Origin of the sequence: Sphingomonas elodea ATCC 31461 (genome assembly GCF_000226955.1) — a bacterium.
GTDB classification, from domain to species: domain Bacteria; phylum Pseudomonadota; class Alphaproteobacteria; order Sphingomonadales; family Sphingomonadaceae; genus Sphingomonas; species Sphingomonas elodea.
This window is the reverse complement of sequence record NZ_AGFU01000061.1, coordinates 1-56,087: the sequence shown is the minus strand read 5'-3', so window position 1 is coordinate 56,087 and position 56,087 is coordinate 1. Positions and strand designations below refer to the sequence as shown.

General features: G+C 66.9%; 53 protein-coding genes and 1 tRNA gene (1 of these 54 running past the window's edge). 31 read left to right on the top strand and 23 right to left on the bottom strand.

The genetic code is table 11. The features are described 5' to 3' along the window. The 3 genes from KK7_RS0115600 to KK7_RS0115590 form a co-directional block, all read right to left on the bottom strand. Positions 1–2,238, bottom strand: the 5' portion of a protein-coding gene (locus KK7_RS0115600; protein ID WP_010545584.1) for a valine--tRNA ligase. The gene continues 447 nt to the left of window position 1, outside the view; only the first 2,238 of its 2,685 coding nucleotides appear in the window; it begins with the start codon at positions 2,236–2,238; the stop codon falls past the left edge of the window. 64 nt (positions 2,239–2,302) lie between these two features. Then, positions 2,303–2,656, bottom strand: a complete 354-nt coding sequence (locus KK7_RS0115595) for a response regulator (protein WP_010545583.1) — start codon at positions 2,654–2,656, stop codon at positions 2,303–2,305. 41 nt (positions 2,657–2,697) lie between these two features. After that, entirely contained in the window at positions 2,698–5,088 is a 2,391-nt protein-coding gene (locus tag KK7_RS0115590) for a hybrid sensor histidine kinase/response regulator (RefSeq protein WP_010545582.1), read from the bottom strand. A 339-nt stretch (positions 5,089–5,427) separates the two neighbouring features. On the opposite strand from KK7_RS0115590, the gene KK7_RS0115585 reads away from it, so the two are divergent. After that, the gene (locus tag KK7_RS0115585) at positions 5,428–6,708 is read left to right on the top strand and encodes a hypothetical protein (protein ID WP_010545581.1); all 1,281 of its coding nucleotides are present in this window, start codon (positions 5,428–5,430) and stop codon (positions 6,706–6,708) included. Between the two features lie 19 nt (positions 6,709–6,727). On the opposite strand, the gene KK7_RS0115580 is transcribed toward KK7_RS0115585, so the two are convergent. The 3 genes from KK7_RS0115580 to dapA all read right to left on the bottom strand — a co-directional run bounded on the left by KK7_RS0115580 (position 6,728) and on the right by dapA (position 8,709). Further along, the gene (locus KK7_RS0115580) at positions 6,728–7,276 is read right to left on the bottom strand and encodes a DUF2062 domain-containing protein (protein ID WP_010545580.1); all 549 of its coding nucleotides are present in this window, start codon (positions 7,274–7,276) and stop codon (positions 6,728–6,730) included. Position 7,277: 1 nt separating this feature from the next. Further along, the gene (smpB, locus tag KK7_RS0115575; protein ID WP_010545579.1) at positions 7,278–7,760 is read right to left on the bottom strand and encodes an SsrA-binding protein SmpB; all 483 of its coding nucleotides are present in this window, start codon (positions 7,758–7,760) and stop codon (positions 7,278–7,280) included. Positions 7,761–7,827: 67 nt separating this feature from the next. Next, a complete protein-coding gene (gene dapA, locus KK7_RS0115570; RefSeq protein WP_010545578.1) occupies positions 7,828–8,709 on the bottom strand; it encodes a 4-hydroxy-tetrahydrodipicolinate synthase in 882 nt (293 codons plus the stop codon). Between the two features lie 71 nt (positions 8,710–8,780). Between dapA and KK7_RS0115565 the strand changes: the two genes are divergently transcribed. From KK7_RS0115565 to KK7_RS0115555, 3 genes are all read left to right on the top strand, one after another. Further along, on the top strand, positions 8,781–10,772 hold the full coding sequence (locus tag KK7_RS0115565; RefSeq protein ID WP_029623337.1) for a lytic transglycosylase domain-containing protein: 1,992 nt from the start codon (positions 8,781–8,783) through the stop codon (positions 10,770–10,772). 14 nt (positions 10,773–10,786) lie between these two features. After that, positions 10,787–11,266, top strand: coding sequence for a transcription elongation factor GreB (gene greB / locus KK7_RS0115560; RefSeq protein ID WP_010545576.1), 480 nt, complete (start codon positions 10,787–10,789; stop codon positions 11,264–11,266). A gap of 115 nt (positions 11,267–11,381) precedes the next feature. Further along, on the top strand, positions 11,382–11,660 hold the full coding sequence (locus KK7_RS0115555) for an acylphosphatase (protein ID WP_029623336.1): 279 nt from the start codon (positions 11,382–11,384) through the stop codon (positions 11,658–11,660). 15 nt (positions 11,661–11,675) lie between these two features. Here KK7_RS0115555 and KK7_RS0115550 read toward each other — a convergent pair whose 3' ends face one another. Further along, complete coding sequence (locus tag KK7_RS0115550) at positions 11,676–12,341, bottom strand: DUF3108 domain-containing protein (RefSeq protein ID WP_010545574.1); 666 nt, start codon at positions 12,339–12,341, stop codon at positions 11,676–11,678. 101 nt (positions 12,342–12,442) lie between these two features. Next, positions 12,443–14,122 carry an energy-dependent translational throttle protein EttA gene (ettA, locus tag KK7_RS0115545; protein ID WP_010545573.1) on the bottom strand — a complete coding sequence of 560 codons (1,680 nt, stop codon included), beginning with the start codon at positions 14,120–14,122 and terminating at the stop codon, positions 12,443–12,445. A gap of 137 nt (positions 14,123–14,259) precedes the next feature. Between ettA and KK7_RS0115540 the strand changes: the two genes are divergently transcribed. The 3 genes from KK7_RS0115540 to KK7_RS0115530 all read left to right on the top strand — a co-directional run bounded on the left by KK7_RS0115540 (position 14,260) and on the right by KK7_RS0115530 (position 16,336). Beyond that, positions 14,260–14,514 carry a hypothetical protein gene (locus KK7_RS0115540; RefSeq protein ID WP_010545572.1) on the top strand — a complete coding sequence of 85 codons (255 nt, stop codon included), beginning with the start codon at positions 14,260–14,262 and terminating at the stop codon, positions 14,512–14,514. Positions 14,515–14,579: 65 nt separating this feature from the next. Continuing rightward, entirely contained in the window at positions 14,580–15,959 is a 1,380-nt protein-coding gene (locus tag KK7_RS0115535) for a M20/M25/M40 family metallo-hydrolase (protein ID WP_010545571.1), read from the top strand. Between the two features lie 152 nt (positions 15,960–16,111). Further along, positions 16,112–16,336 (top strand): hypothetical protein, encoded by a 225-nt coding sequence (locus tag KK7_RS0115530; protein WP_010545570.1) that lies wholly within the window; start codon positions 16,112–16,114, stop codon positions 16,334–16,336. Between the two features lie 168 nt (positions 16,337–16,504). Here the strand turns inward: KK7_RS0115530 and KK7_RS0115525 are convergent, their stop codons facing one another. After that, positions 16,505–17,092, bottom strand: coding sequence for a PAS domain-containing protein (locus KK7_RS0115525; RefSeq protein ID WP_029623335.1), 588 nt, complete (start codon positions 17,090–17,092; stop codon positions 16,505–16,507). Positions 17,093–17,237: 145 nt separating this feature from the next. Between KK7_RS0115525 and folE the strand changes: the two genes are divergently transcribed. Both folE and KK7_RS0115515 read left to right on the top strand, forming a co-directional pair. Beyond that, on the top strand, positions 17,238–17,852 hold the full coding sequence (gene folE / locus KK7_RS0115520; RefSeq protein WP_010545568.1) for a GTP cyclohydrolase I FolE: 615 nt from the start codon (positions 17,238–17,240) through the stop codon (positions 17,850–17,852). A gap of 14 nt (positions 17,853–17,866) precedes the next feature. Further along, a complete protein-coding gene (locus KK7_RS0115515) occupies positions 17,867–18,814 on the top strand; it encodes an NAD(P)/FAD-dependent oxidoreductase (RefSeq protein WP_010545567.1) in 948 nt (315 codons plus the stop codon). Here KK7_RS0115515 and KK7_RS0115510 read toward each other — a convergent pair. Beyond that, entirely contained in the window at positions 18,811–19,260 is a 450-nt protein-coding gene (locus KK7_RS0115510) for a DUF3429 domain-containing protein (RefSeq protein ID WP_010545566.1), read from the bottom strand. The two genes, KK7_RS0115515 and KK7_RS0115510, sit on opposite strands and share 4 nt — an antisense overlap. Before the next feature lie 79 nt (positions 19,261–19,339). Here KK7_RS0115510 and KK7_RS0115505 point away from each other — a divergent pair, with 79 nt between their 5' ends. Genes KK7_RS0115505 through KK7_RS0115495 form a run of 3 tightly spaced genes read left to right on the top strand, consistent with a single transcriptional unit; the run spans position 19,340 to position 22,566 of the window. After that, positions 19,340–20,881 (top strand): cryptochrome/photolyase family protein, encoded by a 1,542-nt coding sequence (locus tag KK7_RS0115505; RefSeq protein ID WP_010545565.1) that lies wholly within the window; start codon positions 19,340–19,342, stop codon positions 20,879–20,881. Next, complete coding sequence (locus KK7_RS0115500) at positions 20,874–21,245, top strand: thiol-disulfide oxidoreductase DCC family protein (protein ID WP_051121366.1); 372 nt, start codon at positions 20,874–20,876, stop codon at positions 21,243–21,245. The genes KK7_RS0115505 and KK7_RS0115500 overlap by 8 nt, the downstream gene beginning before the upstream one ends. Further along, positions 21,235–22,566 carry an ABC1 kinase family protein gene (locus KK7_RS0115495; protein ID WP_010545563.1) on the top strand — a complete coding sequence of 444 codons (1,332 nt, stop codon included), beginning with the start codon at positions 21,235–21,237 and terminating at the stop codon, positions 22,564–22,566. The genes KK7_RS0115500 and KK7_RS0115495 overlap by 11 nt, the downstream gene beginning before the upstream one ends. On the opposite strand, the gene KK7_RS0115490 is transcribed toward KK7_RS0115495, so the two are convergent. Beyond that, the gene (locus KK7_RS0115490) at positions 22,560–23,276 is read right to left on the bottom strand and encodes an SDR family NAD(P)-dependent oxidoreductase (protein WP_010545562.1); all 717 of its coding nucleotides are present in this window, start codon (positions 23,274–23,276) and stop codon (positions 22,560–22,562) included. The genes KK7_RS0115495 and KK7_RS0115490 overlap by 7 nt on opposite strands. 147 nt (positions 23,277–23,423) lie before the next feature. Between KK7_RS0115490 and KK7_RS0115485 the strand changes: the two genes are divergently transcribed. Genes KK7_RS0115485 through KK7_RS0115465 form a run of 5 tightly spaced genes read left to right on the top strand, consistent with a single transcriptional unit; the run spans position 23,424 to position 28,115 of the window. Further along, on the top strand, positions 23,424–24,311 hold the full coding sequence (locus KK7_RS0115485; RefSeq protein ID WP_010545561.1) for a DUF481 domain-containing protein: 888 nt from the start codon (positions 23,424–23,426) through the stop codon (positions 24,309–24,311). A gap of 51 nt (positions 24,312–24,362) precedes the next feature. Next, positions 24,363–25,571: a hydrolase gene (locus tag KK7_RS0115480; RefSeq protein WP_010545560.1), complete on the top strand. Its 1,209-nt coding sequence runs from the start codon at positions 24,363–24,365 to the stop codon at positions 25,569–25,571. After that, positions 25,568–26,584: an arginine N-succinyltransferase gene (locus KK7_RS0115475; RefSeq protein ID WP_010545559.1), complete on the top strand. Its 1,017-nt coding sequence runs from the start codon at positions 25,568–25,570 to the stop codon at positions 26,582–26,584. The genes KK7_RS0115480 and KK7_RS0115475 overlap by 4 nt, the downstream gene beginning before the upstream one ends. Next, entirely contained in the window at positions 26,581–27,843 is a 1,263-nt protein-coding gene (locus tag KK7_RS0115470; protein ID WP_010545558.1) for an N-succinylarginine dihydrolase, read from the top strand. The genes KK7_RS0115475 and KK7_RS0115470 overlap by 4 nt, the downstream gene beginning before the upstream one ends. A 59-nt stretch (positions 27,844–27,902) precedes the next feature. Then, a complete protein-coding gene (locus KK7_RS0115465; RefSeq protein WP_010545557.1) occupies positions 27,903–28,115 on the top strand; it encodes a hypothetical protein in 213 nt (70 codons plus the stop codon). 48 nt (positions 28,116–28,163) lie between these two features. On the opposite strand, the gene KK7_RS0115460 is transcribed toward KK7_RS0115465, so the two are convergent. Continuing rightward, positions 28,164–28,240: transfer RNA gene (locus KK7_RS0115460), tRNA-Arg, on the bottom strand. A gap of 83 nt (positions 28,241–28,323) precedes the next feature. Between KK7_RS0115460 and KK7_RS0115455 the strand changes: the two genes are divergently transcribed. Beyond that, positions 28,324–28,821: a hypothetical protein gene (locus tag KK7_RS0115455; RefSeq protein WP_010545556.1), complete on the top strand. Its 498-nt coding sequence runs from the start codon at positions 28,324–28,326 to the stop codon at positions 28,819–28,821. 7 nt (positions 28,822–28,828) lie between these two features. On the opposite strand, the gene KK7_RS20920 is transcribed toward KK7_RS0115455, so the two are convergent. Next, complete coding sequence (locus KK7_RS20920) at positions 28,829–29,350, bottom strand: tetratricopeptide repeat protein (RefSeq protein WP_040598855.1); 522 nt, start codon at positions 29,348–29,350, stop codon at positions 28,829–28,831. Between the two features lie 29 nt (positions 29,351–29,379). Further along, entirely contained in the window at positions 29,380–30,567 is a 1,188-nt protein-coding gene (locus KK7_RS0115445) for an RsmB/NOP family class I SAM-dependent RNA methyltransferase (RefSeq protein WP_029623334.1), read from the bottom strand. Between the two features lie 148 nt (positions 30,568–30,715). On the opposite strand from KK7_RS0115445, the gene KK7_RS0115440 reads away from it, so the two are divergent. Further along, positions 30,716–32,470: a GGDEF domain-containing protein gene (locus KK7_RS0115440; RefSeq protein WP_237709232.1), complete on the top strand. Its 1,755-nt coding sequence runs from the start codon at positions 30,716–30,718 to the stop codon at positions 32,468–32,470. On the opposite strand, the gene guaB is transcribed toward KK7_RS0115440, so the two are convergent. From guaB to KK7_RS0115425, 3 genes are all read right to left on the bottom strand, one after another. Beyond that, entirely contained in the window at positions 32,455–33,912 is a 1,458-nt protein-coding gene (gene guaB / locus KK7_RS0115435; protein ID WP_010545552.1) for an IMP dehydrogenase, read from the bottom strand. The two genes, KK7_RS0115440 and guaB, sit on opposite strands and share 16 nt — an antisense overlap. Positions 33,913–33,989: 77 nt before the next feature. Further along, on the bottom strand, positions 33,990–34,379 hold the full coding sequence (locus tag KK7_RS0115430) for a hypothetical protein (RefSeq protein ID WP_010545551.1): 390 nt from the start codon (positions 34,377–34,379) through the stop codon (positions 33,990–33,992). A gap of 57 nt (positions 34,380–34,436) precedes the next feature. After that, positions 34,437–35,255 carry an HpcH/HpaI aldolase/citrate lyase family protein gene (locus tag KK7_RS0115425; RefSeq protein WP_010545550.1) on the bottom strand — a complete coding sequence of 273 codons (819 nt, stop codon included), beginning with the start codon at positions 35,253–35,255 and terminating at the stop codon, positions 34,437–34,439. A gap of 50 nt (positions 35,256–35,305) precedes the next feature. On the opposite strand from KK7_RS0115425, the gene KK7_RS0115420 reads away from it, so the two are divergent. From KK7_RS0115420 to KK7_RS0115410, 3 genes are read left to right on the top strand one after another with little or no spacing between them, the layout of a single operon-like run. After that, a complete protein-coding gene (locus KK7_RS0115420; protein ID WP_010545549.1) occupies positions 35,306–36,289 on the top strand; it encodes an SPFH domain-containing protein in 984 nt (327 codons plus the stop codon). A gap of 8 nt (positions 36,290–36,297) precedes the next feature. Then, the gene (locus KK7_RS0115415; RefSeq protein ID WP_010545548.1) at positions 36,298–36,756 is read left to right on the top strand and encodes an NfeD family protein; all 459 of its coding nucleotides are present in this window, start codon (positions 36,298–36,300) and stop codon (positions 36,754–36,756) included. Between the two features lie 20 nt (positions 36,757–36,776). Then, positions 36,777–38,597 (top strand): DUF885 domain-containing protein, encoded by a 1,821-nt coding sequence (locus KK7_RS0115410; protein WP_010545547.1) that lies wholly within the window; start codon positions 36,777–36,779, stop codon positions 38,595–38,597. 74 nt (positions 38,598–38,671) lie between these two features. Here KK7_RS0115410 and KK7_RS0115405 read toward each other — a convergent pair whose 3' ends face one another. From KK7_RS0115405 to carA, 5 genes are all read right to left on the bottom strand, one after another. Beyond that, positions 38,672–39,298 carry a rhomboid family intramembrane serine protease gene (locus KK7_RS0115405; RefSeq protein ID WP_010545546.1) on the bottom strand — a complete coding sequence of 209 codons (627 nt, stop codon included), beginning with the start codon at positions 39,296–39,298 and terminating at the stop codon, positions 38,672–38,674. Positions 39,299–39,306: 8 nt separating this feature from the next. Beyond that, positions 39,307–39,783, bottom strand: a complete 477-nt coding sequence (greA, locus tag KK7_RS0115400; RefSeq protein WP_010545545.1) for a transcription elongation factor GreA — start codon at positions 39,781–39,783, stop codon at positions 39,307–39,309. A gap of 354 nt (positions 39,784–40,137) precedes the next feature. Beyond that, the gene (carB, locus tag KK7_RS0115395; protein ID WP_010545544.1) at positions 40,138–43,467 is read right to left on the bottom strand and encodes a carbamoyl-phosphate synthase large subunit; all 3,330 of its coding nucleotides are present in this window, start codon (positions 43,465–43,467) and stop codon (positions 40,138–40,140) included. A gap of 294 nt (positions 43,468–43,761) precedes the next feature. Beyond that, a complete protein-coding gene (locus tag KK7_RS22695; RefSeq protein ID WP_138983981.1) occupies positions 43,762–44,136 on the bottom strand; it encodes a hypothetical protein in 375 nt (124 codons plus the stop codon). Further along, positions 44,133–45,296 (bottom strand): glutamine-hydrolyzing carbamoyl-phosphate synthase small subunit, encoded by a 1,164-nt coding sequence (gene carA, locus KK7_RS0115390; RefSeq protein WP_010545543.1) that lies wholly within the window; start codon positions 45,294–45,296, stop codon positions 44,133–44,135. Before carA ends, KK7_RS22695 begins: the two co-directional genes overlap by 4 nt. Positions 45,297–45,439: 143 nt before the next feature. On the opposite strand from carA, the gene KK7_RS0115385 reads away from it, so the two are divergent. The 8 genes from KK7_RS0115385 to KK7_RS0115350 all read left to right on the top strand — a co-directional run bounded on the left by KK7_RS0115385 (position 45,440) and on the right by KK7_RS0115350 (position 54,044). Continuing rightward, a complete protein-coding gene (locus KK7_RS0115385; protein WP_010545542.1) occupies positions 45,440–45,892 on the top strand; it encodes a GatB/YqeY domain-containing protein in 453 nt (150 codons plus the stop codon). Positions 45,893–45,952: 60 nt separating this feature from the next. Continuing rightward, positions 45,953–46,363, top strand: a complete 411-nt coding sequence (locus KK7_RS0115380; RefSeq protein WP_051121368.1) for an endonuclease domain-containing protein — start codon at positions 45,953–45,955, stop codon at positions 46,361–46,363. 4 nt (positions 46,364–46,367) lie between these two features. Further along, positions 46,368–48,263 (top strand): DNA primase, encoded by a 1,896-nt coding sequence (dnaG, locus tag KK7_RS0115375; protein ID WP_010545540.1) that lies wholly within the window; start codon positions 46,368–46,370, stop codon positions 48,261–48,263. A 42-nt stretch (positions 48,264–48,305) separates the two neighbouring features. Continuing rightward, positions 48,306–50,333 (top strand): RNA polymerase sigma factor RpoD, encoded by a 2,028-nt coding sequence (gene rpoD, locus KK7_RS0115370; protein WP_010545539.1) that lies wholly within the window; start codon positions 48,306–48,308, stop codon positions 50,331–50,333. 204 nt (positions 50,334–50,537) lie between these two features. Further along, complete coding sequence (locus tag KK7_RS0115365; protein ID WP_010545538.1) at positions 50,538–51,203, top strand: DUF6975 family protein; 666 nt, start codon at positions 50,538–50,540, stop codon at positions 51,201–51,203. 53 nt (positions 51,204–51,256) lie between these two features. Further along, complete coding sequence (locus tag KK7_RS0115360; protein WP_010545537.1) at positions 51,257–52,099, top strand: AAA family ATPase; 843 nt, start codon at positions 51,257–51,259, stop codon at positions 52,097–52,099. Between the two features lie 71 nt (positions 52,100–52,170). Beyond that, positions 52,171–53,349, top strand: coding sequence for a vWA domain-containing protein (locus KK7_RS0115355; RefSeq protein WP_010545536.1), 1,179 nt, complete (start codon positions 52,171–52,173; stop codon positions 53,347–53,349). Then, on the top strand, positions 53,346–54,044 hold the full coding sequence (locus KK7_RS0115350) for an immunity protein Imm33 domain-containing protein (protein ID WP_010545535.1): 699 nt from the start codon (positions 53,346–53,348) through the stop codon (positions 54,042–54,044). The genes KK7_RS0115355 and KK7_RS0115350 overlap by 4 nt, the downstream gene beginning before the upstream one ends. Here KK7_RS0115350 and KK7_RS20915 read toward each other — a convergent pair whose 3' ends face one another. Further along, positions 54,045–54,314, bottom strand: coding sequence for a hypothetical protein (locus KK7_RS20915; RefSeq protein WP_010545534.1), 270 nt, complete (start codon positions 54,312–54,314; stop codon positions 54,045–54,047). An 80-nt stretch (positions 54,315–54,394) separates the two neighbouring features. Between KK7_RS20915 and KK7_RS20910 the strand changes: the two genes are divergently transcribed. After that, a partial coding sequence (locus KK7_RS20910) for a coiled-coil domain-containing protein (protein WP_010545533.1) occupies positions 54,395–56,087 on the top strand: 1,693 nt, incomplete at its 3' end.

The following is a 56,087-nucleotide window of genomic DNA, read 5'->3' as shown; positions in this document are numbered from 1 at the left end:
GTCGATCTCCTGCGCCGCCGACGGATCGAGCGCGCGGGCATCGGCCATCGGCCATTTGGCGACGATCAGGTCATGCTCGCGCGGGCCCATCTTCGACCACAGCTCTTCGGTGATGAAGGGCATGAACGGGTGGAGCATCACGAGGATCTGGTCGAGCGCCCAGCCTGCGACGGCGCGGGTTTCCTCCGCCTGGGCGGCGGCAACGCCCTCGCCCTGCAGCACCGGCTTGATCAGTTCCAGATACCAGTCGCAGAAGCGGCTCCAGACGAACTGGTAGATGCAGTTCGCCGCCTCGTCGAAGCGCAGGTCCGCCAGCGCGAGGTCCAGCGCCTGCACCGTCGCGATGGTTTCGGCGATGATCCAGCGGTTTACCGCGAGTTCCGCAGTCGGTGCCTCAAGAGACTTGGAGGCAGCGATGCCGTTGGCCTGGCAGAAGCGTGCGGCGTTCCACAGCTTGGTCGCGAAGTTGCGATAGCCCTCCAGCCGCTTCTCATCCATCTTGATGTCACGGCCCTGGCTCTCCATCGCCGCCATGAAGAAGCGCAGCGCATCGGCGCCGTATTTGTCGATCATCCCCAGCGGATCGACCGTGTTGCCCTTGGACTTGGACATCTTCTGGCCGTCGGCTGCGCGGACAAGACCATGGAGATACAGGGTCTTGAACGGCACCTCTTTCATGAAGTGCAAGCCCTGCATCATCATCCGCGCATCCCAGAAGAACAGGATGTCGAAGCCCGAAATGAGCACGTCGTTCGAATAGCGCCCGCCGAGCGTCGGGTCGCTGTTCTCCGGCCAGCCGAGCGTCGCGAACGGCCACAGCGCCGAGGAGAACCAGGTGTCGAGCACGTCGGGATCGCGGGTGAGCGCAACGCCCTCTCCAGCCTCAGCCTGCGCCTCTTCCTCGGTCTCGGCGACGTAGGGCTTGCCCTCGGCATCGAACCACGCCGGGATCCGGTGCCCCCACCAGAGCTGGCGACTGACGCACCAGGGCTGGATGTTCTCCATCCAGTTGAAATAGGTCTTTTCCCAGCTCTTCGGCACGATCTTGGTCGCGCCCGAACGCACGGCCTCGATCGCCGGCTTGGCGAGGGTGGCGGCGTCGACATACCATTGATCGGTCAGCCACGGCTCGATCACCTGGCCCGAGCGGTCGCCATAGGGCGTCTGGATGGTGCGCGGCTCGGCGTCGTGCTCGGCGCCTTCCTTGTCGGTCCACGGTACGAGGAAGCCCTCGTCCTTCAGCCGCGCGACGATCACCTTGCGCGCCTCGAACCGGTCGAGCCCGATCAGTTCGGCGGGCACCAGCCCGTCCTGCGTCTGGCAGATCGCGGCCTTGGCATCGAGCATGTTGAGCATCTCGCCGGCTTTAATACCAGCGCGAACACCCACCTCGAAGTCGTTGAAATCATGACCCGGCGTAATCTTCACCGCGCCCGAGCCGAGTTCCGGATCGGCATGCTCGTCGCCGACGATCGGGATCAGGCGGTCGGTGATCGGCAGGCGCACCTGCTTGCCGATCAGCGCCTTGTAGCGTTCGTCCTCGGGATGCACGGCGACCGCCATGTCGGCCAGCATCGTCTCCGGCCGCGTCGTCGCGACCTGGATGTAGCCCGAGCCGTCCGCCAGCGGATAGCGCAGGTGCCAGAAATTGCCGCGGACCTCCTTGGTCTCGACCTCGAGGTCCGAGATCGCGGTACCGAGGCCCGGATCCCAGTTCACCAGCCTTTTGTCGCGGTAGACCAGGCCCTGGCGGTAGAGCTCGACGAACACCTTGAGGACGGCCTTGGAAAAGCCCTCGTCCATGGTGAAGCGCTCGTTCGCCCAGTCCATCGAGCAGCCGAGCCGGCGCAGCTGGCGCGTGATCTGCCCCCCGCTCTCCGCCTTCCATTCCCACACCTTGTCGACGAACGCCTCGCGGGTGAAGTCGGTGCGCTTGCTACCGGCCGCGTTGAGCTGGCGCTCGACCACCATCTGCGTGGCGATGCCGGCATGATCGGTGCCGACCACCCAGCGCGCGTCCTTGCCCTTCAGCCGCGCATGGCGGACCAGGATGTCCTGCAGCGTGTTGTCGAGCGCGTGGCCGATGTGCAGGCTGCCCGTCACATTGGGCGGCGGGTTGACGATCGTCCAGGGCTCGGCGCCGGTGCGCTCGGGGCGGAACAGGCCTTCGTCTTCCCAATGGGCGTACCAGCGGGATTCGATTTCGGCGGGGTCGAAGGTCTTGGGGAGTTCGGTCATGGTGCAGGGGCTTTAGCGTCGCCCCTGCCCTGCGCACAACCCTTGGCCGTCCACTCAAATCAGCTCAGCTGAGCGTGCTGAGTACCTTGTCGACGCGGTCGAGGGTGAACGGCTTGGAAAGCACCGGACGATCGCGGTGGAGCGGCGCGATGCTGTCGTCCGCGCCGCCGGTCGCCAGCACGAACGGAATGCCGAGTTCGGCCAGCTTGTCCGCCACCGGCCAGCTCTGCTCGCCGCCGCGCAGGTTCACGTCCAGGATCGCGGCGTCGATGCCGCCCGCGCCGATGCGATCGAGCGCCTCGGCCACGGTATCGGCGGTGCCGGCCGCCACCCGGTTCAGCGCGTCGAGGAAATCCTCGAGCATCATGGCGATCAATGGTTCGTCTTCGACGATGAGAATGTTCCGCGGACCCTGCATATAGCCCCCTTTTGCAGGAAAAATGGTTTCGTGCCAAGCACTTATTTGGCCACCAGGATCTCCTGAACCGCTTCTGCAAGTTGTTGCACAGAAAAGGGTTTCGGCAGAAAGGCGACATTGTCGAGATCGATCGAGCGCCGTAATTGTTCCTCGGCATAGCCAGACATGAACAGGATCGGCAGGTCGGGCCAGCGTTCGCGAACCTTGCGGGCCATGCTGGGGCCGTCCATCACCGGCATGACCACATCGGAGACGAGCAAGTCGGGCTTGTCCATCGTCTCGATCGTTTCAAGCGCGACTTCGCCATTCTCGGCGGTGACGACCGAATAGCCTTGGCGACTGAGCGCGCGTTCGGCGATGGCGCGGACCATATCTTCGTCCTCCACCACCAGGATGGTGCCGGTGCCCCACAGGTCGGCCGGCTTTTCCTTGGTGACCGGCAGCTTGGCGACCGCCGCCTCGGGCGCGGCATGGACCGGCAGATAGATGGTGAAGGCCGCGCCCGCACCGGGGACGTTCTCGGCGAAGATATAGCCGCCCGACTGCTTGATGATGCCGTAGACGGTCGACAGGCCAAGGCCGGTGCCCTTGCCGACTTCCTTGGTGGTGAAGAACGGCTCCCAGATTTTGGGCAGGATCTCGGGCGGGATGCCCGTGCCGGTGTCGGAGATGCGCAGCGCCGTATAGTCGCCCACCGGCAGCACGTCGTCCTCCATCCGCCGGACCTCGGCGGCGGAGACCGCCAACGTCTCGATGGTAAGCGAGCCGCCGCCGCTTGGGTTCTTGCTGAGCATCGCGTCGCGCGCATTGACCGCGAGGTTGACCACCACCTGCTCGAGCTGGCCCGGGTCTGCCCGCACCGGTCCCAGGTTGCGGCCATGCTTGACGTCGAGCGACACCGTCTCGCCGAGCAGCCGCTTCAGCAGGTTGGAGACTTCGGAAATGATGTCCGGCAGCTGCAGCACCTGCGGACGGAGCGTCTGCTGGCGCGAGAAGGCGAGCAGCTGGCGGGTCAGGCTGGCTGCGCGGTTCGAGTTGGCGCGGATCTGCTGGATGTCGTCATAATCGCTGTCGCCGGGCGAATGGCGCATCAGCATCAGGTCGCAGTGCCCGATGATCGCAGTGAGGATGTTGTTGAAATCGTGCGCAACGCCGCCGGCGAGCTGGCCCACCGCCTGCATCTTGGTCGCCTGGGCGATCTGGCGCTTGAGCTTGCCCTCCTCGCCGGAATCGCGAAGGCTGAGGAGCACGGCGGCGTCGCCGAGGCCCCGCGCGCCGGCGATGGTGATCGCCACCGGCTCTTCGGACACGTCCTTCAGGCGCACGGTGATTTCGAGCGACTGCGGCGCGCCGCCGGCGAACCGGCGCACGGCATCGGCCAGCGTCGCCTTGTCCTCGCGCACGACGAGGTCGCCCGGATACAGCGGCGGCGCGGCGGAATTGACGCGCGCGGTGCGGACGAACGCGTCGTTCATCATCAGGAAGCGGCCGTCGCGATCGATGAGCGCAAGGCCCGTCGGCAGGATCGAGATCAACGAGCGGACATGGTGGGAAGCGCTGCCGCCCAGCGCGGGGCTCGCGATCACCGCCGGCTCCTCGTCGAGCAGCGCCACCAGCAGCGGGGCCTCGTCGCCTTCCAGGAACGGGATTTGCAGCACGCGCAGCGGCGTACCCTCGATGCCCTCACGCTCGAAGCGGACCTGGCCGACCGAATCGGTGATCAGCAACCGGGCGAAATCACGCCCGTCGGCAATCATATCAGCGCTGCCCAGCGCACGGTGGCGGAAGACGCGGTTGGCCGAACGGATGCGGCCATCCGGCGCCACCAGCACCACCATCACCCCGGCCCCGCCAAGCCGGTCGCCGGTCTGGCCCGCGAGCAGCCCCTGCACCTGCACCGCCAGATCGAGTGCGTGAATGCCGATGAACCGCCAGACGAGCGATTCATCCCCCACCCGCGCGACGCGGACGGCCACCTGCGCGCCGAACACCTGCACGTCGCCGCAGCGGCTTTCGCCGTCCCGCCAGGCGGCACGTGCACAGGCGCCGAGCGCGCGATTGCCTTCTTCGCCGATCGGAAGGTTGGGCGGAGTCGGCCAGCCGCCGAACAGCGCCTCATAGCGGGAATTGGCGCAAACCAACCGGCCGCTGCGATCGGTCACGGCGAGGGCGTCATCGCTGGCGGAGGCAAGCGCATGGGCGATCGCCCAGTCCGTATACCGCTCCACCGTCATGGGCGTGCGAAACAACCGGGCGCTGGCGAGCATCAATCCGGCGGCGAGCACCGCAGCGCCGAGAAAGCCGGCGGCGACGGTGCGGTCGCCGATACTCAGCAGGATCACGCCCGCCGCGAGGACGCCGGTGACCACCACCGCCGCGAGCGGCAGCAGCAGGGACGGTTTTGGCAGCTCGGCATCGGGCAGACTGGCCATGAGCCACCGTTGTTCGGTCGCTGCCTCAGCGTCAAGCGGCGATCGCTCCGGCAAGCGTGCGGGAACGATACTCGCCGCCCGCCGCTGCGATTGTGCAAGGCCCTTGCGCTCTTCGTCACCGTGCGGGAGCGTTGCTGGCGCCGCATCGCGAGGCAACTTCGCCCCACGATGGCCGCAAGACGATGCAAAGTATACCGGCGGGCCGCTTGTGCGTCGCGCCAAATATCCGTTGTGAAACGATTATGAACCAATCTCCGCCACACCCGCGCCTCCCGATCGCGTAAATGTCGCAATCGAGATCTTGCATCTCTGAAAGGACAATAGCGGAGGGGATACATCATGTATGATCTTACCCAGACGAGCTTCTTGTTTTCCGTCTACGCCAATGCTGCCTCGTCGATCGAGGGAACTGCGCCCCAGCTGGCCGGGCTTCTCGGGCTCGCGCTGGACCAGGGCGGAAGCTGGAGTAACGGTACGCAGACCTATGCGGTTCGCGGCCTGCTGAACGAGATCGGCGGGCAGCTGTACGGCGGAGACTGGGAAGTGGCGTGGGGACCCGCCGTCTACCAGCCCGCCAATACGCGGTACGCCGCCAACGCGATGGCCGTGCTCTACAGCAAGGCGCTGGACCTGCATGTTGTCGCTACCGCCGGCACCAACATGGACGACATCTATGACTGGTTCCGCGAGGATTTGCCGCTCGGACCCAACGCAATGGTCGACTTCCCTGTTTCGCTCGCGACCCCCCCGAAGGGCGGCGCCGCCAACGGCACGGTGCCCCAGGTGTCGCTGGGCACGGCGCAGGGCATCTACGACCTGCTCGTCAACATGGTCGACCAGAACGGCGTCACCGTCTCCCTGCTGGACTATCTGTCCGGGCTGACGCCCGGCATCGCGGGAACGTCGACGATCCTGTTCGTCGGCCACAGCCTGGGCGGTGCGCTTTCCGCCACCCTGCCGCTGCAGGTGCTGGCGACGATCAAGGACTGGGCGTGGACGGCACAGGGCGGAAAGGTCGACGCGATGCCCACCGCCGCGCCGACGCCGGGCAACCAGTTGTTCTCGAACCTGTGGGCCAGCCAGCTACAGCCGGTACCGGTGGCCGGCACCGCGGCCGCCAACCAGGTGACGGCACTCAACGTCCCCATCGAGGATGCCGTGGATCTTGTGCCCCACGCCTGGACCAACATCTTCGCCGAGACGCAGGATCCGTCCGATCCCTATTATTTCTTCGACAGCACGCTCATCCCGCCGACGCTGGGCTCGCTGACGGTGAAGCTTGGCGGGCTGCTCGCGCCGCCCGTCGCGCTGGCGGCGCGCGCCGCGCAGCAAAATGGTGAGGGCGCGCTGATTGCGAAGCTGCCGAACGTGCAGCAACTGCAGCCCTCTTTCCCGATTTCCTACTGGAACGCGGCCACGCAGGCCTTTGCGAGCTACAGTCTGCCGCCCGCACCCGTAACGGACATTCCGACCTTCAAGACCATGCTCTTCATGGTCCATGTCTGGCAGTATTTTCAGTTCTTCGGGATCACGACGAGCGCCCTGCCCTATCCGATCACGGCGCAGCAGTCCGGCAAGGCGGCAGCAGGCACCCGCCTCGCCGCGACCGAGCAGGCGTGACCGGTGCGCGGGGCGGAACTCAGACGTTCGCGGCGGTTCCGCTCCGCGCCTGGCGCCGCCGGCGCCATTTGCCGGCAATCCACCAGCGCCACAGCAGCGCGCTGCCGAAATAGCCGAGCACCGCCAGTACCACCGCGATGGTCACCAGCCCGGTGAGCGTCGCGGGACCGGCATCGTGCAGCAGCCAGTCCATCCACGAAGGCACCGCCGCCGACGCTTCCCGCGCAGTCGCCGGGCCGAGGATCCGGCTGCCGATCCAATAGGCCGCCACCCAAAGCGGCGGCGTCGTGAACGGGTTGGTGAAGAAAGTCGTCGCAGCCGCCGCCGGAATGTTCGCCCGCAGCGGAAGTGCCAGCACCGCCGAGGCAGGAATCTGACCCATCGGCACCAGGATGCCGGTCAGCATGCCCAGGGCCACGCCCCGCGGCACCGATCGCCGGGTGAAGCGCCAAAGCGAGGAGTGCATCACACGGCCCGCGACCGGCTTGAGCCAGCGATTGGTCTCGATCGATTCGCGGCTGGGCACCGCCTTGTCCGCCAGGCGCCGCAGGCGGCCCGTCTTCGCCATCTCAGCCGCGGTCCCGGAGGATGCGCGACTGCTCGCGCTTCCAGTCGCGTTCCTTGATGGTTTCGCGCTTGTCATGCGTCTTCTTGCCCTTCGCCAGCGCCAGCTCCACCTTCGCGCGCCCCTTGCCGTTGAAGTACACCGACAGGGGCACCAGCGTCATGCCTTCGCGGGCGACGGCGCCGTGCAGCTTGTTTATCTCGCGCTCGTGAAGGAGCAATTTACGCGGCCGCTTGGCTTCGTGGTTGAAGCGGTTGCCGTGGCTGAATTCGGGAATGTTGGCGTTGACCAGCCACACCGCCTCGTCCTTCACCTCGGCATAGGCCTCGGCGATGGAGCCCTCGCCGAAGCGCAGCGACTTCACCTCGGTTCCGGTCAGCACCAGGCCGGCCTCGTAGGTCTGCTCGATGAAATAATCGAAGCGCGCGCGCCGGTTCTCGGCGACGGTCTTCACTTTGTCGAAGGTTGCGGGACGCGGACGGGCCATAAGAGCGCGGGATGTAGGGAGGGACAGGCCGGAGCGCCAGCCGTTTGTTGGCGCCCCGGTCCGTTCGTCAGAGCAGGCCGGCGAATTCCAGCGCCGCATCGACGGCCTTGCGGCTCGCCTCGCCCGCCTCGGTCATCGGCAGGCGGAGTTCCTGCGGGAAGCCGGGACGCACCCGGCCCATGGCGTACTTCACCGGCCCGGGCGAGGCATCGGTGAACATCGCGATGTGGAGCGGATACAGCCTGTCGTGGAGCGCCAGCGCCTTGGCGGTGTCGCCGGCTGCCCAGGCCGCCTGGAAATCGGCGCACAGCTTCGGCGCGACGTTCGCCGTCACCGACACGCAGCCGACGCCGCCCATCGCGTTGAAGGCGAGCGCCGTCTCGTCATTGCCCGAGAGCTGGACGAAGCCGGTGCCGCAACCGGCGCGCTGCTCGGACACCCGACTGAGGTTGCCGGTCGCGTCCTTCACGCCGACGAAGGTTTCCGGGAAGGCCTGCACGATCCGCGCCATCGTCGCCGGCTGGATGTCGGTCACGGTGCGGCCGGGCACGTTGTAGAGCACGATCGGCAGGTCGGTCGCCTCGGCCACGGCGGCGAAGTGCCGGAAGATGCCCTCCTGGCTGGGGCGGTTATAATAGGGCGGCACCATCAGCGCGGCGTCGGCGCCAGCATCCTTGGCGGCGTGAACATTGTCGATCGCCACCTTGGTGTCGTTCGAGCCCGCCCCGGCAAGGATCTTCACCCGGCCTTTCGCCTGGTCGGCGCAGACCCGCACGATGTGGAAATGCTCGTCCTTGGGCATGGTAGCGGCCTCGCCGGTGGTGCCGCAGGGCACCAGCGCGGCGGAGCCTTCGCCGATCTGCCATTCGACGAGCGCGCGGAAATCCTCCTCCGCGAACGCGCCGCTACGGAACGGCGTCACCAGCGCAGGAATCGATCCAGAAAACATCGCGCGGAATCATCCTCTTTTTCGGTAGAAACGGGGTGGCAGATACGGTGTGATCTCCTATCATGTCCAGCATGGTCGGTACGGTAGTCAAAGGCGCGTTGTTGTTCGCCGGCGTTTCGGGACTGGCTGCTTCCTCGCAGGTGACCCCTGCGATGCTGGCGGCGCTGGCAAACGGCGTCGTGCCGCAAGCGCAGGCACAATATGATCCGGTGAGCAGCGCGATCGTCGAATGGAATCGCCTGCGACAATCGGACAACTACGCCTTTTCCGATTATGCCAATTTCCTGCTCGCCCATCCCGGCTGGCCGGGCGAGAAGAGCCGGCGCGCCGCCGCCGAGACGATCCTCGACAGTGGCGCGACGATGCCGGACCTGGCCGTCCGCTTCTTCACCCGCTTCCCGCCGATCACACCGGCCGGGCGCCTCCGCTATGCCGAGGCGCTGGCCGCGACCGGACGCCGCGCCGAGGCGGAGGACCAGGCCCGCCGGGCGTGGCGTGCGGGCATGCTGCGTGGCAGCGACGAGAGCCGGCTGCTCGCCAGCTTCGGCGCCGCGCTGCGCCCGATGGATCACGACGCGCGCGAGGACATGCTGCTCTGGCAGGGTGCCACCAGCATCGCGACCCGCCAGCTCGCCTATACCTCGCCCGAGCGCCGGCCGGTGTTCGAGGCGCGGATCGCCTATCGCACCAACGCCGCCGACGCCGCGACAAGGGCCGGCATCGCCGAGCTGCGCGGCCAGTCCGACCCCGGATACGTCGCCGACCGCGCACGCTGGCTGCGCGAGAACGGCCAGACCCCGGCGATGCGCGCCTATCTGGCCCAGCCGCGCCGGCTGACCGGCTATCCGGGCGACCTGGAGAAATGGTACGAAGTGCTGCTCACCGCCGCGCGCGGTGCCGCGGCCGACGGCCAGTACGACCTTGCCTACCGCATCGCCTCGCAAGTGGACGACGGTATCCCGCCGGGTACCGACATCAGCGACATGCCGCTGGGCGAGCGGGACGATTATACCAGCCTCACCTGGCTGGCCGGCACGGTGGCGCTCTACAATCTCGGCCGGCCCGCCGATGCGGTCGGCATGTTCGATCGCTACGGCCGCGGCTCCAAGACGCCGCAGACCCAGTCCAAGGGCCTGTACTGGGCGGGCCGCGCCGCCGAGGCGGCGGGCAACCGCGCGCTCGCGCAGACCTATTACACCCGCGCCGGCGGCTATCCGGATCTGTTCTACGGCCAGCTCGCGGTGGAACGGATCGGCCGGCCGCTCAAGGGTCCGCCGGACCTGAGCGGCAAGAGCGCCGCTCCCGCCGTCCGCACGGCCTTCTATGCGCGCGAGGTGGTGCGCGCTGCCCAGCTGCTCGGCCAGATGGGCAACCGGATGGACCAGAGCCTGTTCCTCCGCCAGATCGCGCAGGACGCGACGACCGATGACGATCATCTGCTCGCCGCCGAGCTGAGCCGCACGCTCGGCCGGCCGGACCTTGGCGTGATGGTGGGCCGCAGCGCGCTGCAGAACGGCCTCTCTTCCTACACCGCCGCCGGCTATCCCTCGGTGAAGATCCCGGAGGGCCAGCGCGATTACTGGACGATCATCCACGCCATCGCGCGGCAGGAAAGCCAGTTCAACCGCGACGCGGTGAGCCATGCCGGTGCGCGCGGCCTGATGCAGCTGATGCCGGGCACGGCGCGCGAAGTCGCCTCCAAGCTGGGCATGAGCTACGACGCGAGCGCGCTCAATGCCGATACCGATTACAATATCGAGCTTGGCTCCAGCTATTTCCAGAAGCTGCTCGTCCGCTACGGCAATTGCTATCCGTTGGCGGTGGCGGCGTACAATGCCGGGCCGGGCAATGTGAACAAGTGGCTGGCGGCCTACGGCGATCCGCGCATGCCCGGCGGCGACATGGTCCGCTGGATCGAGCAGATCCCGATCTTCGAGACGAAGAACTACGTCCAGCGCGTGCTGGAAAATGCGGTGGTGTATGACCTGCTGAACCCGCCCCATGCGCGCAGCCCCGGTCCGGCCAATCTCAGCTGGTATCTGGGCAAGACCCAGCCGGGCTGATAGCGCGCGGACCCATGTCCGATCGTCCAAACTACATCACCCCCGCCGGCTATGCCGCGCTCAAGGCCGAATATGATCAGCTGTTCGGGCAGGAACGGCCCAAGCTGGTCGACACCATTTCCTGGGCGGCGGGCAATGGCGATCGCTCCGAGAACGGCGACTATATCTACGGCCGCAAGCGGCTGCGCGAGATCGATCGGCGGCTGGGCTTCCTGGCCCGCCGCATGAAGGCCGCGAAGGTCGTCGATCCGACCCGGCAGGAGGATCGCAGCGGCGTGTTCTTCGGCGCCACCGTGACGATCGCCGACGAGGACGACAACCACCGCACCCTCACCCTGGTCGGCGACGACGAGGCCGATGCCGGCAAGGGGCTGGTCGGCTGGAACGCGCCGCTCGCCCGCGCGCTGCGCGGCGCCCGGGTGGGCGATCTGCGCCGGGTGAACCTGCCCGCGGGCGAACGGGAATATGAGGTGATGACAATCACCTATCCCTGACGCGGCGGGGGCTGCCCGGGCTGCGGCGAACCGTGCGCGCGCCCCGATGCCGATCTGTGCCAGACTGCTACAGATACAGGTGGCCCGGATGGTCGGGCGGGTACAAAGGGAGCGTATGGCGCAGCAACGAATCCTGGTTTCGGGTCGGGTACAGGGGGTGGGTTATCGCGACTGGGTGGTGCGCACCGCGCAGCGCGGCGGCCTGACCGGATGGGTGCGCAACCTGCGCGACGGCCGCGTCGAGGTTCTCGCCGCGGGCGAAGACACCGCGCTGGCATTGTTCGTGGAGGCGTGCCGCGAAGGGCCGCCGCTCTCGCGCGTCGAGCATGTCGAGAGCGAGGCGGTGCCCGAGGACAAGGCGCACAAGGGCTTCACCAAACGCTTTACCGCCTGAGCGGCGGCTCGGCGCTCAGGGCTCCACCAGCGCGCTGCAGTCGCCGCCCAGGCGCTGGCCGAACATCGGGCTTTCCGTGCCCAGTTCCTCGGCCGGCTTCTTCCCGATCTGGTAGCGCACCGTGCGGCCGTCGCCGGCGTCCGCCTCGACGATCCAGGCCGCGCGCCCGGCCACCTCGGCAGTGCCGACGACCTTCAGCAGGAAGCGGCCGAGCCCCTTGTCATACTGGTAATAGGGAAGTTCGTAGGAACCGCCCTCGGCCAGCGGCAGAGCGGCGAAAGTGAGCCCCCAGAGATTTCCATCCCACACCGCGCCGGGCGCAGTGATGCGGGTCGGCGTCTGACCTGCCTTGGTCGTCTCAATAGCGCTTCCGTCATAGCGGACCCGGACATGTTCCGCGCCATTGCGACGACTGTCCATCGAAAGAGGTCGCAGGTCGGCGCGGCGCAACACGAAATGGTCGCGCATGTCGAAGCGGCCGTCGCCGACGCGCTGGTGGACGATCACGTCCCACACCGGCACCCCGCCCTCATTCGCAGCGCGAACCCGCTGCCAGGTCTGGCCGATCGGCTTGTCGCCGCGCGTGAGGGTGTAGCAGCTGCTTCCCTCCTGCAGCTTCGTGCCATCGGGCACGACCGCATCCGGCAGCGGCAGGGCCAGCAGCAGCATCCATCCCGGCATTCTACGCCTCCCCTCGAATGGGAGTCCGTACTATATCAATAATACACCAATGGCAAAAGAAACGCCGGGGGCGCCCTGCGGCACCACCCGGCGTACTGCAATCAGCGCGTCAGCTTCTTGTAGGCCAGCGCGGTGGGACGATCGGCGGCGTCGCCCAGGCGGCGGCGCTTGTCTTCCTCATAGGCTTCGAAATTGCCCTCGAACCATTCGACATGGCTGTTGCCCTCGAAGGCGAGGATGTGGGTGGCGAGACGATCGAGGAAGAAGCGATCGTGGCTGATCACCACGGCGCAGCCCGCGAAATTCTCGATCGCCTCTTCCAGCGCGCCCAGCGTTTCGACGTCGAGGTCGTTGGTCGGCTCGTCGAGCAGCAGCACGTTGCCGCCGCGCTTCAGCATCTTGGCGATGTTGACGCGGTTGCGCTCACCGCCCGAAAGCTTGCCGACGATCTTCTGCTGGTCCGCACCCTTGAAGTTGAACGCGCCGACATAGGCGCGCGTCGACATGTCGTGGCCGTTGACCTTCATGTAATCGAGGCCGTCCGAGATTTCCTGCCAGACGTTCTTGCTGTCGTCGAGATGATCGCGGCTCTGGTCGACATAGCCGAGACGCACCGTCGAGCCGATGTCGATCTCGCCCGAATCCGGCGTTTCCTGGCCGGTGAGCAGCTTGAACAGCGTCGACTTGCCTGCGCCGTTCGGCCCGATCACGCCGACGATGCCGCCCGGCGGCAGCATGAACGAGAGGTTCTCGAACAGCAGCTTGTCGCCATAGGCCTTGGAGATGTTCTTGGCCTCGATCACCTTGCCGCCCAGGCGCTCGGGCACCTGGATGACGATCTGGGCCTTGCCCGGCGTGCGGTTTTCCTGGCTGGCGACCAGCTGCTCGAACTTGGCGATACGCGCCTTCGACTTGGTCTGGCGGGCTTTGGCGCCCTGCCGGATCCACTCCAGCTCGTCCCGAATCGCCTTCTGGCGGCCGGTGGCCTCGCGGTCTTCCTGCTCGAGGCGCTTGGCCTTCTTCTCGAGATAGGTCGAGTAGTTGCCCTCGTACGGGAAATACTTGCCGCGGTCGATCTCGAGGATCCAGCCGACCACATTGTCGAGGAAGTAGCGGTCGTGGGTGATCATCAGCACCGCGCCGGCATATTCCTTGAGGTGGTTTTCCAGCCAGTTGACGCTTTCGGCATCGAGATGGTTGGTCGGCTCGTCGAGCAGCAGGATCGACGGCTTCTGGATCAGCAGGCGGGTGAGCGCGATGCGGCGCTTTTCACCGCCCGAGAGGTTCTCGACCGGCCAGTCGGACGGCGGACAGCGCAGCGCTTCCATCGCGACTTCGAGCTGGTTGTCGAGCGTCCAGCCGTCGACCGCGTCGATCTTGGCCTGAAGGTCGCCCATCTCCTCCATCAGCGCGTCGAAATCGGTATCGTCCTTGGGATCGCCCATCTCGGCCGAGATGGCGTTGAAGCGATCGACCATGTCCGCCACTTCGCGCGCGCCGTCCTTGACGTTTTCGAGCACGGTCTTGGTGGGATCGAGCTGCGGCTCCTGCGGCAGATAGCCGACGGTGATGTTCTCGCCCGGCCATGCCTCGCCGGCGAAATCCTTGTCGATGCCCGCCATGATCTTCATCAGCGTCGACTTACCCGCGCCGTTCGGGCCCACGATGCCGATCTTGGCGCCCTGGTAGAATTGCAGGTTGATGTTGTTGAGCACCGGCTTGGGGGCCCCGGGGAAGGTCTTGGTCATGTCCTTCATGACGAAGGCGTACTGCGCAGCCACGGTGGCGGATCTCCGTTGCGAGAATTCTGGATGCTGGAAAGGTCGTGCGGCATGTAGCGATGCGGGCCCGGCTTGGCAACGCGGGGGCTGCGGTTCGCCCAGCTTGCGCGGCACGGCAATCCGTGGAAGCTGTCGCCATGGCATATCGCAATAAGCGCCCGATAAACTCGGGCGTGGCACTCGGGCTCATGCTGGCCATTCCTGCAGTACTGGCCTGGTGCGCCTTCGTGTACCTCGGCACCGTGCTCGTCTGCGGAGACCCCGAGGCAAATTGTACGAGCCCGCTGCTGGCGCTGATCGAGGGGTTCGGGGCGATCGCCGCGTCCGCCACGGCACTGGGCTGGCTGCTGAACCGCTTTCTGCGACTGGCCGAACGACTGCGCAGGCGTTGAACGACCATTTCTCGTCGCATTCGAATCGCGTTGCAATCGGTCCGTCTCTGGTTAGCATCCGCAGCATGACCAAGCGCCTCCTGCTTGCGGCCGCTGCCGCGCTCGCCCTGCCCCTCCCCGCCTTCGCCCAGACCGCAGCCCAGGTGGCGAGCGTGCGCGACGCCGCGCTCAAGGACGATGTCGCTTGGGACGTGGTGGAGGGGCTCACCACCGAGGTCGGCCAGCGCCTCGCCGCCACGGAGGCGGAGGCCCGTGCGCGTGCCTGGGGCGTGCAGAAGCTCACCGCTCTCGGCTTCAAGAACGTCCATGTCGAAACCTACCGCATGCCGGTCTGGGTGCGCGGCGCCGAAACCGCGGAAGTGCTTGGGCCGTCGGCGCAGAAGCTGACCATCGCCGCGCTCGGCTATTCGGGCTCGACCGGCGCGCAGCCGCTGGAAGCGGACGTCGTCTATTTCGCCTCGCTCGCCGAGCTCCAGGCAGCTCCCGTCGGCAGCCTGAAGGGCAAGATCGCCTTTATCGACCATGCGATGGTGCCGACGCAGGACGGTTCGCAATATGGCTATTACGGCGCCGTTCGCCGTGCCGGGCCGAGCATCGCCGCGACCAAGGGAGCGGCGGCCGTGCTGATCCGCTCGATCGGCACCGATCATCATCGCAACCCGCATACCGGCGTCACCACCTGGGCCAAGGGCGTCTCGCCGATCGCCGCCGCCGCGCTGTCGGTGCCCGATGCCGAGCAGCTGCTCCGGCTCGTCAAGCGCGGCCCGGTGAAGCTGCGCCTGACCGTCACGCCGCAATTCAAGGGCGAGGCGGAATCCGGCAACGTCATCGCCGATATCCCCGGCAGCGACCCCAAGGCGGGCATCATCGTCGTCGGCGGCCATCTCGACAGCTGGGACCTCGGCACCGGCGCGATCGACGACGGCGCGGGCGTGGCGATCACCACCGCAGCGGCGCTCCAGGCGGCCAAGCTCGGCCAGCCCCGCCGCACCATCCGCGTCGTGTGGTTCGGCGCGGAGGAAGTCGGCGGCTTTGGCGGCAAGGCCTATGCCGCAGCACATGGCGGCGAACGCCATGTGCTGGCGATGGAATCCGATTTCGGCGCCGATCGCGTCTGGAAGTTCGACACCAACCTGCCGGAAAGCGCCAAGGCGATCGGCGATCGCCTGGAGACAGCGCTCTACCCGCTGGGGATCGAGCGCGGCCGCGCCAAGGCGCATGGCGGCACCGACGTAGAGCCGATCCTGGCGCTAGGCGTCGGCACGATCGGCCTCGAGCAGGACGGGCTCCGCTATTTCGATCTGCACCACACGCCGGACGACACGCTGGACAAGATCGATCCCGCCCAGCTTCGCCAGAACGTCGCCGCCTGGGCGGCCATGCTGGCGATCGCCGCCAACGCCGCCGAGGATATCGCGCCGGTGCCCTCCGAAAAGGGCGAGTGACCGTCCGTCCCGAATTCGGGCGGAAACATGGCAAAGCTGGGGCGGGTCGGCCTATTTGCGTTTGACGGCATGCCTGTCCTGCCCCATGCAACGGGTTCGGACAGGCGGCTCGGTTCGCCTGCGCAACAATGGAATGGATTGGGAGCACCCGGATGACCAAGCTTCGCCTGATGGCCGCGGCAGCCCTGCTGACGCCGCTCGCGGCGTGTGGCGGCGGCGAAGCCAACATGGCGGACGGCGCGAACTTCGCGCCGGAGGCCAATGCGATGATCTACCAGAACGACGCCGAGGATCGCGCCAATGCGGAGGCAGAAGCGATGATCGGCAACGCCACGCCGGAAGAGGGCGTGGACGCGCCTGCTGCCAACGGCAACTGACCGGCCGCCGCACGGGGCCGGGCCGGATCGGGGCGTCTTCCCAGCGGAGGGCGCCCCTTCTTCTTGTGCGGCAAGGCAAGGGCGCCGTTACGCCCCGCCATCAGGCCAAGCGGATCGGCACGGCCGGGCACGCCTGATCGGCGACCCGCCAGCGCCGTTGCAGATGGCTCAGTAGCCCGCTTCGATCGCCATTCGCACCGCGTCGGCCGCGGTGCGCACGCCGAGCGCCTTGAACATCGCCGCCCGGTGCATCTTGATCGTGCGCTCGGTCAGGCCGAGGTCGTAGGCGATCTGCTTGTTGAGCTTGCCGGCCGCCATCGCGATCAGCACCGCGCGCTGCCGAGGCGACAGCGCGTCGATCTTGTCCCGGGCGATGGTCGCGCGGTGGGCGGTGCCCTCCTTCGGCCCCTCCACTTCCATCTGCGAGCCGAGAAAATATTCGAGCTCGCCATCCTCGCCGAAAATCGGCGCAACCAGCACCGCATTGCGGAACGGCGTGCCGTCCTTCTTGTAATTGAGGATCTCCACCATCACCGGCCGCTTCTCGCGGACGCCGGCGCTCAGTGCCTCGCTGAGCCACGGCTCCGTCTTGTCGCCCGACAGGAACCGGCAGTTGCGGCCGACGATTTCGTCGCGCTGATAGCCGGTGAGGGCGATGAACGCCTCGTTGCAGTCGATGATGGGGTTGTCCGGCAGGCGGGGGTTGCTGAGTACCGCGGCGACGGCACTTCCGGCGATCATGTCGGTCAATGGCATTGGTCGGCTTTCTGCATCCTTATGGGGTCGCGCAAGCGGATACCCTTTTGTCCATGTTCCCGGTTTCAGCCGGGCTCCTCATGTGGAGGACACTCGATGCCGGCGTGCCAAGCAAACGCTGCCGGTGAAACGAAAGGTAGGCCCGATGAACTTCTTCTGCAACGACATAGAACGGGCCGACAACGAATCTGGGCACGAAATGGTGCCCGAGGAAGTACAGGAGGCCGTTCGCACCCTGCTCCGCTGGGTAGGGGAAGATCCGGAACGCGAGGGGCTGGTCGATACGCCGAAGCGCCACGCCAAGGCGTGGCGGGAATATTGCGCCGGCTACGAGGAAGATCCCGGCATGCATCTCGCCCGCACCTTCGAGGAGGTTGCCGGCTATGACGAGATCGTCCTGCTGAAAGATATTCCGTTCCAGTCGCACTGCGAACACCACCTCGCGCCGATCACTGGAAAGGCTTCCATCGCCTATCTTCCCAAGGACCGTGTGGTCGGCATTTCGAAGCTTGCCCGCGTCCTCCATGGCTATGCGCGTCGCCTGCAGATTCAGGAGCGCCTGACCGCCGAGATCGCCCAGTCGATCTGGGAACATCTGAAGCCGGCCGGGGTCGCCGTGGTGATCGAGGCGCAGCATGGCTGCATGACCGGGCGTGGGGTGAAGACGCACGGTGTCAACATGGTAACCAGCCGGATGCTGGGCTGCTTCCTCGAGGATCGCAGCAGCCGTGCCGAACTCATGTCGCTGATGGGCTATTGAACGGGATCGTTGCGATGGACGTGGTGATCCTCGGCGCCGGTATTGCAGGGCTGGCTTGTGCCGATCAGTTGCGGGCCGCCGGCCACCAGGTGACGCTGTTCGACAAGGGCCGCGGGCCCGGCGGGCGGATGTCCACCCGGCGGGTCGAGCTGGACGGCGAACAGCTCCAGTTCGATCATGGTGCGCAGTATTTCACCGTCCGCGACGATCGCTTTCGCCGCCAGGTGCAGGACTGGCAGACCCAGGGCGTTGCCAGCCCGTGGCAGGAAGCCGGGCCCGATGCCTGGGTCGGCACGCCTGCGATGAACGCGCCCGTGCGCCGCATGGCGGAGACGCACCGCGTGCATTTCCGCCACCATGTCGTGGCGCTGACCCGCGACATCGCCGGCTGGCACGTGCGGCTTCAGGAAGGGCAGCACGGCCCCTATGACGCCGCAATCGTGGCACTGCCGGCGGAGCAGGCCGCCGCGTTCCTCGGCTCGCACGACCTAATGATGGCCGCCGACGCCATGGCCGCGCGGTCCCAGCCGTGCTGGACGGCGATGATGGCCTTCGAGAACCGCGTGCCGATCGCCGCCGACAGCATCCGCCAGCATGGCATCATCGGCTGGGCCGCGCGCGACGGCGCAAAGCCGGGTCGCCACGACGGCGAAACCTGGGTGGTGCAGGCGCATGGCTCCTGGTCCGCCCTCCACCTCGAGGATACGCCGGAAGCGGTCGCGCAGGCGCTGCTCGATGCGCTGCTGGTGCATGCGGACGGGCCGGTGCCGCCGGTCCGCTATCTCGCGGCACATCGCTGGCGCTTCGCGATGACGCCCGGCGTCGATAAGGGAGCCCTGTGGAACGGCGCGCTGCGGCTCGGTGCCTGTGGCGACTGGCTGCAGGGTCCGCGCGTCGAGCTGGCCTGGCTTTCCGGCCATCGGCTCGGCGCGATGATCGGCAGCGCGGCGGAAGCGGCCTAAAGCATCGCCAGCGCGAGCGTGAGAAGGCCGAGCCCGGTGGACAGCTGCACACGCAGCGCAATCCAGCCGGGCACGGCGCCCATGCTCCGCTGCAGCACCAGATCGACCAGCGGGGACGCCAGGATTGCGGCGCCCAGCACCGGCAACGCCTGCGCCGTGGTCCAGCCCATGCGCTGGAGAAGCAGCAGCCCCCAGCCGATCAGCGACGGAAGCACCGCAACGCCGAACAGCCATGCCGAGCCGCGGGCATGCGCGATCCCCTGCCCCCACCACAGCCCTCCGAGAAAGCTGTAGATCAGTGCCGCGTAGCCGAAGCCGATCTCCAGCAGCAACGCGCGGTGCATTGGCAGAAGGAACAGGCCCGCGGCACAGCCGACCAGCGGCAGCAGCCCGGCATAGCCGAGCAGGCGGACGGCGGGGGCAAGCGGGGCCGGTGCGGTTTCCATGGATGCGGCATCGCCCGCGCCCTGCCGCCTCTCAACCTGTCCGAAAAGACATCGCGCCCCGGTTCGCCCCCTGCCCCACATGCTGGCCATGCCCCGCCTCATCCTCCTGCTCGGCGACCAGCTGAGCACCGACCTTTCCTCGCTGGCCGAGGCGGACCCGCGCGAGGATGTCGTCTTGATGGCGGAGGTCGCAGCGGAGGCGACCTATGTTCCGCACCACCGGAAGAAGCTCGCCTTCGTCTTTGCCGCCATGCGCCATTTCGCCGAGGAACTGCGGTCGGCGGGTTGGCAGGTGCGCTACACGACGCTCGAGGATCCCGAGAACAGCGGCAGCCTGACGGGCGAGATCGAGCGGGCTCGCGCGGACCTGATGGTGGACGAGGTTCTCTGCACCGAGCCGGGCGAGTGGCGATTGCGCCAGGCATTGGCCGCCGTCCCCGGCCTAACCCTGCTGCCGGACACGCGCTTCCTGATCGATCCGGAGGGGTTTCGCGCTTGGGCGCAGGGTCGCCGCACGCTGCGGATGGAATATTTCTATCGCGACATGCGCCGCCGTAGCCGCCTGCTGATGGAAGGAGACAAACCCGCGGGCGGCGAGTGGAACTACGACCATGACAATCGCGGCACCCCGCCCCCCGGCACCAGCGCGCCGCCGCTGCCGGCGTTCGAACCGGATACGATCACGCTCGAGGTGCTCGACCTGGTCGAGCGGCGCTTCCCCGACAATTTCGGTGACCTCCGTCCCTTCGCGCTCGCCGTCACCCGCGCCGACGCCGAGAAGGCGCGCGACCATTTCCTCGCCCATGCCCTGCCCCGTTTCGGCGACTATCAGGACGCGATGCGCCGCGGCGAACCGGTGCTGTTCCACGCGCACCTCGCCCTCTATCTGAACATCGGCCTGCTCGACCCGCTGGACCTGTGCCGCCGCGCGGAGGCCGAATGGCGCGCCGGACGGGTGCCGATCAACTCCGCGGAGGGCTTCATCCGGCAGATCCTCGGCTGGCGCGAATATGTGCGGGGCATCTACTGGCTCCACATGCCCCGCTATGCGGATGCCAATGCGCTGGAGGCCCGTCGCCCGCTCCCCGACTTCTACTGGACCGCCGAGACCGACATGGCCTGCGTGCGCGACGCGGTGGAGCAGACCCGCGCCCATGCCTATGCCCACCATATCCAGCGGCTGATGGTCACCGGCAATTTCGCGCTGCTGGCAGGTATCGACCCCTATCTGGTGCATGTCTGGTACATGGCGGTCTATGCCGATGCCTATGAATGGGTGGAGATGCCCAACACCATCGGCATGGCGCTGTTCGCCGATGGCGGGATCATGGGCTCCAAGCCCTATGCGGCCAGCGGCGCCTATATCGACCGGATGTCCGATTACTGCGCCGGCTGCCGCTACAAGGTGAAGTTGAAGGCGGGTCCGGACGCCTGCCCGTTCAACTATCTCTATTGGGATTTCATCGACCGCCACCGCGAGCGCTTCGTCCGCAACCAGCGAATGGGCCCGATCGTCCGCAACCTTGATCGCATGACCGCCGAACGCAAGGCGGAGATCCGGACCGATTCCGCCCGCTTCCTCGACGCGCTGATCCCAGCTGGGAGCCGCTGGAATGGTTGAGCCGCTCACCGTCTGGTACGATGGCGGCTGCCCGTTATGTACGCGGGAGATCGCACTGATGCGCCGGCTGGACCGGCGCAGCGCCCTCCGCTTCGTCGATGTCAGCGATGGCGCCGCCACCTGCCCGCGGGATCGGGCCGACCTGCTCGCCCGTTTCCATGTCAGCGACGCCCGCGGGCGGTTCTACAGCGGCGCGGCCGCCTTCGCGGCGATGTGGCGCGCTGTCCCCCTGCTGCGCCCCTTGGGGCTGCTGGCACTGCTGCCGGGCATGACCTGGATCCTCGAACGGCTATATCGTGCTTTCTTGCGCGTTCGGCCATCACTCCAGCGCTGGATGCGCGAAAGGGAACGGCATGGCGGATGACAATGCATATGACGGGCGCGCCCGCGCCGTCCCGAAGGGTCGCCTTTCACGCTTCGGCGTGATGGGCCGTCTCGCCGGGGGCGTTGCCGGCAACGTGCTGGCGGAAGGAGCCAAGCGCCTTGTCGCCGGTGAGCGCCCGCAACTGCGCGACCTCGTGCTCACCCCCGGCAACGTCGCCCGCGCGACCGAGCAGCTGGCGCAGCTGCGTGGTGCGGCGATGAAGCTCGGGCAGATGCTCTCGCTCGACGCCGGCGACGTGTTGCCCGACGAGCTGACCCAGATCCTCGCCCGGCTGCGCGACCGCGCCCACCACATGCCGCCCGCCCAGCTCCAGCAGGTGCTGGCCAAGGAATGGGGTGCCGACTGGCGCCGCCGCTTCGCGCTGTTCGAGGCGCATCCGATGGCCGCCGCATCGATCGGCCAGGTTCACCGCGCCCGGCTGCCCGACGGGCGGATGCTCGCGATCAAGGTCCAGTATCCCGGCGTCCGCGAGAGCATCGACGCCGATGTCGACAATGTCGCGACCCTCCTCCGCCTCTCGGGCCTGCTGCCCAAGGGCCTCGACATCGCGCCCCTGCTCGGCGAGGCCAAGCGCCAGCTCCACGACGAGGCGGACTATGTCCGCGAGGCCGCGATGATGACGCGCTATGCCGATCATCTCGCCGGCGACGACCGCTATCTGGTGCCGCGCCCGGTTCCTGAGCTCTCCACGGTCAATGTCCTTGCGATGGACTATATCGCCGCCAAGCCGATCGAGACGCTGGAGGCCGCCGGCGAGGACGAGCGCAACCGTGTGACCACCGCGCTGATCGATCTGGTGCTGCGCGAGGTATTCGACTTCGCCTTCATCCAGACCGATCCCAATTTCGCCAACTATCGCTACCAACCCGAAAGCGGCCGACTGGTGCTGCTCGATTTCGGCGCTGCGATGCCCGTTTCGGCTGATATCGCCGAAGGATATCACAGCCTTCTGCAAGCGGGACTGAACAGCGACACCGCCGCGGTGCGCACAGCCGCGCTGGACCTGGGCTTCTTCAGTCAGGCCGCACTGGATCGCCACCCCGCGGTGATCGACCGGATGATCGGACTTATCCTCGAGCAGACCGACCGTGCCGACGACTTCGACTTCGGCGACCGCAGCTTCCTCCAGGCGGTACGCGGCGAAGGCATGCAGATGGTGGAGGACCGCGCCGTCTGGCATGTGCCGCCGGCCAACACGCTGTTCGTCCAGCGCAAGATCAGCGGCATGGCGCTGCTCGCGGCTCGGCTGAAGGCGCGGGTGGGGCTACGCGGCCTCGTCGCGTCGCGGCTCGCTCAATAGGGGACGGGCGCGCCGTCCCAAGCGAAGATCCCGCCCGACTCCGCAGGACTCAGATTGCTGATGACGTCCAGTAGATATCCGGCACTAACCTCTGGTGAGAATAGCTTTTCCGGCGCAACGCCACGCTGGAACGGCGCGGAAAGCCCGGTATCGACCGTCCCGGGGTGCAAGCCTGCGACGATCGCAAGCGGGTGCGTCCGCCGCAGCTCGATCGCCAGCGTGACCAGCAGCATGTTGAGCGCCGCCTTGGAGGCACGGTAGCTGTGCCAGCCGCCCAGTCGGTTGTCCGCGATCGAGCCCACCCGCGCGGAAAGCGCCGCGAACACCGCCCGGCGGTCACGCGGCAGCAGCGGCAGAAAATGCTTGGCGATCAGCGCCGGTCCGATCGTGTTGATCGCGAACAGCTCCGCCATCGCCGCCCCATCCAGCGCACGATAGGCCTTTTCGGGTGCCGGCCCGCCGGCGCGGTGGAGCATCCCCGTGCCAACGAAGACCAGATCAACCGGCCTATCGACGCCGGCGGCGGCCGCGGCGATGCTCGCCTCGTCGGTCAGGTCGAAGGCAAAGGGCACCAGACGCGCATCGGTCTGCGGGAGCGGCGCGCGGCTTCCCAGATACAGCCGCTCGACGCCGGAATCCTCGGCCAGCCGCGCCGCCACGGCCGCGCCGATTCCGCCCGATGCGCCGAAGATCACCGCCCGCAATGCCATCGCATCCTCCTCGCTTCCGATGAGGCTTTCGGCGCTACGGCATGCCGCGACAACCTGTCCTGCGGGCCGCGGCTGAGGCCGTGCGTTGTGCAGATGCGACAGCCTGCCCTTTTTGCGCCCCGAAACTATGGCTAGGACAAACGCGACATGCGCGCCCTGTTTCTTGCCTTTCCGCTGCTGCTCGCGAATGCGGAAGATCCCCCGATCCCCCCGACGATCAAGGCAATGCTCGATGCGGCGATGAGCTCCGGCAACGAGGCCGATGTCGCGGTGATCGTCAAATACGCCAAGACCGCCGACCCGGCGAGCGCACCGCTCGTCGCGAGGATCGCCGGCGACTGGCGCTCGAAGCGACGCGAAGTCGCCCAGCAGGCACTACGCGAGGCGCGCTTCCTGCAACTGGTGAAGGGCCATATCGAACTCGGCGGCTATGTTACCACCGGCAATTCCGAAAATATCGGTGTCACCGCCACTGCCGAAGTGAAACGCGAGGGCATCGAATGGCGGCACAAGCTGCGCGTCCAGGCCGATTTCCAGGAGAGCCTGGGCGTCACCACGCGCGAACGCTACCTCGCCGCCTACGAGCCCAACTGGAAGTTCGACAGCCGGGCCTATATGTACGGCGCGGCCCAGTATGAAAGCGATCGGTTCTCGGGCTTCGGCGACCGTGTATCGCTCTCCTCCGGGGCCGGGTACAGCGCGATCAAGAACTCCACGATCAAGCTCGATCTCGAGCTCGGCCCCGCCTATCGCTATACCCGCTTCATCGGTGCGCCGGCGGAGAACAACATCGCCGCGCGCGGATCGGTGGACTTCGCCTGGAAGCTGTCGCGTGGCATGTCGGTAACCCAGACCGCCTCGGCCTATATCGAAAAGGACAACAGCACGGTGGCGAGCAAGTCCGCGCTGCTCGCACGCCTGATCGGCCCGCTCTCGGCGCAGCTCAGCTACACGGTGCAGTATGAAAGCGCGCCGCCGATCGGCCGCGTCACCACCGACACGACCAGCCGCGCCGCGCTCGTCCTGGACTTCTGATCGCGTCGGCGGGGGTGTTCAACCGCCCCCGTTCCGGTCTACCCTCACGATATGAACAAGCTATCCGCGATAGAACGGACGGCGATCGAGCGTGCCCAGGCCGCGCCGATGCTGGAGAGGACCCTGGGCTGGACAGCGATCAACAGCGGCACCCGCAATCTTGCCGGGCTAGCGCGGATGGCGGAGGCGCTGGCGGATGCCTTCGCGACGCTGCCCGGAACGCTGGAACTCGTCGCGCCCGATCCGGTCGAGACGGTAACGGCAGCCGGCGCCATCGAACCGCTCGACCATGGCCGGCACCTGCTGCTGACGGTACGCCCCGGCGCGCCGGTGCAACTGCTCTTCACCGGCCATATGGACACGGTCTTCGACGTCGATCACCCCTTCCAGCAGACGCGCTGGCTGGAAAACGGCCATCTGAACGCGCCCGGCGCGGCCGACATGAAGGGCGGACTCGCGCTGCTGCTGGCCGCACTGGAAGCGGTGGAAGCAAGCGCCGCCGCCGCACGTCTCGGCTATACCGTGCTGATCAACTCGGACGAGGAGACGGGGTCGCTATCCTCGCGCGGTCTGATCGAACGGGCAGCACAGGGCAAGGCGGCGGCGCTCACCTATGAACCGGCGCTGCCGGACGGCACCCTTGCCGGCGCGCGCGGGGGGACCGGCAATTTCTCGCTCGTCGTCCACGGCCGAAGCGCCCATGCCGGCCGCAACCCGGAGGACGGCCGAAACGCGCTGGTCGCCGCCGCAGAACTGGCGGTACGACTGGCCGACGCCAAGGCGCCGGGCCTCTCGGTAAACCCGGCGCGCATCGACGGCGGCGGTCCCAACAACGTGGTCCCCGATCTCGCCATCCTGCGGGTCAACTTCCGGCCCGGCGATGCCGCGGCGACGGCGCTGGCCCAGGCCGCGCTGGACGATGCCATCGCCGCGGTCAGCGCCGAGCAGGACGTTCATGTCCACCTGCATGGTAGTTTCAACCGACCGCCCAAACCCATTGATTCGCAAGCCGCACGCCTGTTCGATCTGGTCCGCGATGCGGGTGCAGATCTCGGCCTGCCGATCGCCTGGAAGGCAACCGGCGGCGTATGCGACGGCAACAACATCGCCGCGTGCGGCGTCCCGGTAGTCGACACCATGGGCGCGCGCGGTGGCGCCATTCATTCCACGGAGGAATATCTGATCCCCGACAGCCTGCCCGAGCGCGCCGCGCTCTCGGTCCTCACCATTCTGCGCCTCGTCGAGCGTGGCCGCCCATGAGCAGCTTTCGCATCCGCGCGGCGCGCGACGAAGACCTTCAGCCCTTGTATGAGATGGCAAAGTTAACCGGCGGTGGTTTCACGAATTTGCCGCCGGACAAACCTGCCCTCCGCGCCAAGCTGGACCGCAGCCACGAAGCGTTCGCCCGCACCGAGGACGAGACGGAAGTCGACGACCTGTTCGTGCTGATCCTCGAAAATGTCGAAACGGGCGAAGTTCGCGGCACCTGCCAGATCTTCACCCGGGTCGGCATGAAATGGCCTTTCTACAGCTATCGCATGGGCACGGTGACCAAGCACAGCCAGGAACTGAAGCGGACCTTCCGTGCCGAGATCCTCAGCTTGGTCAACGATCTTGAGGGTTGCAGCGAAGTCGGCGGCCTGTTCCTGCATCCGGGCGAGCGCGCCGGGGGCCTGGGCCTGCTGCTCGCTCGTGCCCGCTATCTGTTCATCGCCCAGCACCGCGCCCGGTTCGCCGATCGCATTCTCGCCGAACTGCGCGGCGTGATCGACGAGGCCGGCGGCTCCCCTTTTTGGGACGGGGTTGCCGGAAGGTTCTTCGGGATGAATTTTCAGCAGGCGGACGAATTCAACGCCACCCATGGCAACCAGTTCATCGCCGATCTTATGCCCAAGCATCCCGTCTATACCGCCATGCTGTCCGAACACGCTCGGGCAGTCATCGGCCTGCCCCATCCATCGGGACGTGCTGCGATGCGAATGCTGGAAAACGAAGGGTTTGCCTTCGAAAGCTACATCGACATCTTCGATGGCGGCCCGACAATGACGGCCCGCACCGACCAGGTAAAGACGGTCCGCGAGGCGCAGCGCTCGACCATCGCCGCGATCGCGCCGGGCGGGGAGCAGGCGCTGGTCGCGACCGGTCGCCTCGCCAGTTTTCAGGCAGCGCTTGCGCAAGTGGCCCCGAACGATGGGGGTATCTCGCTGGATCCGGTTTCGGCGGAAGCGCTTGGAGTTCAGATCGGAGATGAACTCTTGTGGGTAGCTAGATGATGCTGATGGAAATCAACTTCGACGGCATCGTCGGCCCCAGCCATAATTATGCCGGACTGAGCCACGGCAATCTCGCCGCGACACGCAACCGCGGCCAAGTCTCGCACCCACGCACCGCAGCGCTGCAGGGCATCGCCAAGATGCGCGCCAATCTCGCGCTCGGACTACCGCAAGGAATCCTGCTCCCCCACGCCCGGCCAGATCATCGCTGGCTGGCCGAACTCGGCCTGAGATATGACCGTGCGCCGCTGCACAGCCAGGCCCAGGCCCTCTCCGCCTCGCCGATGTGGGCGGCGAACGCGGCGACCATATCTCCTGCGCCGGACACCGCCGATGGCCGCTGCCATCTGAGCGTCGCCAATCTCGTGACCATGCCGCATCGTAGCCACGAATGGCCCGAGACGCTGGCGCAGCTGCGCCTCGCCTTCGCCGATCCCGCCTTCGCGGTGCACGGCCCCGTGCCTGCCCCGTTCGGGGACGAAGGTGCCGCCAACCATATGCGGCTTGCTACCTCGCACGACGCAGCCGGCGTCGAGATCTTCGTCTATGGCATTGCGGGCGGCCCCTTCCCGGCGCGTCAGCACCCGGACGCCAGCGCCGCGATCGCTCGGCGCCATCTGCTCAATCCGGAACGCACCCTGTTCGTCCAGCAATCGGAAGAGGCGATCGCCGCCGGCGCCTTCCACAACGATGTCGTGGCGCTGGCGAACGGTCGCGTCCTGTTCGCGCATGAACATGCCTTCGCCGACAAGGACCGTTTCTACGATCGCCTCCGCGCCATGATGCCGGAGGTAGAAATTGTGGAGGTGCCGGCGGCCGAGGTAAGCTTGGCGGATGCGATCGCCTCCTATCTGTTCAACGCGCAGTTGGTGACGCTTCCCGGCGGCGAGACCAGCCTGGTGCTGCCGAGCGAGGCGCGCGACACGCCTTCGGTGTGGCACTGGCTGGAAGCGCACGTCGCCGGCAACGGCCCGATACGCCGGCTGGAGGTGGTGGACGTGCGCGAATCGATGGCGAACGGCGGCGGGCCAGCCTGCCTGCGCCTTCGTGTCGTGGCCGATCCGGCAACGGTCGATCCGCGCTTTCTGGTCGACGACGCCAAGCTCGATCGAATCGCGGGTGTCGTGGAGGCATATTGGCCCGAGGCGATTGATCCTGCCGCCATTGCCGATCCGGCCTTGGTCGCACGCATCGAAGCCGCCCGCCGCGCGCTGCTGGAGACGCTCGACATTGTCGAGTTAACTTACACTTTACCATAAGCCGAAGAGAAAGATCGGCGGAAATCCGGGGCTGGCACGCGGCTTGCTGCGCGCCAGCCATGCTGTACCGGATCGGCCGTCTCTTCGTGATCAAGTCGAAGTTCGAGGCCTATCTCGTGATCTTCGGCCTCGCCAACGGCGCGGTCGAGCGCGGCTTTCACTATATGAGCCTGTACCCGGGACTCGGCGGCAAGCTGCTGTTCGCGGTATGCCCGATCGCGGTGTTCATGGCAGGGGGCCGCATCCTCGACAGCATCGACGCCGGGATCTGAGCAGCACAGAAACACAAACCCCCGCCGAGCTGGGCTCTGGCGGGGGAGTGGCGCGCCCGGAACGATTCGAACGTCCGACCCTCAGATTCGTAGTCTGATGCTCTATCCAGCTGAGCTACGGGCGCCTGGTGGAGGGCAGCCTTTACGGGCGGTTTCGGAACAGCGCAAGCCCGTTGCACCAAGTTTTCCACAAGCATATGGCGGGGCCATGCGATCGCTCCCCCTTCTCGTCGCAGGCGCTGCGCTGCTTGCCGGCTGCGCCCAGACCAGCACGCGCTATCCCTCGCTGCTCCCCAGGGCGAACGAGACGCTCGACTTCACCGAACCGGCACGGCCCGCGCCCCAGGCGACTCCGGATGCCGGACTCGATGCCCGGATCACCACGCTGTCGGTAACGCTCGACGTCATCGATCGCGAGTTCCAGAAGGCGGCCAAGGATGCGGAGACGAAAGTCGCCCGTGCGCGCGGGCTCGCGGCAGGCAGCAGCCCGTGGCTCGATGCCCAGACCGCGCTGAGCGTATTGGATGGCCTGCGCGCCCGGGCCGGCGTGACGCTCGGCGATTTCGACCAGTTGCGGATCGAGCGGGCACAGAGCGGCCAGCCGGACTATCCTGCGCTGCAGGCCGCCGTCCGCCGCGCCGCCGAGATCGTCGCTGCCGAGGAAAATCGGGCGCGCACCCTGGAAGCGGCGATCGCGCCCAGCTAATCCGCGATCAGGGCTTCGCCGTTTCCTTCGCAGGCGCATTGGCCGCGACGGGGGTCGGTGCAGGCGCCGGTGCCGGCGGCGGCCCCTTGGCGATCGACGCGGCCAGCGTCGTCGCTTCGGCGCAGCCCGCCTTGCAGATCGTCTTGATCTTGGCGAGATTGTCCTTCGCGCGGGTCATCGCGCCCTTGGAAACCATCGCCTCCCCCTGCCCGCGAAGCGCGGTCAGATCATTGGGATCGAGCTTCAGCGCCTCGCCATAGACGCGGATCGCCTTGCCGGGCAGGTCCTGCACACGCGCGATATCGGCGATCAGCACGAATGCCTCGCGGTTGCGCGGGTCGACCGCCAGCGCGGTTTCCAGAAGGTCGTTGGCACCGCCGAGATTGCCGGCAGCCTGCGCGCTGCGCGCTTGGCGGACCAGTTCCACCGAGCGCGGATCGAGCTGGCTGTCCGGCCGCTGGGCGCTCAGCCCGCTCGACACCGTCAGTACCAGCAGCGCACCCGCCACCGAGAGAGTCGTGAACCGCATCAACATCTCCAGAACTCCATTGCCCGGGGCTAGCATTGCCGCACCAGCTTCGCGACAAAAAACCCGTCGGTCGTATCATAGCGCGGCGTAAGGCGAATGCCCTGCCCGCGCGGTCGCCCGGCCGGCGGATCGAGCGGTTCGGCGGTCCAGCCTGGCTGGGCTGCGAGAAAACGCTCCACCTGCCCCGCCCCTTCCCGGTCGAGCAGCGAGCAGACGACATGCACCAGCGCGCCGCCCGGCCGTACCAGCTGCGCCGCCACGTCCAGCAGGTGCGCCTGCGTATCGACATAGCGATCCAGTTGCGCCGGGGTCAGCCGCCAGCGCGCTTCCGGGTTGCGGCGCCACGTGCCCGTGCCCGAGCAAGGCGCGTCGACCAGCACGAGATCGGCACGCCCGCGCCACGGCGACAGCCGCTCGGCCTCGCGGCCCGGATCGAGCAGCAGCGTCTCGGCGATGGTGACGCCGGCGCGCTCGGCTCGCGGCATCAGCCGGGACAGCCGCGGCCGGTCGACGTCGCAGGCGAGGATCGTGCCGCGATTCTCCATCCACGCCGCCAAAGCCAGCGTCTTGCCGCCGCCGCCGGCGCAGAGATCGATCACCGTCATGCCGGGGGCCGCACCGGCCAGCGCACTGACGAGCTGGCTGCCGGCATCCTGCACCTCGAACAGCCCCTCCGCATAGGCAGGGGTGCGGTCCACCGGCGTGTCTTCCGGAAGCCGCAGCGCGTCTGGCGCGAAGGGGAGCGTGGCCGCGCCGTCGAACAGGGCCGCGACATCCCCGGCCGTCGTCTTCAGCCGGTTGACCCGCAGGTCGAGGGGGGCCCGATCGAGCAGCGCCGAACGCTCCGCCGCGTCGAGGCCGGACGCTTCGAACGCCGTTTCCAGCCAGACCGGGGCGGTGCCCGGCGCGGCCACCGGTTCGCCCGCCACGATCGCAGCCGGCCCATAGCGCGATCCGTCGAACAGGGCAGCAAGAGCAGGATCGCCCTGCGCAAGCGCCAATATGGCGGCACGGCCGGACACCGGCACCTCGCCGCAATGCCGGATTGCGTCATAGACCAGGGTTCGCACCGCGCGACGATCCTTCGATCCGGCGAAGCGACGTTCGGCGAACCAGCGCGCAAGGAGGACGTCGGCGGCTGCCCCCCGGTTGCGCGCCGCCCCCAGGATCAGGTCTAGCAGGTCGATCGCCATCTGGACGCGTGCGGCAGGAGTCATGCTCCGTGCGCTAGGCCGAACCGCGTCCGAATGCAAAGTTGGCACCGACAAAGATGCATATTCAGGAAGATAGCCTTTGTCGGTAAGGTATCGTAAATCATTCTGGATGCATTTCGTGACGATGGGGATTGGGAGTCTGGTGCGCGGCGTGGCAACCACGTCCCTGCTCCGCTGTATGGCGGTGTTGCTGGTGCTGTTCGCGCCGGTGGCCGCCGGAGCGGTTCCAGTCCCGCTCGATTCGCGCCTGTGCCTTGCGGTGACGCCGATCGCCACGCCGGACGCTGTCCCCGATCGCAACCATTTTTCCTGCCGCCGTCCGCTCTCCGCCTATGACCAGGCGAGCCTGTGGGTGCGCATCGATCCGCACCGCTACGATCCGGAAGGCAAGGCGGTGACGCTGCTGGTCCACCACACCCGCTTCGACCGGCTTGCCGTGGCGTTCCGCTATACCGACGGGACGATCGAGTGGCAGCAGGTGCAGAGCGGCGGCTTCGGCGATCACTGGCGCCCAGGTGCCCAGATCGCCTTCACGCCGAACGATCGATCCGCCGCGCTCGAATCCATCACCCTGCGGGTCGATCGACTGACCAGCTACCAGTTGCTGCGCCTGCGCCTGGTGAGCGCGGGCGAAGCCGATATCGAGAACGGCCTTCTCGCCGCGCTGATCGGTGCCGCGTTGACCCTGCTGGTGGCGGGGGCGCTCTACAATTTCTCGCTCGCGCTGGGCATCCGGCGGCAATATCTCGCCTGGCAAGGTGCCTGGGCCGTGGCGATGTTCCTATGGGGTGCGATCTGGTCCCAGTTCGGCCTGCTGGTCGCGCCCGGCATGGCGGGCACCGTCGCCGCGCAGAGTTGCACCGCGCTTTCCGCTCTGGCGGTGCTGCTGGCCACGCTGAGCACGACGACCGCGCTGGCAGGCGGCACCGTGCCGCAGCCGCTGCGGCTGCTGGCCTTGCTGCTCGGCTTCGCGGTCGCGGTCCTGGGCGTGCCTGCCACGCTGGCACGCACGACCATGATCGAGCAGATCGTGCCGATTCTGGGCGTGTCAGTGCTGGCGAACCTGGCCGTCGTGCTGCTGTGCCTGATCTATGGGATACGGCGCGGGAGCCCGGAGGCGCGCGATCTGCTCGCTGCCTGGTCGGTTCCCATGGCAGCCCTAGCGCTGACCCAGGTCGTCGATATCGGCAGCCGGTTCTGGGGCGGCGGGCCGCAGATCCTGGTGCTGTTCACCTCCGCCTGGCAGACGATCTGGCTGTCGATCGCGGCGAGCCGCCGTCTCTCCCGCTTGCGCACCGAACGCGACATGGCGCGCGCCGCCGAAGCCCGGGCAAGCGAGTTGGCCGAGCGTGACCCGCTGACCGCGATCCGGAACCGCCGCGGCCTGGTCGAAGCGGCGCAGGCGCTCACCCATGCGGCGAGCGAGGACGCGGCGGCGATGGGATTGCTGCTGATCGACATCGATCGCTTCAAGGCGATCAACGACGAGCATGGCCATGACGTCGGTGACGTGGTGCTCTGCACCATCGCGACGCGGCTGGCGCGCTGGGAGGGGCCGCGCTGCGCCGTCGCGCGACTGGGGGGCGAGGAGTTCGCGATGGTGCTGACCCATCGCAGCGGCACGGCGCTGGCCAGTTTCGCCGATCATGTGCGGCAGGAGATCGCGGCATGCGATCACAGCGCCGAGATCGGGCACCAGCGCGTTACCGTCAGCATCGGTATCGCCGAGGCCGGCGGGGGTGCAGACTTTGCCCAATTATATCGGGATGCGGATCGCGCACTCTATGCCGCCAAGCGGGACGGTCGCGATCGTGTTTGCCGGATCGATCCGGCGGCCGAGCCGGTCTCCCCGTCGCGGGCGCGGTCGCCCGCGACGGAAGGGAACCGGATTCAGCGCGTCGGGTAGTTCGGCGCCTCGCGGGTGATCGTCACGTCATGGACGTGGCTTTCCTTGAGACCCGCATTGGTGATGCGCACGAAGCGCGCCTTCTCCTGGAATTCCGGCAGCGTCGCCGCGCCGACATAACCCATCGACGCCTTCACGCCGCCAACCAGCTGGTGGATCACGTCGCGCGCCGGGCCCTTGTACGGCACCTGCCCTTCGATGCCTTCCGGCACCAGCTTCAGCTGATCCTTGATATCCTGCTGGAAGTAGCGATCGGCCGAGCCCTTGGCCATCGCGCCCACCGAGCCCATGCCGCGATACGACTTGTAGGCACGGCCCTGGTAGAGGAAGGTCTCGCCCGGCGCTTCCTCGGTGCCCGCGAGCAGCGAGCCGATCATCGCCGCGCTCGCACCGGCGGCCAGTGCCTTGGCGATGTCGCCCGAGGTGCGGATGCCGCCATCGGCGATCACGGGCACGCCCGACTTGGCCGCTTCCTCGGCCGCATCCATCACCGCGGTGAGCTGCGGCACGCCGACGCCGGCGACGACGCGGGTGGTGCAGATCGAGCCCGGCCCGATGCCGACCTTGAGGCCATCCGCGCCTGCATCGATCAGCGCGCGCGCCGCTTCGGCGGTGGCAATGTTGCCGGCGATCACCTGCACGCGGTTGGAGAGCTTCTTCACCCGCTCGACCGCGCGGCTGACGTCCTTGTTATGGCCGTGCGCGGTGTCGATCACGATCAGGTCGACCTCGGCATCGACCAGCGCTTCGGTGCGGGCAAAGCCCTTGTCGCCCACCGTCGTCGCCGCCGCGACGCACAGCCGGCCGCTGGGATCCTTGGTGGCGTGCGGATAGGTGACGGCCTTCTCGATATCCTTCACCGTGATCAGGCCGACGCAGCGATAGGCGTCGTCGACCACCAGCAGCTTCTCGATCCGGCGCTGATGGAGCAGGCGACGCGCCTCTTCCTGCGCGACGCCGACCTTCACCGTGGCGAGGTTCTGGTGGGTCATCAGCTCGGAGACGAGCTGGTTGGGGTTCTCGGCGAAGCGGACGTCGCGATTGGTCAGGATACCGACCAGCTTGCCGCTGGCTTCGACGATCGGGATCCCGCTGATCCGGTGCTTCGCCATCAGCGCCTGCGCCTCGGCGAGGGTGCCGCTGGGCGCCATGGTGATCGGATTGACGACCATGCCGCTCTCGAACCGCTTGACCGCGCGGACCGCCTCGCACTGCTCGTCCACTTCCAGGTTGCGGTGGAGCACGCCGATGCCGCCGAGCTGCGCCATCACGATCGCCATGTCGGCTTCGGTGACGGTATCCATCGCCGAGGAGAGGATCGGGATGTTGAGCGCCAGGTTCTTCGTCACGAAGGTGCGCGTATCCGCCATGCTCGGCACGATTTCGGATTCGCCCGGATAGAGGAGGACGTCGTCGAACGTGAGGCCGAGTGGGATTTCCATGGGGGTGCGCCAAATCCTTGAGTCGAATGTTGGCGGCCCATGTAACCGCAAGGGTGCGGATGCGCTAGGGGGCAGGTTCAGGCGTGGACCGGGGGTGTTCCCGGATAGAGCAGGTCGCGCTCGATCTGCACCTGCTTGCGGATGATGCCAGCCAGCTTCCGCGATGCCACGACATAGGCCGGCCAGTTCTCGACCGCCCGCGCGGTGGGCCAAGCGCTGATGTGATCGGTATAGAACATGCGCATGTCGAGGCTGCCGCCGGGCAGCGACTTCGCACCCTCCGCCCTGGCGCCCCCTTCGAGAAGGGATGCATTGACCAGCAGGTCGATCGCCTTGCGCCGTGCGGCAACGGCACGGGCGATCTGATAGCGCACCCGGGAGAGCTCCGCCACGTTGCAGCAGGGCAGCGCCAGCAGGGCCTCGATCTCTCCGAGTGCCTGGAGCAGCGTGCCATCGAGTTCGTGCATATTCTCCATGGTTTAACCATAGAAGATGAGAGCAACACCGACGCCCTCGCCGGCAATTTAATCGACGTTGCCGGCCCGTTCCAGGATATGCCGGGCCTGGGCGACATGCATCGCCTCGATCATCCGGTCACGGAAGCGTTCCGCACCGCCGGTCGCCGCGGCCACCAGCGCGCGCGCCTCGGCGACCTCTTCCGCCGTCGGTGCGAACGCCGCCCGCGTGGTGGAGATCTGTCCGGGATGGATCAGCGTCTTGCCGTCGAAGCCGAGGGCCCGCCCTTCCCTGCACTCGGCGGCAAGCCCGTCGAGGTCGGCGAGCGCGTTGAACACGCCGTCCAGCGCCCAGCCATTCCCCGCTCGCGCCGCCAGCACCACCGTCTGCAACGCAAGGGACAGCCCGCCGCGCCCGGCGGCGGCCGGGATACCGAGGCTCGCCTTCAGATCGTTGGTCCCGGCGATGAGCCCCGTGACGCCGGGCTCGGCGGCAATCGCGACCGCCGCCAAAACGCCGGCCGGCGTCTCGATCATCGCCAGGATCGGCTTGCCCACGGCATCGGCGACGCGCGCTGCCGTGGCTGCGTCCTCGACCTTCGGCACCACGACCAGAGCCGCCGCCGATCGCGCGATCGCCGCCAGGTCGGGGCCATGTTCCGCGGTATCGGCCGCATTGACCCGGATCGCCGCGATCCGGTCTCCGAACCCCTCCGCCACCGCGGCCACGGCGGCTTCGCGCGCGGCATCCTTGTCCTCCGGCTTCACCGCGTCCTCGAGATCGAGGATCACCATGTCGCAATCGAGCGTGCGGGCCTTGCCAACGGCGCGCGGATTGGATGCGGGGAGGAACAAGGCGGTGCGAGGGGCGAGAGCCATGCTGGTCATGGCCCTTCTCTATGCTAGCACTACTGCCGATTGCGAGGGGAGTCGGGCGTATGGACGTGCTTTTCGTGTTTCTGGCCGGGCTGACCGTGCTGGTGCTGTTCTACCTGCTGGCCAGCGTGAAGATCGTCACCCAGGGCTATCAGTACACGATCGAGCATTTCGGCCGCTTCACCACCGTCGCGGCGCCCGGTTTCAACTTCTACCCCGCCTTCTTCTACCGTGTCGGCCGCAAGGTGAACATGATGGAGCAGGTGATCGACATTCCGGGCCAGGAGATCATCACCAAGGACAATGCGATGATCTCCACCGACGGCGTGGTGTTCTTCCAGGTGCTGGATGCCGCCAAGGCCGCCTATGAAGTGTCGGACCTGTACGTCGCGCTGCTCCAGCTGACGACGACCAACCTGCGCACGGTGATGGGCTCGATGGACCTGGACGAAACCCTGTCCAAGCGCGACGAGATCAATGCGCGGCTGCTCTCGGTGGTCGATCACGCCACCACGCCCTGGGGTGTGAAGATCACCCGCGTCGAGATCAAGGACATCCGCCCGCCGGCCGATATCGTCAACGCCATGGGCCGCCAGATGAAGGCCGAGCGCGAGAAGCGCGCCAACATTCTCGAGGCCGAAGGCGCCCGCCAGTCCGAGATCCTGCGCGCCGAGGGCCAGAAGCAGGCCCGCATCCTGGAGGCCGAAGGCCGCCGCGAATCCGCCTTCCGCGACGCCGAGGCCCGCGAGCGCGCCGCCCAGGCCGAGGCAGAGGCGACCCGGCTGGTCTCCGATGCGATCGAATCCGGCAGCAGCCAGTCGCTCAACTATTTCATCGCGCAGAAATATGTGGAGGCGGTCGGCAAGTTCGCGACCTCGCCCAACGCCAAGACGATCCTGTTCCCGGTCGAGGCGACCCAGCTGATCGGTACGCTGGGCGGCATCGGCGAACTGGCCAAGGACGCGCTGTCCGGCGGTGCCTCCAAGCCCTCCGCCCCGTCCGTGCCCCAGGCCCGGCGCCCGGGTCCGTTCGACCAGCAGGGCTGATCGCCCCGGTGGACTGGCTGCAGCATCCCGCTCTTCTATGGCTGATCGCCGCGACCGTGCTGGGCATCGCGGAGCTGATCGTGCCGGGGGTATTCCTCGTCTTCATCGCCATCGCCGCGGCGCTTACCGGGGTCGTCACGCTGCTCCTTCCCGATCTTGCGCCCGCGGGCCAGATCCTCGGCTTCATTGCCTGGTCGGCGGTGACCGTCCTGCTGGGGCGTCGCTGGTACCGCGAGTTTCCGATCGCCAGCGCCGACCCGCTGCTCAACGACCGCGTCGCCCGACTGATCGGCGATGTCGTGACCGTGGTCGAGCCGATCAGCGACCATGGCGGCCGCGTCCGCGTCGGCGATGGCGAATGGCCCGCGCGCGGACCTGACAGCCCCGCCGGTACCCGCGTGCGGATCACCGGCGCCAAGGGTACGACCCTTCTGGTCGAGCCGCTCCCGTACCTTCCCCAAGACTGAAACCAATCGAGGTCGAATTGATGCGTACCACCCGTCGCGACGTGCTGCTCGGATCGAGCGCCCTGCTGGCCACCGGCGCGGGCGCGTGGCCCGCGCTTGCCGCCGCGCCCGCCGCCGAAGCCCAGGCCCAGGCGCTGATCGATCGCGCGGCCGAGGCGCTGCTGGTGCTGAACCCGGAGGGTGCGACCGGCCTCGGCATCGACACGGGCGCGCGGGCCGCGCTCAAGCACAAGCTCGGTGATCGCACCCCGGCAGGGATCGCCAAGATGGCGGCGCATCTGAAGGCCACCCTGGCCGAGATCGAGCGGATCGACGTGAACGCGGTAAGCCCCGAGATGCGCGTCCATCTCGACGTGATCCAGACCGCCTATGCCAACGGCCTGAAGGGCATCGCCTTCCCGTACGGCGACGTCGCGGTAGGGAGCTGGCGCAACACCCCCTATGTCGTGATCCAGAATGTCGGCGCCTATATCGACATTCCGAAGACGCTCGACAGCGACCACCAGATCGCGACGCGCGACGATGCCGATGCCTATTGCGACCGGCTCCAGGCCTATGCGGGCGCGCTGGACGGCGAGACCGAGCGGCTGAAGCAGGCCGCGAGCGTCGGCGTGATCGCGCCGGACTTCCTGCTCGACAAGTGCCTCAAGCAGATCCGCCTTGCCCGCAGCGGCGATCCGGCCGAATGGGACGTGGTGACCTCGCTCGCCAAGCGCACGGCCACCATGCCCGGCGAATATGAAGCCCGTGCGGCCAGGATCGCCGCAGAGCAGGTGGGCCCCGCGCTCGACCGCCAGATCGCCGAGCTGGAAAAGCAGCGCGCCCGCGCCACCTCGGACGCCGGCGTGTGGAAGTTCAAGGACGGCGACGCCTATTATACCTGGGCGCTGAGCGCCGGTACCACCACCACGATGTCGCCTGACGAAGTGCATGCCATGGGCAAGGCCCAGCTTGCCGAGCTCCAGGCCGAGATGGACACGATCCTCAAGTCGCTCGGCTATACGCAAGGTTCGGTCGGCGCGCGGATGCGCGGGCTGGCTACCGACAAGCGCTTCGCCTTCCCCGAGAACGACGCCGGCCGCGCCGAGATCATCCAGATCCTCCAGAAGAGCATCGACGATATGCGCGGCCGGATGCCGCAGGCGTTCCACACGCTGGTGCCCGGCAATGTCGAGGTGAAGCGGATCCCGGTGGTGGAGGAAGCCGGTGCCGCCGGCGCCTATGGCGGCCCGGGCACGATCGACGGCAAGATCCCCGGTCGGCTGTGGATCAACCTGCGCTCGACCGGCATCTGGACGCGGTTCAGCCTGCCCGACCTCGCCTATCACGAAGCGATCCCCGGCCATGCCTGGCAGGGCGAGTACACGTTCAAGATGCCGCTGATCCGCTCGCTTCTCCAGTTCAACGCCTATTCGGAAGGTTGGGCGCTCTATGCCGAGCAGCTGGGCGACGAGTTGGGCGTCTACGCCGAAAACCCGGCGGCGAAGCTGGGCTATCTCCAGTCGCTGGGCTTCCGCGCGTGCCGGCTGGTGGTCGACAGCGGGCTCCACGCCAAGCGCTGGACGCGCGAACAGGCGATCCGCTGGTTCGTCGAGGCGAACGGCTCGTCGGAGGACGAGGTGCAGGGCGAGGTGGACCGGTACTGCTCCTGGCCGGGCCAGGCCTGCGGCTACAAGGTGGGCCACACCGCGATCAACCGACTGCGGACGCAAGCCAAGACCGCGCTCGGCGACCGGTTCGACTTCCGCGCGTTCAACGACGCGCTGCTGCTGGGCGGCAACGTGCCGATGACGGTGCTCGGCCATGTGATCGACCGGCACATCGCGCAGCGGAAGGCTTGAGGTGCCCTACAGCCCAAATGTCATCCCGGCCTTCGCCGGGATGGCGGCGGAAAAGGTGGGTCCGTTCCCGCCCCTCAGGCGTGGCGCCAGCGCCAGAGCAGCATCGGCCGGGCCAGTGCCAGGCCGATCAGGAAGCCGCCGATATGCGCCCAGATCGCGACGTCGATGCCACCCTGGAGGAAGGCGAAGCCCATCAGCAGATTGATGCCGATCCAGGCCGCGGCCAGCCAGGCGATATGGACCAGCTGCGCCGGGATCGGCCCGACGGCCTTGGCGCGCTGGCGGCCATAGAGCAGCGAATAGGCGCCGACCACTGCCGAACTCGCCCCGCTCGCCCCGATCATCGGCGCGGTCGACATCGGCCCTGCGAGCCACTGCGCGGCGCAGCCGACATAGGCACCGATCAGGTACAGCGTCACCATCCCCTTGGCGCCGATCGCGCGCTCGGTTTCCTGTCCGGTGAAGGCGAGCATCAGCATGTTCATGCCGAGATGGGCGAGACCGCCATGGACCAGCGCGGAGCTGAGCGGCGTCGCCCACACCGGCACCAGCGGCCCGGGCAGGAGCAGCCCGCCGGAAACGCGTGCCGGAATGAACCCTGCCGCATATTGGATCTGCGCCACGTTCGGCGCGAAATTGGCGATCAGGCTAACCGCGACCGTGACGGCGACGATCACCGTCGTGGCGCTGACCTTCCGCATCGGCTGGCTCAGATGAACTCGACCTTGGAGACGAGGTAATAGCGGTCGCCCGCCGGCACCGACACCTCGACCTCTTCGTCGACCTTGCGGCCGATCAGCGCGCGGCCGATCGGCGAATTGTACGAGATGCGGCCCTTGCTGGCATCCGCCTCGGTCTGGCCGACGATCTGGTAGGTGACCGGCTTGTCGTCCTCGTCGAGCAACGTCACCGTCGCACCGAACACGACCTTGTCGCCCGAAAGCTCGCGTGGATCGATGATCTGGGCGCGGCTCAACTTGTCCTCGATGTCGGCGATGGTCGCCTCGACCTGGCCCTGCCGCTCCTTGGCGGCATGATATTCGGCGTTTTCGGAGAGGTCGCCATGCGCGCGGGCTTCCTCGATCGCGTCCACGATCAACGGCCGCTCGGCCTTCAGCCGCTTCAGCTCCTCGCTGAGCTTCTGATAGCCTTCCGCCAGCATCGGCATCTTCTCGACGGTCGCCATAACGCCCTTGTCCTTCAATACACCCCCGGTACCGACCGTCGCCCGAAAACGACGTCCGCACACTTACATCGGTTGGGGAAATCCATCGTGCGAACGCAAATAGTAAGATGCAGGGCGAAAAACATCAAGGCGGGGGGAGGAAAACGCAAGATTTGGTTCTTCGCCGAACCTTTAGCCCCTCCTCCTCGGAGGAGGGGTTGGGGTGGAGGGATTCCAGACCATTGGTTGGTCTCGGTGAGACCCTGCCCCACCCCAAACCCCGCATCAGGTGAACAGCGCCCCGCGCTGTTCAGGCGCTGCTGGGAGCAGCGCCGACCTGATGCGCCTGAAGGGGAGGGGCTTAAGTGAGGCCCCTCACCCCCGCGTGGCGAAATACGCTTGGATCGGCTGCACCTCGAACGCCTGCGCACGCATCGCCGCGATCGCCCGCGCTGCCGCGACGCTGCCCGGTGCCGTGGTGAAATACGGCACCTTCTGCGCCAGCGCCGAGGCGCGGATGCTCATCGAGTCCTTGAGCGACTGCCAGCCCTCGGTGGTGTTGAAGATCAGCGCGACGTCGCCGTCCTGGATGCGGTCGACGATGTGCGGGCGGCCCTGGGCCACCTTGTTCACCGTCTCCACCGCGATCCCCTCGGCGGCGAGGAACTCCGCCGTGCCGCTGGTCGCGATGATCTTGAAGCCGAGATCGGCGAGGATCTTCACCCCCGGCAACACCACCGCCTTGTCGCCCTGCTTGACGCTGACGAACACCGTGCCGCCCTGCGGCAGCACCGTGCCGGCGCCGAGCTGCGACTTGGCGAAGGCGGTCGCGAAGTCCTTGTCGATGCCCATCACCTCGCCGGTCGACTTCATCTCGGGCGACAGCACCGGATCGACGCCGGGGAAGCGCGCCCAGGGGAACACCGCTTCCTTCACCGCGATATAGTCGATGTCGCGGTCGATCTTCGGCAGGTTGGCCAGCTTCTCGCCCGCCATCACCCGGCTGGCGATCTTGGCGATCGGCGCGCCGATCGCCTTGGCGACGAACGGCACCGTGCGGCTGGCGCGCGGGTTGACCTCGATCAGATAGACCTCGCCGTCCTTGACCGCGAACTGGATGTTCATCAGCCCCTTGACCTTGAGCGCGCGCGCCAGCGCCACGGTCTGGCGCTCGATCTCGGCGATGATCTCGGCGGGCAGGCTGTAGGGCGGGATCGAGCAGGCGCTGTCGCCCGAATGGACGCCGGCTTCCTCGATATGCTGGAGCACGCCCGCCACGACGACGTCGGTCCCGTCGGCGATCGCGTCCACGTCCACCTCGATCGCGTCGCGCAGATACTGGTCGATCAGCACCGGCGAGTCGCCCGAGACCTGCACCGCGGTCTGGATATAGTCGTCGAGCTGCTGGAGGCTGTCGACGATCTCCATCGCCCGGCCGCCGAGCACATAGCTCGGCCGCATCAGCACCGGATAGCCGATCCGCTCGGCCACGCGCACCGCCTCGTCACGGCTGCGGGCGATGCCGTTCATCGGCTGCTTGAGGCCCAGCTTGGCGACCAGATCGGCGAAGCGCTCGCGGTCCTCGGCCAGGTCGATCGCATCGGGGCTGGTGCCGAGGATCGGGATGCCCGCATCCTCCAGCGCCTTGGCGAGGTTGAGCGGGGTCTGGCCGCCGAACTGGACGATCACGCCGACCAGCTCGCCCTTCGACTTCTCGACCTCGAGGATCTCGAGCACGTCCTCGGCGGTCAGCGGCTCGAAATAGAGCCGGTCCGAGGTGTCATAGTCGGTGCTCACCGTTTCGGGATTGCAGTTGACCATGATCGTCTCATAGCCCGCATCGGCCAGCGCGAAGCAGGCGTGGCAGCAGCAATAGTCGAACTCGATGCCCTGCCCGATCCGGTTCGGCCCGCCGCCCAGGATCACGATCTTGCGGCGGTCGCTCGGCTCGGCCTCGTTCTCGGGTTCGCCGAAGCTCGGCGCCTCATAGGTCGAGTACATGTACGGCGTCTTCGCCTCGAACTCGGCGGCGCAGGTGTCGATCCGCTTGAACACGGGGCGCACGCCCAGCCGGTGGCGCAGCTTGCGCACCTCGGCCTCGGTCACCCCGCCCGAGATGGCGTTGGCGATCTCGCCGATCAGGCCCGAGCTACGCGCCATCGCCTCGCTGCCCGCGCGGAGATTGACCGACTTGAGCGCCAGATAGGCCAGCCTTTTGTCGCTGAAGCCCATCGCCTTGAGGCGGCGCATGCCCACCGCGTCCTGCGGCAGGCCGTTGGTCGCGACATCCTTCTCGGCGTCGAGGATCTCGGCGATCCGCTGAAGGAACCAGGGGTCGTAGCTGGTGAAGCGCTGGACCTCCTTGACGCTGAAGCCTTCGCGCATCGCCTGCGCCGCGATCAGCAGCCGGTCGGGCGAGCGCACGGTCAGCGCCGCCTCGATCACGTCGCGCGGCGCGCCGACCAGCCGGTCGACATCGTTGAAGCCGCTGAGGCCGGTTTCCAGCCCGCGCAGCGCCTTCTGGATCGATTCGTGGATCGAGCGGCCGATCGCCATCACTTCGCCGACCGACTTCATCGCCGTGCCCAGCACCGCCTCGGCGCCCTTGAACTTCTCGAAGGCGAAGCGCGGGATCTTGGTGACGACGTAGTCGATCGTCGGCTCGAAGCTCGCGGGGGTCGCGCCGGTGATGTCGTTGTCGATCTCGTCGAGCGTATAGCCAACCGCGAGCTTGGCCGCGACCTTGGCGATCGGGAAGCCGGTGGCCTTGGACGCCAGCGCCGAGGAGCGGCTGACGCGCGGGTTCATTTCGATCACGATCAGGCGGCCGTCCTTCGGATTGACCGCGAACTGCACGTTGGAACCGCCGGTCTCGACGCCGATCTCCCGGAGACACGCGATCGATGCGCTGCGCATGATCTGGTATTCCTTGTCGGTCAGCGTCAGCGCCGGTGCGACGGTGATCGAATCGCCGGTGTGCGTGCCCATCGGATCGATATTCTCGATCGAGCAGACGATGATGGCATTGTCGTTCCGATCCCGGACGACCTCCATCTCATATTCCTTCCAGCCGAGCAGCGATTCCTCGATCAGCACCTCGGTGGTCGGCGACAGGTCGAGCCCCGAGCGCACGATCGCGATGAATTCCTCGCGGTTGTACGCGATGCCGCCGCCCGAGCCGCCCATGGTGAAGCTGGGGCGGATGATCGCGGGCAGGCCGACATAGTCTAGCGCGGTCAGCGCCTCGGCCTCGGTATGCGCGATCGCCGAGCGGGCGCTTTCGAGCCCGATCTTGGTCATCGCGTCCTTGAACTTCAGCCGGTCCTCGGCCTTGTCGATCGCATCGGCATCGGCGCCGATCATCGTCACGCCGAACTTCTCCAGCGTGCCGTCGCGGAACAGCGCGAGCGCGGTGTTGAGCGCGGTCTGGCCACCCATCGTCGGCAGGACGGCGTCGGGCCGCTCCTTCTCGATGATCTTGGCGACGACCGCGGGCGTGATCGGCTCGATATAGGTCGCGTCGGCCAGCTCGGGATCGGTCATGATCGTCGCCGGGTTCGAATTGACCAGGACGATGCGATAGCCCTCTTCCTTCAGGGCCTTGATCGCCTGCGTGCCCGAATAATCGAACTCGCACGCCTGACCGATAACGATCGGCCCCGCGCCGATGACGAGGATGGAGGAGATGTCGGTGCGCTTAGGCATTATGATTGCCCCAGTAGAGGGGTTGGATTTTGATCATTAATCCAGTTCCAATATACCTGCGGAAGAAACCCATTAATAGCCTCAGATGAAACCGGAGTAATTACAAAGCTATTTGGATTTATAAATGGCTGAATACTGTTCAATAATTGATCCATGCCAGCCGACGATTTTATGTATATCGTCCCTGCGAAAAGGTTCAAATATTGATAGGTTAGCGAGTTAGACCGAACAAACTCTACAAGCCTGTGCGGCGCGGGATCCGTCATCAGCGGATCGTAGCTAAGCATATAGGTTTTATACATCGCCACCTGCCGAAGCAGCGTGATTGATTGTCAAGTTCGAGGTCATCTCGGCCGGAATCTGCTTAACACTAGAAGAATCTCCTATTTCAGGCTTCATGTGTGCAAGCATGATCTTGCGCTCTAGATGCTCCTCATTATGCAACCTATCTCGATCCACAAAGGTAAAAAATATTATTTGAAAGGCTGGAACAAACACGCCCACCGCGATCACTAAAACAAATAGTGTCGCATACTGCGGCGGAGCGTACCTTAAACCAGAAAACCCCAATAACGCGCAGAGGCTCAGAAAAAGAATTGCAGGCACAACCGCGCTACTGGTCTTTAACCGGTTCGTAATCCCGGCAAAATGACCCGATAGTTCCTTCACGCCATCATCCCCACGAACCGCTCGAACAGATAGAGGCTGTCCTGCGGGCCCGGGCTGGCTTCGGGGTGGTATTGCACGCTGAACGCCGGGCGGTCGGTGAGTTCGATGCCGGCATTGGAGCCGTCGAACAGCGACACATGCGTCTCGCGGGCATTGGCCGGCAGGCTCTCGCGCTCGACGGCGAAGCCGTGGTTCATGCTGGTGATCTCCACCGCGCCGTCTTCCAGCCGCTTGACCGGATGGTTGGCGCCGCGATGGCCCTGGAACATCTTGGTGGTCTGCGCCCCCACCGCGAGGCCGAGCAGCTGGTGGCCGAGGCAGATGCCGAACAGCGGCTTGCCGGTCTCGAGCAGCTGGCGGATCACCGGCACGGCATATTCGCCGGTCGCCGCCGGATCGCCCGGGCCGTTCGAGAGGAAGAAGCCGTCCGGATTGAACGCCATCACCTGCTCGAAGGTCGCGGTGGCGGGCAGCACGGTCACGTCCGCGCCGGCCTGCACCAGATTGCGGAAGATGTTGCGCTTCGAGCCATAGTCGATCGCGACGACCTGCGGGCGCTTGCTCTCGCCGCGGCTGGTGTCATAGCCGGCGCCGAGCTTCCACACGCCGCCTTCCCAGCCGAAATGCGTCTCGCACGACACGGTGATCGCGAGGTCCATGCCCTCCAGCCCCGGCCAGCCGCGCGCCTTCTCCAGCAGCGCGTCGAGGTCGAAATTGCCGGACTTCGAGTGCGCGATCACGCCGTTCGGCGCGCCGCCCAGCCGGATGCGGCGGGTGAGCGCGCGGGTGTCGATGCCCGACAGGCCGATCCGCTTGTGCTTCGCCATCCAGGCATCGAGATGCTCGGTGCTGCGGAAGTTCGACGGCTCGGTCACGTCCTGGCGGACGATCATGCCCAGCGCATGGGGATCGTCGGCCTCGATGTCGTCGGGGTTGGCGCCGACATTGCCGATATGCGGGAAGGTGAAATTGATGATCTGACCGGCGAAGCTCGGGTCGGTCATGATCTCCTGATAGCCGGTCATCGCGGTGTGGAAGCACACCTCGCCGACGGCATCGCCTTCGGCACCGAATCCTCGACCCCACAATATCTCGCCGCTCGCCAGAACCAGAACGCCCGTGGCTCCAACGGGCATGGACAAGGGTTTGGCGTCGGCCATTTGGGGCGGGCACTCCTGCTTTGGGTTTGCGATGTTGCTAAGGGCCGCCCGCTAGACCCCATGGGCGGGTGCGTCAATCTGTTAAGTTTTGCGGGGATCAGCTATGTCTCCGCGCTTTCCCGGACAAGATCGAGAGACCACGAATGATTCGCGACGACATCAAGGCTGCGCTGGTGACCGCCATGAAGGGCGGCGACAAGGAAACCACCGCGACCATCCGCCTGATCCAGAGCGCGATCAAGAACCGCGACATCGAAGCCCGCACCGGCGGCGCGCCGGCGGACGACGACGTGCTGGTCGTCGAGGTGCTGCAGAAGATGGTCAAGCAGCGCCGCGAATCGATCGAGATGTACGTGAAGGGCAACCGCCAGGAACTCGCCGACGCGGAAGCCGCCGAAGTGGTGGTGATCGAGCGCTTCCTGCCGACGCAGATGAGCGAAGCCGATACGGCGGCAGCGATCGAGGCGATCAAGGCCGAGCTGGGCGCGTCGGGCATGAAGGACATGGGCCGGGTGATGGCCGAGCTGAAGGCGCGCCATGCGGCGCAGCTCGACATGAGCAAGGCCAGCGCGCTGGTGAAGGCGGCGCTGTCGTAAATGGACGACGGGGACCGCTCTGCGCTCCCCCTCCCGCAGGCGGGAGGGGGCCCGGGGGGGGTGGGCCCCCGCTTCCGGCTGGACAGGCCGACCGAGCGGGCGCGCGAACTGCGGAACGATCCGACGGCAGCGGAAGAGCTGCTGTGGTCGAAGCTACGGAAGTCGCAGCTGGCCGGGCTGAAGTTCGGCCGGCAAATGCCGATCGCCGGGCATTTCGCGGACTTTGCGTGCCGCAAGGCGAAGCTCGTCGTGGAATTGGACGGTAGCCAGCATATCGAGATGAGCGCCGCCGATGCCGAGCGCACGCGGCGGATCGAGGCTGAAGGCTACCGTGTACTTCGCTTTTGGAATAATGACTTAACGTCGAACATGGAGGGCGTGTTGCAGGCAATCCTTACGGCTGCCTCGCCCAGTATGGAGCGGGGGCCCACCCCCCAGCCCCCTCCCGCTCGCGGGAGGGGGAGCAAATAGCCCCATGTCCCTCACCCCCGCCTTTCTCGACGAGCTCCGCGCCCGCACCACGCTGTCCACGCTGATCGCCAAGTCGGTGAAGCTGCAGCGCGCCGGCAAGGAGTTCCGCGCCTGCTGTCCGTTCCATAACGAGAAGACCCCCAGCTTCTACGTCAACGATGACAAGGGCTTCTACCATTGCTTCGGCTGCGGCGCGCACGGCGATGCGATCCGCTGGATGACCGACCAGCGCGGCCTGCCGTTCATCGATGCGGTGAAGGAACTGGCCCAGGCCGCCGGGCTCGACATGCCCGAGCAGGACCGCCGCGCCGCCGAAAAGGCCGAACGTGCCAAGGGCCTGCACGAGCTGATGGGCGACGCCGCGACCTGGTTCACCGATCGGCTGAACGGCATCGAGGGCGCCGAGGCGCGCGCCGTGCTCCAGCGCCGCGGGATCACGGCGGAGACCGCCCGTGCCTTCGGCCTCGGCTTCGCGCCCGATTCGCGCGGCAAGCTCAAGGAAGCGCTGAAGGCGTATGGCGACGCGATGCTGGTCGAATCCGGCATGCTGATCGCGGTCGAGGGCAAGGAGCCCTATGATCGGTTCCGCGGCCGGCTGATGATCCCGATCCGCGACGTGCGCGGGCGCACCATCGCGTTCGGCGGAAGAATCATCGGAGAAGGCGAGCCCAAGTACCTCAATTCGCCTGAAACACCGCTCTTCGACAAGGGCCGCACGCTCTACAATCTCGATCGCGCCCAGGCCGCCGCGCGCAAGGCCGACCGGGTGATCGCGGTAGAGGGCTATATGGACGTGATCGCGCTCGCCCAGGCCGGGTTCGGCGAGGTCGTCGCGCCGCTCGGCACCGCGCTGACAGAACACCAGCTGGAGCGGCTGTGGCGATTGTCCGAAGTGCCCCTGCTCTGTTTCGACGGCGATTCGGCCGGGCAGAAGGCCGCACTCCGCGCCGCCCACCGCGCGCTGCCGATGCTCGCCCCGGGCCGCAGCCTGGCCTTCGTGACGCTGCCCCAGGGGCTCGATCCGGACGATCTGGTCCGCGCGCAGGGCCCGGCCGCGTTCGAGGCCCTGCTGGCCAAGCCCGAGCCGCTGGTCGATCGGCTATGGGCAAGCGAGGTTGCGGCAGGCCCGCTCGACACGCCCGAGCAGCGCGCGGGCCTCAAGCGCCGCCTGACGGAACTTGCCGAACAGATTCAGGATCCGAACGTAAAGCACGAGTATATCGCCGAATTTCGTGCGCGTGCCGATCTGCAGTTCGGCCGCGGTCCGCGCGAGTTCCGCAAGGACCAGCGCGGGGCCGCCCCTGCCCGCCAGCAGCCACGCGGCACCCGCAACGCCCGCGGCGGCTGGCAGCCGCCCGAAGCCCCGCCCTCGCATCTGATCAAGGGCGTGCAGGCGAGCGGGCTCGATCCCATATTGGCACGCGCGGTGCTCGCCGGGCTGATCCGCCATCCGGTCGAGATCGCCCGCCACATGGAGATACTGGGGAGTCTGCGGAGTGCCTCGGGCGCGCTCGGCCGGCTATTCGAAGCCGTTGTCGAGGTCGCCCTTACCAATCCCGGCCTGCGTCAACTTGATAGCGAGGATTTCCTCACCATATTGGCCCGGTCCGGTTTCGATTCAGTGGCAAGCGAGTTGCTTCGCGCAGATACGCTCCCCTTCTCCTTCACGCGGCCCGCGGCCGACGTGGCGAAGGCGCGCGAGGATCTGGGCGAGGCGATCGCGGTGATGGCGGCACAGCCCGCCGTCGATGTGGCGCTCGCCGAGGCGACCGCCGCCCTGATGCGCGACGGGACCGAGGAAGCGTTCGCCCGCCAGGTGGCGCTTTCGCGGCAACGGCAGGAGCTTTTGGATCGGCTTGCCAATCTGATGCTTGCGGAAGACGGCGAATTTGAGGAATAGAGGCGGTGTAAAATTGCCGCCATCTGAGTTTCGAGGGATTTGATGGCGAAGGCGAACATGGCAGACGTCACCGACACGAGCGACACGAGTGACGCGCCGCTGATCGATCTGAACGAAGGTTCGATCAAGAAGCTGGTCGCGCGTGCGAAAAAGCGCGGCTACATCACCGTCGACCAGCTCAACGAGATGCTGCCGCAGGACCAGATGTCCTCGGAGCAGATCGAGGACGTGATGGCCGCGCTCAACGACATGGGCATCAACGTCGTCGAGAACGAAGACGCCGGCGAGGACGCCGAGTCCGAGGACGATTCGGCCGACGACGCCGAAACCGCGGACAGCAGCGACGATTCGGCGCCCGCCTTCGAGATTGCGAAGAAGAAGGAAACCGTCGATCGCACCGACGATCCGGTGCGCATGTACCTGCGCGAGATGGGCGCCGTGGAGCTGCTCAGCCGCGAGGGCGAAATCGCGATCGCCAAGCGCATCGAAGCCGGCCGCGACACGATGATCCTGGGGCTTTGCGAGTCGCCGATCACCTTCAACGCGATCATCGGCTGGTCGACCGCGCTCAACGAAGGCACGATGCAGCTGCGCGAGATCCTCGATCTCGATGCCATGCTCTCCAAGGGTCCGTCGGCCGAACAGGTCGAGGGCGCCGAGGACGACAATGGCGAGATCAGCGAATCGAGCACCGGCCCGAGCTTCAAGGAAGAGGAAGAGCCCGAGGAAGTAGCGTCCGACGAGGATGACGAGCTGACCGAACGCCGCGCCCGCCGCCCCTCGGACGACGAAGAGGAGGACAACACCCTCTCGCTCGCCCAGATGGAAGAGCAGCTCAAGCCCCAGGCGCTCGAGAAGTTCGCCAACATCACCGCGATCTACAAGAAGTTCAGCAAGGTCCAGCAGCAGCGGCTCGACACCATGTCGGCCGGCGAGGACTTCCCGGCCGCCGAGGAAAAGAAGTACAACAAGCTCCGCGAGGAACTCACCGCCGAGGTGGAGAGCGTCCAGTTCCACCAGGCGAAGATCGAATATCTCGTCGACCAGCTCTACAGCTTCAACCGGCGCCTGACGGCACTGGGCGGCCAGATGCTGCGTCTCGCCGAGCGCCACAAGGTCAGCCGCAAGGACTTCCTCGATCGCTATGTCGATCACGAGCTGGACGAGAACTGGCTGCCGTCGGTCGTCGGCATCGACAAGAAGTGGAAGAACTTCGTCGAGAACGAGAGCAGCTCGGTCGATCGCATCCGCACCGAGATGAGCGAGATCGCCCAACAGACGGGCATGACGCTCACCGAGTTCCGCCGCATCGTCAACATGGTGCAGAAGGGCGAGCGCGAGGCGCGTATCGCGAAGAAGGAGATGGTCGAGGCCAATCTCCGCCTCGTGATCTCGATCGCCAAGAAGTACACCAATCGCGGCCTGCAGTTCCTGGACCTCATCCAGGAGGGCAATATCGGCCTGATGAAGGCGGTGGATAAGTTCGAATATCGCCGCGGCTACAAGTTCAGCACCTATGCGACCTGGTGGATCCGTCAGGCGATCACCCGCTCGATCGCCGATCAGGCCCGCACCATCCGTATTCCGGTGCACATGATCGAGACGATCAACAAGCTGGTCCGCACCAGCCGCCAGTTCCTCCACGAGCAGGGCCGCGAGCCCACGCCCGAGGAAATGGCCGAGCGCCTGAGCATGCCGCTCGAAAAGGTGCGCAAGGTGATGAAGATCGCGAAGGAGCCGATCTCCCTCGAAACGCCGATCGGCGACGAGGAAGACAGCCACCTGGGCGACTTCATCGAGGACAAGAACGCGATCATTCCCGTGGACGCGGCGATCCAGGCGAACCTCAAGGAAACGGTCACCCGCGTCCTGGCGAGCCTCACCCCGCGCGAGGAGCGGGTGCTGCGCATGCGCTTCGGCATCGGCATGAACACCGATCATACGCTGGAAGAAGTCGGCCAGCAATTCTCGGTGACGCGCGAACGTATCCGCCAGATCGAGGCGAAGGCGCTGCGCAAGCTGAAGCACCCGAGCCGCAGCCGCAAGATGCGCAGCTTCCTCGACCAGTAAGCGCGCGCGACCTATCCAGACGGAAGACGGCTCCGGCACCTGCCGGGGCCGTTTTTCTTTGAGATATCGTTACGAGGATGAAAACAGCCTCTTTTCAAGATTAATTTCGCTGTAACCATCTTTCTATGCGCTTCGGTATATTCCCGAATGCAAAGGTCTTCCTGCCAGTCCGCTGCCGACGGCGCTGCCCAGAGGAAGAAGGTCATGCTCTTCGAAACCGCTCAGCTCGAACCCTTCTCGGGTGCTTGGGGATCGATGGGCGCGCTCGCGGGGACGGACGGGAGCGCACTGCATCCGCATCTGCGCGCGCTGCGTGCCGGCGCCCTGCCCCACCGCGATCTTGCGGACGCGGTGCATCACATCGCCCGGCTCCACGGCCGCCATCCTGGCCTGATCGACTATGCGACCGCGCATGCCCGCCGCCCGGTGGAATGCGACTGGATTGAAGCCGCGGCCGAGGCCTTCGTCGCCGAACGCGCCTATCTGGTGCGGCTGGTGGCCGCTGCCGGCCCCCTGCCAAGCACCCCTGGTCATGCGGAGAGCGAGGCCGCCGCCGCCGCGCAGCGCCACGCGCTAGACATGCTTGCCCAATCCGATCGCGCGGGCTGCGCAACCGGCGCGGCGGTGGCGCTGGCGATCGACTGGGTCTCGATCCGATCGGTGCTCGATCGCGCCGCGACCAGCTTCGGACTCGATGCCCTGCCCGCCCGTCTGCCCATCCCCGAGGAGACGGTGAGCGTTGTCGATGCGCTCGCCCGCGAGCCCGCACACGAACGCGCGATGCTGTTCGGCGCCCAGCAGGTCTTCGCCCAGCATCGCGGGCTGTGGGACCTGCTCGAAGCGCGTGCGAGCGCCCGCAGACGGGGCTGACCTGCCCCTCGGGATGGGTTGCATCCCGCCACTGTTCGGCCCACCTTGCGGTCATGCGCTTCGAAGGCACCCAGAGCTATGTCGCGACCGCTGACCTGAAGATCGCGGTCAATGCCGCGGTCACGCTGCGGCGTCCCCTCCTCGTCAAGGGCGAGCCCGGCACCGGCAAGACCGTGCTGGCGACGGAAATCGCGAAGGCGGTGAACGCGCCGCTGATCGAATGGAACGTCAAGTCGACGACCAAGGCGCAGCAGGGCCTGTACGAATATGACGCGGTGGCGCGGCTTCGCGACGGCCAGCTCGGCGATCCGCGCGTGCACGACATCGGCAACTATATCCGCAAGGGCAAGCTCTGGGAGGCGTTCACCAGCCCCGTCCTGCCCGTGCTGCTGATCGACGAGATCGACAAGGCCGATATCGAGTTCCCGAACGATCTGCTCCAGGAACTCGATCGCATGGAGTTCCATGTCTACGAGACCGGCGAGAATGTCCGCGCGGTTGAACGGCCGATCGTCGTGATCACCTCGAACAACGAGAAGGAACTGCCCGACGCGTTCCTGCGCCGCTGCTTCTTCCACTATATCAAGTTCCCCGACCGCGAGACGATGCAGGCGATCGTCGACGTCCACTTTCCGGGCATCCAGAAGCTGCTGGTCAGCCGCGCAATGGACCTGTTCTACGAGATTCGCGAGGTGCCCGGCCTAAAGAAGAAGCCGTCGACCAGCGAGCTGCTCGACTGGTTGAAGCTGCTCCTACACGAGGACATGCCGCTGGAGGTGCTCCAGTCGCGCGATCCCACCAAGGCGATCCCGCCGCTCCACGGCGCGTTGCTCAAGAACGAGCAGGACGTCATGCTGTTCGAGCGGCTCGCCTTCATGGCCCGGCGGCAGAAATGATGCGCCGAGCTGCCCACCTCCGGCGGTCAACGTAATGGACGCTGTCTCCGCGCCGGGCGTAGATTAGCCGCATGTTCCTCGCCTTTCTCGACGAACTGCGCGCCGCCGGCATTCCTGCCAGCCTGAAGGAACATCTGCTGCTGCTCGAGGCGCTCGACGCCCAGGTGATCGAGCCGACCCCCGAGGCCTTCTATTTCCTCGCCCGCGCCACCTATGTGAAGGACGAGGGGCTGCTCGACCGGTTCGACCAGGTCTTCGCCAAGGTGTTTCGGGGGATCGCGAGCAACACCGGCGTCGCGCCGGCCGAGATTCCCGACGAATGGCTCCGCGCGATCGCCGAGAAGTATCTGACCGAGGAGGAAAAGGCGCAGGTCGAGGCGCTCGGTTCGTGGGAAAAGCTGATGGAGACGCTCCAGCAGCGGCTCGCCGAGCAGCACGAGCGCCACCAGGGCGGCAGCAAGTGGATCGGCACCGGCGGCACCTCGCCCTTCGGCAATGGCGGCTACAACCCCGAGGGCGTGCGGATCGGCGGCGAAGGCAAGCATCAGCGCGCGGTGAAGCTGTGGGAGGCGCGCGACTTCCGCAACCTCGATTCCACCCGCGAGCTCGGCACCCGCAACATCAAGGTCGCGCTCCGCCGCCTCCGCCGCTTTGCCCGCGAAGGTGCCGCCGAAGAGCTGGACATCGACGGCACGATCGCCGGCACTGCCCGCCAGGGCTGGCTCGACGTGAAGATGCGCCCCGAGCGGCACAATGCGGTGAAGCTGCTGCTCTTCCTCGATGTCGGCGGATCGATGGACCCGTTCGTCAAGCTCTGCGAGGAGCTGTTCTCGGCGGCGACCAGCGAGTTCAAGAACCTGGAATTCTTCTACTTTCACAACTGCCTCTACGAAGGCGTGTGGAAGGACAATCGCCGCCGCTTTACCGAGCGTACCCGTACCGCCGACATTCTCCACAAATACGGCCCGGACTATAAGGTGATCTTCGTCGGCGATGCGTCGATGAGCCCGTATGAGATTACCCATGTCGGCGGATCGATCGAGCATATGAACGAGGAGGCCGGCGCCATCTGGCTGCAGCGGGTGACCGATACCTGGCCCGCCACCGTGTGGCTCAACGTCCTGCCCGAGGCGCAATGGGGCTATTCGCACTCGGTGACGATGATCCGCGAGCTAATGCGTGACCGCATGTTTCCGCTGACGATTGCGGGGATCGATGCGGCGATGCGCGAGTTGAGTCGAAAGCGATGAGTACGATCCGCGACATGCTCTACCGTTGGCGCCGGCGCTGGTTCGGCAGCTACACGATCGCCGATCCCCGGCCTCTGGCGGAGGCCGCGCCCTACACCTTTTTCCTGCCCAGCGAGAACGAACTGCTCGCGCTGCGGCCCGGCGACCTGGTGAAGCTGATCTTCCAGTCGACCCCGGTGTCCCGCGCCTATGCGGCGGAGCGGATGTGGGTACGCGTCACCCGGATGGAGGGTGAGCGGCTCTGGGGCGAACTCGACAACGAGCCGCTCGACATGCCCCAGCTGCGCGCCGGCCGCGCCGTCGCCCTTCGTCGCGGCGACGTGATCGACCTGCGCTGGGGCGACAATCATCCCGTGCGGCCGCCCTCCGCCCCCGCCCGCCGCCATTATGGCGCGCGCTGCCTGGTCGACGCCTGCGTGCTGGAGGATCGCGCCGCAGTCCATTACCTTTACCGCGAACTGCCGCTGCCGCCGATCGGGGCGGACGAGCCCGATAGCGGCTGGCGTATCCGTGGCGATTATCGCGGGCTGGAGGATGAAGCGATCGGGGCCCGCCCGGTCGAATGCGTTTCGCTCGGCAGCGTGCTCAATGTCGACGACAGCTGGGTGCATCTGATCGACGCACCGACCGGCTCCGCCTTTGTCCGGAACTGGGATACCGACATGTTCGAGCCGCAATCGGCCGAAGCCGACTGATCAGTCGACGCTCGAACGGCGTCCGATCAGCGCCCCGTCCAGCGTCTGTCGAACGGCGGCGTCGACGCCCGGCATCCCGCAGCTGCCCGCTAGGCGTTGCAGGTGCAGCGCCGCCCCCGCCCAGTGCGCGGCATCGCCTTCCTTGCCCGAGACGTCCGCGGCGCGACGCATGCTTTCCAGGAACGCGCGCTGCAGCTCCGCGATCAGCGCAGGATCCTGCTCCACCGCGGTGGCCAGGCTCGTATCGAAAACGGCGTGATCGTACAGCATGGCCGCATGCCTAGCACCGAAACGTTAACCATTCGTTCCTCGCGACTTGGTCCGGGCGGCAAAGCTGGTACAGTGGCCGGATGACTGGGGGATCCACCGCCGAATCCGCTGCGACATCCGAACCGCTGCGCGCCGAACCGCCTGTGCTGTCGGAAAGCCTGGTTGTCGATCCGCCGACACATGCTGCGTTCGCGGACGAGGAGCCGGCTGCCTCGCCCACGGCGTGGATCGCGCCGCTGGTCGCGATCCTGGCGGGCGTGGGTGCCACCTACGCCATGGCGGCACTGGCGGTACCGGCCTGGCAGGATACGACGAGCGACCTCGTTCGGGTCCAGCTGCTTGCCGCCTTGTGCGTCCCCGGCGGCGTGGTGGCGCTGCTCTATCTCGTATTGGTGCGCACCAGCCATGCCGAGGCGCGCCGCTATGCCGATACCGCGCGCGCGATGCAGGAGGCCGCCGTCGCGCTGGAGGCCCGCACCGCCGCGCTCACCGAGCGTCTGCTTGCCCAGCGCGCCGCGCTTGCGGAGCAGGAAACCAGTCTTTCGGTTCTGAGCGACGCCGCCGCCGAGCGGCTCGCCCACGCCGCTGCCGGTGCCCAGCGCCAGTCGGAGACGATCACCACCAGCACCCAGCGCCTGAGCGAAGCAGCAGGCGCCGCCGAGCACAGCGTCGCGGTGATTCTGGCGTCGCTGCCCAAGGCGCATGACGAGATGCGCGGGTTGGCGGAGCGGGTCGATGCCGCCGGTCTCCAGGCCGGGCAGACCGCCGCCGCGCTCGATACCCAGCTAAGCGCGCTGGCCGAGCGCGGGCGCGAGGCGGATCGTCTCGCCGGCGGCGCCGCCGAACGACTCGCCGCCCATATCGCCCGGATGGAAGCGACCAGCGAGGCGGCGAGCAGCCGGCTCGAGCAGGTCACCGACCAGATGTCGACCCAGGTCGATGCGGTGCTCGAGCGCGCCGCCGCGGCGGTCGACCAGTCCCGCCAGAGCATCGCCGCCCAGGGCGAAGCGATGCTCGCGATGCTCGGCACGAACCAGGCGGCACTCGAACGGGCCGGCGAGGACAGCAGCACCGCCATGGCGCAGCGCATGGGCCTGATCGAGGATGCCATCATCCGCATCTCGGCCCGGCTGAGCGAGGAGCAGCGCCGCAGCGACGCGCTGTTCGCCCGGCTTTCCGAAGGTGCCAGCGAGTTCGATCGCGAGCTTGAGGTGCTCCACGCCGCCGGCACCCGCCGCACCGAGGCGCTGGCAACCGCCATCCACAGTCTTCATCAGTCGATGGACGGCATGACCCAATCGATGCGGACCGGCGAGGCCACGGCACGCACGGTGATCGCCACCTCGGAGGACCTGCTGACCGCGCTCGATGCCGCCGCACGCGAGATCGACGAGACGATGCCAGGTGCGCTCGAGCGGCTGGACGGCCGGATCGACGCGACCCGCAAGCGCATCGCCGCCTCAAAGCTCGAGCTTCTCGGCCTGGTCACCGCCGCCGAATCCACCCATGACGCGGTGGAGGGCATCGCCGCTGCGGTCACCCGGCAGCAGGCGATCCTCGACAAGGGGCGTGCGGCGCTCGCGGAGACGCTGATCACTGCCACCGAACAGGCCGCGACGCTCAGCCAGGCGGTCGACGCCGCGATCCTCCACGCGAAGAGCTTCACCAGCGATGCCGCGCCGGATCTGATCGAAACGCTGATCCGGGTGCGCGACAGCGCCAACAAGGCGGCGGACCATGCCCGCGAGGCGATCGACGGCATCGTGCCGGCGG

Coding starts and splice junctions, on each gene's coding strand:
- KK7_RS0115360 (WP_010545537.1), top strand. CDS start 51,257: ATGCGCTTCGAAGGCACCCAGAGCTATGTCGCGACCGCTGACCTGAAG.
- KK7_RS0115425 (WP_010545550.1), bottom strand. CDS start 35,255: ATGACCAGCATGGCTCTCGCCCCTCGCACCGCCTTGTTCCTCCCCGCA.
- KK7_RS0115365 (WP_010545538.1), top strand. CDS start 50,538: ATGCTCTTCGAAACCGCTCAGCTCGAACCCTTCTCGGGTGCTTGGGGA.
- KK7_RS0115430 (WP_010545551.1), bottom strand. CDS start 34,379: ATGCACGAACTCGATGGCACGCTGCTCCAGGCACTCGGAGAGATCGAG.
- KK7_RS0115455 (WP_010545556.1), top strand. CDS start 28,324: ATGCGATCGCTCCCCCTTCTCGTCGCAGGCGCTGCGCTGCTTGCCGGC.
- KK7_RS0115500 (WP_051121366.1), top strand. CDS start 20,874: ATGGTTGAGCCGCTCACCGTCTGGTACGATGGCGGCTGCCCGTTATGT.
- KK7_RS0115525 (WP_029623335.1), bottom strand. CDS start 17,092: ATGCCATTGACCGACATGATCGCCGGAAGTGCCGTCGCCGCGGTACTC.
- KK7_RS0115495 (WP_010545563.1), top strand. CDS start 21,235: ATGGCGGATGACAATGCATATGACGGGCGCGCCCGCGCCGTCCCGAAG.
- KK7_RS0115485 (WP_010545561.1), top strand. CDS start 23,424: ATGCGCGCCCTGTTTCTTGCCTTTCCGCTGCTGCTCGCGAATGCGGAA.
- KK7_RS0115355 (WP_010545536.1), top strand. CDS start 52,171: ATGTTCCTCGCCTTTCTCGACGAACTGCGCGCCGCCGGCATTCCTGCC.
- greA (WP_010545545.1), bottom strand. CDS start 39,783: ATGGCGACCGTCGAGAAGATGCCGATGCTGGCGGAAGGCTATCAGAAG.
- KK7_RS0115475 (WP_010545559.1), top strand. CDS start 25,568: ATGAGCAGCTTTCGCATCCGCGCGGCGCGCGACGAAGACCTTCAGCCC.
- carA (WP_010545543.1), bottom strand. CDS start 45,296: ATGGCCGACGCCAAACCCTTGTCCATGCCCGTTGGAGCCACGGGCGTT.
- KK7_RS20915 (WP_010545534.1), bottom strand. CDS start 54,314: ATGCTGTACGATCACGCCGTTTTCGATACGAGCCTGGCCACCGCGGTG.
- greB (WP_010545576.1), top strand. CDS start 10,787: ATGTCCGATCGTCCAAACTACATCACCCCCGCCGGCTATGCCGCGCTC.
- KK7_RS0115540 (WP_010545572.1), top strand. CDS start 14,260: ATGGCATATCGCAATAAGCGCCCGATAAACTCGGGCGTGGCACTCGGG.
- guaB (WP_010545552.1), bottom strand. CDS start 33,912: ATGGAAATCCCACTCGGCCTCACGTTCGACGACGTCCTCCTCTATCCG.
- KK7_RS0115555 (WP_029623336.1), top strand. CDS start 11,382: ATGGCGCAGCAACGAATCCTGGTTTCGGGTCGGGTACAGGGGGTGGGT.
- KK7_RS0115580 (WP_010545580.1), bottom strand. CDS start 7,276: ATGGCGAAGACGGGCCGCCTGCGGCGCCTGGCGGACAAGGCGGTGCCC.
- KK7_RS0115405 (WP_010545546.1), bottom strand. CDS start 39,298: ATGCGGAAGGTCAGCGCCACGACGGTGATCGTCGCCGTCACGGTCGCG.
- KK7_RS0115595 (WP_010545583.1), bottom strand. CDS start 2,656: ATGCAGGGTCCGCGGAACATTCTCATCGTCGAAGACGAACCATTGATC.
- rpoD (WP_010545539.1), top strand. CDS start 48,306: ATGGCGAAGGCGAACATGGCAGACGTCACCGACACGAGCGACACGAGT.
- carB (WP_010545544.1), bottom strand. CDS start 43,467: ATGCCTAAGCGCACCGACATCTCCTCCATCCTCGTCATCGGCGCGGGG.
- folE (WP_010545568.1), top strand. CDS start 17,238: ATGAACTTCTTCTGCAACGACATAGAACGGGCCGACAACGAATCTGGG.
- KK7_RS0115385 (WP_010545542.1), top strand. CDS start 45,440: ATGATTCGCGACGACATCAAGGCTGCGCTGGTGACCGCCATGAAGGGC.
- KK7_RS0115465 (WP_010545557.1), top strand. CDS start 27,903: ATGCTGTACCGGATCGGCCGTCTCTTCGTGATCAAGTCGAAGTTCGAG.
- KK7_RS0115530 (WP_010545570.1), top strand. CDS start 16,112: ATGACCAAGCTTCGCCTGATGGCCGCGGCAGCCCTGCTGACGCCGCTC.
- KK7_RS0115565 (WP_029623337.1), top strand. CDS start 8,781: ATGGTCGGTACGGTAGTCAAAGGCGCGTTGTTGTTCGCCGGCGTTTCG.
- KK7_RS0115470 (WP_010545558.1), top strand. CDS start 26,581: ATGATGCTGATGGAAATCAACTTCGACGGCATCGTCGGCCCCAGCCAT.
- KK7_RS0115515 (WP_010545567.1), top strand. CDS start 17,867: ATGGACGTGGTGATCCTCGGCGCCGGTATTGCAGGGCTGGCTTGTGCC.
- KK7_RS0115550 (WP_010545574.1), bottom strand. CDS start 12,341: ATGCCGGGATGGATGCTGCTGCTGGCCCTGCCGCTGCCGGATGCGGTC.
- KK7_RS0115480 (WP_010545560.1), top strand. CDS start 24,363: ATGAACAAGCTATCCGCGATAGAACGGACGGCGATCGAGCGTGCCCAG.
- smpB (WP_010545579.1), bottom strand. CDS start 7,760: ATGGCCCGTCCGCGTCCCGCAACCTTCGACAAAGTGAAGACCGTCGCC.
- KK7_RS0115505 (WP_010545565.1), top strand. CDS start 19,340: ATGCTGGCCATGCCCCGCCTCATCCTCCTGCTCGGCGACCAGCTGAGC.
- KK7_RS0115445 (WP_029623334.1), bottom strand. CDS start 30,567: ATGACTCCTGCCGCACGCGTCCAGATGGCGATCGACCTGCTAGACCTG.
- KK7_RS0115350 (WP_010545535.1), top strand. CDS start 53,346: ATGAGTACGATCCGCGACATGCTCTACCGTTGGCGCCGGCGCTGGTTC.
- KK7_RS0115490 (WP_010545562.1), bottom strand. CDS start 23,276: ATGGCATTGCGGGCGGTGATCTTCGGCGCATCGGGCGGAATCGGCGCG.
- KK7_RS0115590 (WP_010545582.1), bottom strand. CDS start 5,088: ATGGCCAGTCTGCCCGATGCCGAGCTGCCAAAACCGTCCCTGCTGCTG.
- KK7_RS20920 (WP_040598855.1), bottom strand. CDS start 29,350: ATGCGGTTCACGACTCTCTCGGTGGCGGGTGCGCTGCTGGTACTGACG.
- KK7_RS0115535 (WP_010545571.1), top strand. CDS start 14,580: ATGACCAAGCGCCTCCTGCTTGCGGCCGCTGCCGCGCTCGCCCTGCCC.
- KK7_RS0115510 (WP_010545566.1), bottom strand. CDS start 19,260: ATGGAAACCGCACCGGCCCCGCTTGCCCCCGCCGTCCGCCTGCTCGGC.
- KK7_RS0115410 (WP_010545547.1), top strand. CDS start 36,777: ATGCGTACCACCCGTCGCGACGTGCTGCTCGGATCGAGCGCCCTGCTG.
- dnaG (WP_010545540.1), top strand. CDS start 46,368: ATGTCCCTCACCCCCGCCTTTCTCGACGAGCTCCGCGCCCGCACCACG.
- KK7_RS0115420 (WP_010545549.1), top strand. CDS start 35,306: ATGGACGTGCTTTTCGTGTTTCTGGCCGGGCTGACCGTGCTGGTGCTG.
- KK7_RS0115585 (WP_010545581.1), top strand. CDS start 5,428: ATGTATGATCTTACCCAGACGAGCTTCTTGTTTTCCGTCTACGCCAAT.
- dapA (WP_010545578.1), bottom strand. CDS start 8,709: ATGTTTTCTGGATCGATTCCTGCGCTGGTGACGCCGTTCCGTAGCGGC.